The 42,781-nt window shown below is 37.1% G+C and carries 28 protein-coding genes, 1 tRNA gene and 1 pseudogene; 13 read left to right on the top strand and 17 right to left on the bottom strand.

Features of this window, described 5'->3' with window-relative positions:
* The 5 genes from DB42_RS01970 to thrS form a co-directional block, all read right to left on the bottom strand.
* A partial coding sequence (locus tag DB42_RS01970) for a hypothetical protein (RefSeq protein WP_044881502.1) occupies window positions 1-327 on the bottom strand: 327 nt, incomplete at its 3' end.
* A gap of 229 nt (window positions 328-556) precedes the next feature.
* Window positions 557-874, bottom strand: coding sequence for a hypothetical protein (locus DB42_RS01960; RefSeq protein WP_044881500.1), 318 nt, complete (start codon window positions 872-874; stop codon window positions 557-559).
* A gap of 1,010 nt (window positions 875-1,884) precedes the next feature.
* The gene (locus DB42_RS01950) at window positions 1,885-2,631 is read right to left on the bottom strand and encodes a CT583 family protein (RefSeq protein WP_044881498.1); all 747 of its coding nucleotides are present in this window, start codon (window positions 2,629-2,631) and stop codon (window positions 1,885-1,887) included.
* A gap of 139 nt (window positions 2,632-2,770) precedes the next feature.
* The gene (locus DB42_RS01945; protein ID WP_042240335.1) at window positions 2,771-3,523 is read right to left on the bottom strand and encodes a ParA family protein; all 753 of its coding nucleotides are present in this window, start codon (window positions 3,521-3,523) and stop codon (window positions 2,771-2,773) included.
* Window positions 3,511-5,448 (bottom strand): threonine--tRNA ligase, encoded by a 1,938-nt coding sequence (gene thrS, locus DB42_RS01940; RefSeq protein ID WP_044881497.1) that lies wholly within the window; start codon window positions 5,446-5,448, stop codon window positions 3,511-3,513. The genes DB42_RS01945 and thrS overlap by 13 nt, the downstream gene beginning before the upstream one ends.
* A 319-nt stretch (window positions 5,449-5,767) precedes the next feature.
* Here thrS and DB42_RS01935 point away from each other — a divergent pair, with 319 nt between their 5' ends.
* From DB42_RS01935 to DB42_RS01910, 6 genes are all read left to right on the top strand, one after another.
* Window positions 5,768-6,589 carry a hypothetical protein gene (locus tag DB42_RS01935; protein ID WP_044881496.1) on the top strand — a complete coding sequence of 274 codons (822 nt, stop codon included), beginning with the start codon at window positions 5,768-5,770 and terminating at the stop codon, window positions 6,587-6,589.
* Window positions 6,590-6,786: 197 nt separating this feature from the next.
* Entirely contained in the window at window positions 6,787-9,726 is a 2,940-nt protein-coding gene (locus DB42_RS01930) for a hypothetical protein (protein ID WP_044881495.1), read from the top strand.
* Between the two features lie 890 nt (window positions 9,727-10,616).
* Window positions 10,617-12,062, top strand: a complete 1,446-nt coding sequence (locus DB42_RS01925) for a hypothetical protein (protein WP_044881494.1) — start codon at window positions 10,617-10,619, stop codon at window positions 12,060-12,062.
* Window positions 12,063-12,481: 419 nt separating this feature from the next.
* The gene (locus DB42_RS01920) at window positions 12,482-13,444 is read left to right on the top strand and encodes a hypothetical protein (RefSeq protein WP_052435909.1); all 963 of its coding nucleotides are present in this window, start codon (window positions 12,482-12,484) and stop codon (window positions 13,442-13,444) included.
* Window positions 13,445-13,845: 401 nt separating this feature from the next.
* A complete protein-coding gene (locus tag DB42_RS01915; RefSeq protein ID WP_155117379.1) occupies window positions 13,846-14,577 on the top strand; it encodes a hypothetical protein in 732 nt (243 codons plus the stop codon).
* Between the two features lie 62 nt (window positions 14,578-14,639).
* Window positions 14,640-15,743 carry a DUF3419 family protein gene (locus DB42_RS01910; protein ID WP_052435908.1) on the top strand — a complete coding sequence of 368 codons (1,104 nt, stop codon included), beginning with the start codon at window positions 14,640-14,642 and terminating at the stop codon, window positions 15,741-15,743.
* 467 nt (window positions 15,744-16,210) lie between these two features.
* Here DB42_RS01910 and DB42_RS01905 read toward each other — a convergent pair.
* The 5 genes from DB42_RS01905 to DB42_RS01885 all read right to left on the bottom strand — a co-directional run bounded on the left by DB42_RS01905 (window position 16,211) and on the right by DB42_RS01885 (window position 21,105).
* A tRNA-Ala gene (locus DB42_RS01905) sits at window positions 16,211-16,283 on the bottom strand.
* 153 nt (window positions 16,284-16,436) lie between these two features.
* The gene (locus DB42_RS01900; RefSeq protein ID WP_044881492.1) at window positions 16,437-17,417 is read right to left on the bottom strand and encodes a hypothetical protein; all 981 of its coding nucleotides are present in this window, start codon (window positions 17,415-17,417) and stop codon (window positions 16,437-16,439) included.
* Window positions 17,418-17,626: 209 nt separating this feature from the next.
* Entirely contained in the window at window positions 17,627-18,322 is a 696-nt protein-coding gene (locus DB42_RS01895) for an NYN domain-containing protein (protein ID WP_044881491.1), read from the bottom strand.
* Window positions 18,323-18,330: 8 nt separating this feature from the next.
* Window positions 18,331-18,939: an RdgB/HAM1 family non-canonical purine NTP pyrophosphatase gene (gene rdgB / locus DB42_RS01890; RefSeq protein ID WP_039386561.1), complete on the bottom strand. Its 609-nt coding sequence runs from the start codon at window positions 18,937-18,939 to the stop codon at window positions 18,331-18,333.
* The gene (locus DB42_RS01885; RefSeq protein ID WP_044881490.1) at window positions 18,940-21,105 is read right to left on the bottom strand and encodes a GreA/GreB family elongation factor; all 2,166 of its coding nucleotides are present in this window, start codon (window positions 21,103-21,105) and stop codon (window positions 18,940-18,942) included. It abuts the gene before it with no gap.
* A 311-nt stretch (window positions 21,106-21,416) separates the two neighbouring features.
* Here DB42_RS01885 and DB42_RS01880 point away from each other — a divergent pair, with 311 nt between their 5' ends.
* The 4 genes from DB42_RS01880 to DB42_RS01865 all read left to right on the top strand — a co-directional run bounded on the left by DB42_RS01880 (window position 21,417) and on the right by DB42_RS01865 (window position 24,395).
* A complete protein-coding gene (locus DB42_RS01880) occupies window positions 21,417-21,902 on the top strand; it encodes a hypothetical protein (RefSeq protein WP_044881489.1) in 486 nt (161 codons plus the stop codon).
* Window positions 21,903-22,191: 289 nt separating this feature from the next.
* Window positions 22,192-22,434 (top strand): hypothetical protein, encoded by a 243-nt coding sequence (locus DB42_RS01875; RefSeq protein WP_044881488.1) that lies wholly within the window; start codon window positions 22,192-22,194, stop codon window positions 22,432-22,434.
* Window positions 22,435-22,758: 324 nt separating this feature from the next.
* Window positions 22,759-23,928 carry a glycosyltransferase gene (locus DB42_RS01870; RefSeq protein ID WP_044881487.1) on the top strand — a complete coding sequence of 390 codons (1,170 nt, stop codon included), beginning with the start codon at window positions 22,759-22,761 and terminating at the stop codon, window positions 23,926-23,928.
* Between the two features lie 77 nt (window positions 23,929-24,005).
* Window positions 24,006-24,395 (top strand): hypothetical protein, encoded by a 390-nt coding sequence (locus tag DB42_RS01865; RefSeq protein ID WP_155117378.1) that lies wholly within the window; start codon window positions 24,006-24,008, stop codon window positions 24,393-24,395.
* A 450-nt stretch (window positions 24,396-24,845) separates the two neighbouring features.
* On the opposite strand, the gene recD is transcribed toward DB42_RS01865, so the two are convergent.
* From recD to DB42_RS01835, 5 genes are all read right to left on the bottom strand, one after another.
* Window positions 24,846-26,594, bottom strand: a complete 1,749-nt coding sequence (recD, locus tag DB42_RS01860) for an exodeoxyribonuclease V subunit alpha (RefSeq protein ID WP_052435907.1) — start codon at window positions 26,592-26,594, stop codon at window positions 24,846-24,848.
* 57 nt (window positions 26,595-26,651) lie between these two features.
* Window positions 26,652-30,158, bottom strand: coding sequence for a UvrD-helicase domain-containing protein (locus DB42_RS01855; protein ID WP_044881485.1), 3,507 nt, complete (start codon window positions 30,156-30,158; stop codon window positions 26,652-26,654).
* A 1,155-nt stretch (window positions 30,159-31,313) separates the two neighbouring features.
* Window positions 31,314-31,826, bottom strand: a complete 513-nt coding sequence (locus DB42_RS01845; protein ID WP_044881483.1) for a hypothetical protein — start codon at window positions 31,824-31,826, stop codon at window positions 31,314-31,316.
* A gap of 109 nt (window positions 31,827-31,935) precedes the next feature.
* Window positions 31,936-32,136, bottom strand: coding sequence for a hypothetical protein (locus DB42_RS01840; protein WP_044881482.1), 201 nt, complete (start codon window positions 32,134-32,136; stop codon window positions 31,936-31,938).
* 160 nt (window positions 32,137-32,296) lie between these two features.
* Window positions 32,297-35,719 carry an exodeoxyribonuclease V subunit gamma gene (locus DB42_RS01835; protein ID WP_044881481.1) on the bottom strand — a complete coding sequence of 1,141 codons (3,423 nt, stop codon included), beginning with the start codon at window positions 35,717-35,719 and terminating at the stop codon, window positions 32,297-32,299.
* A 780-nt stretch (window positions 35,720-36,499) separates the two neighbouring features.
* Here DB42_RS01835 and DB42_RS01830 point away from each other — a divergent pair.
* Window positions 36,500-38,296: an MFS transporter gene (locus DB42_RS01830; protein ID WP_044881480.1), complete on the top strand. Its 1,797-nt coding sequence runs from the start codon at window positions 36,500-36,502 to the stop codon at window positions 38,294-38,296.
* A 359-nt stretch (window positions 38,297-38,655) separates the two neighbouring features.
* The gene (locus DB42_RS01825) at window positions 38,656-38,928 is read left to right on the top strand and encodes a transposase (protein WP_044881479.1); all 273 of its coding nucleotides are present in this window, start codon (window positions 38,656-38,658) and stop codon (window positions 38,926-38,928) included.
* A gap of 240 nt (window positions 38,929-39,168) precedes the next feature.
* On the opposite strand, the gene DB42_RS01820 is transcribed toward DB42_RS01825, so the two are convergent.
* Together DB42_RS01820 and DB42_RS11800 are read right to left on the bottom strand one after the other, a co-directional pair.
* Window positions 39,169-39,453 carry a transposase gene (locus DB42_RS01820; protein ID WP_368665335.1) on the bottom strand — a complete coding sequence of 95 codons (285 nt, stop codon included), beginning with the start codon at window positions 39,451-39,453 and terminating at the stop codon, window positions 39,169-39,171.
* 315 nt (window positions 39,454-39,768) lie between these two features.
* Window positions 39,769-39,900 (bottom strand): annotated as a pseudogene (locus tag DB42_RS11800) (helix-turn-helix domain-containing protein); the annotation flags it as partial.
* A gap of 2,645 nt (window positions 39,901-42,545) precedes the next feature.
* Here DB42_RS11800 and DB42_RS01810 point away from each other — a divergent pair.
* Window positions 42,546-42,781, top strand: a 236-nt coding sequence (locus DB42_RS01810) for an F-box protein (RefSeq protein WP_044881477.1), incomplete at its 3' end; no start/stop codon positions are given.

Below are 42,781 nucleotides of genomic sequence, written 5' to 3'. Positions count from 1 at the left end.
TTTTGTTTTCTCTTTAAATTCCAAAGGAGAAAAAGACTTGGCTAAAGTAAAGATTTGCCTAAAGATTACATTTACCTTTGCTGCTTCAGAAAGCTTTTCTTCTAGCTTATAAATTTTATCTACAATAAGAGCCCGTTTGTTAATATCTCCTTGAGGAAAGTGCATTTTACCTATTTGCTTATAAAGGGAAGGCATGACTTCAGTAGCTAACAGGTGGCTCCATCTTTTACAGACACTAAATAAGGAAGGAACTGCACAAGCCTCTAAGATAGGGAGCAGCAATTCATTGGATAAGCTTTCAATAGATGCCGAAGAGATAGGATGCATTTTATTTCCTTGGGTAGTAATGAACTTTTATCATTTTTATTTTTGAAGGCAATATAAAAAAATTAAAAAAGCAAGTCAAACGAATTCGTATCCTTATCACCGTGAGGGTCTCGGCTAACTTGTTAAGCAAAGGGCAAGCTACTGTGCCTTGTAGTCGATGGCTAGATATAGAAGGTTTTTGCTCAGCTTTGGGTCGACCAGACATAGCATGCTTTTGAGTTGCTATCATTTAAGATTCTACAATTTGTATATATTTAAGTTTTTTTACAAAATTATTTGATGGACGCTTAGCATCGTTTGGACATGAGAACTCTTGCTGCATGAGCTTAATAAAGGCTTTGGCTTCTTTTTCACTGTCCTTAAGGTAATGCTTAGATAAAGTACGGTATTCTCTTGGATAGGTCGCTTGTCTGAAGAGGACTACCCATCTTTGTTCAACGCCTGCATAGCAAGAGGTAGTCTTAAAAGCTCGATAGCCTTCTATTATCTCTACAGTTTTGTCGCAAGGCGCTTCAAATATGAGTTCTTTGGCCTCTTTGATTTGCATGGGCACACGCGTGGCAAATAAGCTTTATTCTCTTTTAATGGCTTGTAAGGTAGCTGGCATATAGAGAGCACTATCTCCTGCTATATAGTCCAGCATGATTTAAAGTATTTTCGCCCAGAGGTAAGGCTGGAGGGCCTTTTTTTTAAATGCTATCTTTTCTTTACAAGTAAATCTATTATAAAGCTCTTAATTTCTTGCAAAGTTTACTATGAAACCAAACAAGTTAGATAGCTAAGCCAGCAAGGCCGCCTCTTTAAATCTCGCTTTAGCGATGAACTTAATCTAGATCATCCTCTTATCCAGCTATCTAAGCTGATTGAATGGAAGCAGCTGGAAGAAGAGTTTGATAAGCTGTTTGTAGAAAAGATAGGGCAGCCAGCTAAGCCTGTAAGGTTAGTTGTAGGGTTCCTTTTGCCTCGTAACACATGCAGTGAATTTCTGATAAAAATGTGATGTAGCGAGGGGTAGAAAATGCTTACTAGCAATATTTTGTGGGCATGGCTTTTGACACCAGGCTCACCCATCCTACTTCTTTAATTAACACGAGCTATCGGATAAGGAAATAGTTGAAAAAAAAGACCTTCACATGTTTCAAAAGAATTTTGTACTAAAAAAACTTAAAGCTAGAAGGTCAAAATGATTGAAAAAGATAGCCACTTGTTAATCTCCATTAACATTGCATGCTCTTAAGGAAATCCTATTTTTGCCTCTCTTCTCACTTATGATATGCTTGCATTTCTTAAAATAAGACCTTCCTGAAATTACTTCGCTATACAATATAGTCGCTCCTTAAAGCCCTTCAAAGAGCCTATCAAAGACTGCAAAATTTACACAGAAATTCTAAGTCTGTCTGAGGCAAGTTAGAAAATAAAATGTAATAAAATGGCTTACTGTCAGAAGTAGAGCCATAACACTTCAGGCTATGGGTTTAGCAAGAGGTCCTTTCTATAGGGGAGAAATTTTATGAAAGAGGGTGTCTGGCTCTTATAAAGCCTAATAGAGCTTTTATTTCAAGATTTGCGGCCCGATACAACGACTTTTAAGTTATCTAGCAATTCACAAATAAGAGATTGATGGACTTTAGAAATCGAGACGTTTTTTTGATCGAGGATTGCTGTAAGCTTCTTGAGTTGTTGAATAGTATTTTCTCCCCAATTTGGTCCCCTTTTATCTTTGTCTTCTAAAGGAAAAAGTTCTCGAATTTTAATTAAGAGTTCAGCTTTTGTTTCCCCTTGATAAGACTCTACAAAATTTTGCTTTTTTTCTAGAGGGGCTTCTCGGCTCGCCAAAGTATAAACGGCCTGACGAGGCATCGCTTCTATTTGAGGACGCAATTTTTTGGGGAGCTGTTCATAAAATTCATAATACTGTAAGAAATTATAAGGGGTTTGACGGTTGCCGTAGGCTGCTAATAGCCAAGCTGTAAAAGCACCATCCTTATAACGTGTAAGGATGGATTGAGCTTTTTTTATGCGTTCTCCGTGCAAGATTGCAGCTTGGTTGTTGATTGCTTTGACTTCAGAAGTAATAGAAGTTAGAGAGGTAAAGTCTTGCTCTAGGTCTTCCTTGCCTACAGCATATTGGCGCAATAGATTAAGAAGAAATTCTTTTTCTTTTTCATTTAACTCACTGAGGCTAAAAATCCCCGAAAAACTGGTAAGATTTCCACTAGCTGATTGCTTAGCTAGGGCAGACATTTTAGAAGTTTGACTATTTTTCTTGAGGCGCTCCGATATCAAACTGTTAACATGGCTCATGGCTTTTTCTATCCTTAAGGATTTGAAGGTAAATAGAGGTCAAAATTTTTCTTAGTTAAAGTATTAAATTATCATCCAATAATGTTTTTCTAAGTAGCGATCTTCTTTTATGGGCGGGTCAATGTAAAGCGGCTTGACATTATAAGCGTTTGAGAAGTTCTTTAGTTAAGGCAATATAATCTTCAGCTGCCCTGCTATTAGGTACAGTATCAAAGATGGGCTTACCAAATATAGAAGCTTCCGATACACAAATATCTCTGCGTATTTTAGTTTTTAAAAGTTTCTTAGGAAAAGTTTTATCGATGACTTCTAAAAAAGCCTCATTACTTTTTCCGCGTGGATTCCAAAAGGATAAAATCACTCCTAGTAAATTTAAAGGGTGGCGTTGCCCAATGCTTTCCATAAATTGCGAGAGTCTTTCCAATCCCTTAACGCTATAGAATTCTGGGGTTGCACATACTAGCGCGTGCTGAGCGGCAATCAAAGCCGATTCAGTTAACCAACAAAGAGAAGGCGGGGTATCAATAATAGTAAAATCGTAAGGCGCATCTTTGATACAGTCACTTAATCGCTCATGAGAGTAGCGGTCAGAGGCCAGCTGGCCAGTAACTTCCACGCGCTCGAGCCATGTATCTGCAGGAATAAGATCAAGGTTGCCAACACTAGTTTTCTTGATTACTTCTTTTAGAGTTTTATTACCTTGCAAAACTGTAGCCATACTATCATTTTCATCAGGATCAAATCCTAAGCCTGTTGTTAAGTTGGCTTGTGCATCAAAATCTATTAAGAGTACCTTCTTTTTATGAAACTTTGCTAAGGCAGCACCTAAATGTAAAGCACTCGATGTTTTAGCTGTTCCTCCCTTAAAGCTGCTAATAGCTATACACTGCATGATGAGGAAGTCTCCTTCTTAAAAGGTGTTTCCAAGCTTCGGCTCTTTTTTTCTTGCTCTATCTGTAGAATTAACTCATCCAGTTTAATTTGGCCATGCACTACATTGTCACGTGTGCGTAGGTTAATGGTCTTATTATCCTGTTCTTGATCGCCTACAGTCAATATATAATTAATCTGAGCAAGCTGAGCGTTACGGATTTTTTTGCTAACAGATTCGCTTGCGTCATCTACATCTGTATAAAATCCCTTCTTTTTCAGTTTATCGCATATTTCATCAGCATAAGGAGCATGCCTATCAGCTACTGTCAAAATACGTAATTGAAGAGGGCTAATCCATAAAGGAAACTTCCCTGAAAAATGCTCAATCAAAATACCAAAAAATCGCTCCACAGAACCGAAAATGGCCCGATGCAGCATGACAGGTCGTTGTCTGCTTCCATCAGCTGCGGTATATTCCAATTGAAACCTTTCGGGAAGAGCCATGTCCAATTGTATCGTTCCACATTGCCAAGTACGATTGATTGCATCGCGAATATGAAAGTCAATTTTAGGCCCATAAAAAGCCCCATCCCCCGGATTAATTTTATAAGAATATCCTGACTCGTCTAAAGCTTCTTTCAAGCCTTTGGTAGCCATTTCCCATTCTTCATCGCTACCAATCGTATTCTTTTCCGGACGGGTGGAAAGTTCAAGATGATAATGCAATCCAAAAGTAGTATAAAGGCTGTCTGCCATGCGAAGAATAGAAAGGATTTCCTTTTTGATATCACTAGGCTTCATGAAAATATGAGCATCATCCTGGTGGAAACTACGGCAGCGAAATAACCCTGATAAAGAGCCTGAGGGCTCATAGCGATGTACATTACCTATTTCAGCCACACGTAAAGGAAGCTCTCGATAGCTATGCACATGAGATTTATAAAAAAGCATACAGCCAGGACAATTCATGGGTTTAATGGCATAATCATGCTCCTCAATAGAAGAGGAAAACATATTTTGCTTATAGTTAGTCCAATGGCCTGAAAGCTCCCAGAGTTCACGGGCCATCAGTGTAGGAGTTTTAATTTCAATGTAGTTGCCCTCTTCTAAATATTCTCGAATGAATTTTAATAAGGTGTTCCAAATGATCATTCCTTTGTGATGAATAAAAGGCATGCCAGGAGCTTCCTCTTTAAGAGAGAATAGATCAAGATGAGGTCCTAAGACTTTATGATCCCTTTTTTTAGCCTCTTCGATTTGCTGCAAATATTCTTTAAGCATTTTACGATCAGGAAAAGAGATGCCGTAAATACGAGTGAGCATCTCTCGTTGAGGGTCCCCTTTCCAGTAAGCTCCCGAAGTTTTCATTAACTTTATGGCTTTAACTTTTCCTAAATTAAAAAGATGAGGTCCGCGGCAAAGATCAAAAAATTCACCTTGATGGTAGCCGGTAAGTTCCGAATCAAAGCTATTGATTAATTCAGTTTTGTACTGATTATTTTCAAAAGCTTGCAAAGCTTGTTCTTTGGAAGAAAAAATTTCTCGTTTCGTTACATAGTTTTCACCAATGATAGCTTGCATTTCTTTTTCAATTTTTTCAAAATCGCTTTCCGAAATATTTAGATGGGCAAAATCATAATAGAAACCATTCTCGATAGGTGGCCCGATAGTGGGCTTAGCTTCTGGATAGAGACGAAGAACCGCTTGGGCTAGTATATGAGCAGATGTATGCCAGAAAATCTCTTTACCTTTAGGATCTTCAAAGCTAAAAAATTCGACCTCATCTCCCTCGCTTAATTCTTGCGATAGGTCATATTTTTTTCCATTAATACTTACCCCTAGAGCTTGATGAGGGCCCCGAAGATTCATCTTTTCTGCTAAATCTCTAGCTGTGCTTTTTTCAGGAATTTCTATAGATTGCTGGTTATTCAATTTGACGAACATAGTAATTAGCTTATCCTTAAGATGATAATTAATAATAACCTTCCTTAAAACATTTGGCAAGGAAAGAAATTGTCGAAGTTAACAGACAATAGGGAGGCCGTGCAAGTAAAAAAGAGGGAATGAGAGAGCGATAGGCCTGGATGTATGGATGAAGCAAATAAAACTGTTTAATTAATATAATTTATTAGTAAAATTATTGCTAATTCAGTTGGTGAAAATAATTAAAGCTTTTTTGCTATAGGCTGGGGTTATATAGCAACCATGTTAATAGTATGAATTCAATCCGTGTTATTAAATTTGAAAATTTAGTAGGTAGATTATGGTTAAATTTTTTAAGCCTCTAATTGTAGAGTCTGCTTCCCAGGACCCTTATCTTCAAAGTTCTAAATATGAAAAAATTCGCGCTAAAACCGTACGCTATCAAGGGACTACGTATGAAAAAATTACTTATAAAGAGCTTAATGTTCATAGCTTAGGATGGCGCATATGTTATGGCGTCTTGGCAGCTTTAGCTACTTTATCTTTAATTCCTTTAGCTTTAGATTATAAAGGAGTAAAAAAATTATGGTTGCGTGCGTCTACAGGGACTAGAGACAAAGTAATATGGGTCGCTCAAAAAGCTATCAACCCATTATCAGATAATCTTACTAATCTAGGAAAGGCAAAAAATCAAGAAACTAATTTTTTAAAGGATGTAAGGAAAAGGGAATCGGCTTTAATTGAAGGCCGATGGACTGGTAAGTCAACTAAGAAGGAGGCTACAGCAAAGGCTCAAGCTGCGGTAAAGATTAAAGATAGTGGTATTTTAGAGGATGTAAGGAAAAGGGAACAGGCATCTATTGAAGCTAAATTACCTAAGCAGAGTGATAAGCCAATTTCTGCAGGAAATTGGGGCAAGGATTTTATAAGTCGGGTGAGAAGAAATCAAAAGACTCAGCGTGAACTTAAAATGGCGCGAGAAGTGAATACCACCCCCCAAGCGAAAGTAGAAGAAGCAACACTGCCAGCAAAAAGGGGTACAAAAAAATCTCGTAAAAAAAGTTTTTCGGTAAGGTTTAGCCAAGAAAGAAAAAGGGAATATAACAAAGAGGCCCCACCTATAGAGGTAGATCATCAAACATCTATAAAAAGAAATCTTTAATATCTAGTAAAAAATAATTTTTCCTTGATTATTATTAATCTTTTAATTGGAGAAGTAATTTGTCTACTCCCTTTTCCGTTGGTTTTGAATAGATTAAAGGAGAATGGGCTTTAAGAGGAATTTGTTTATCGATTGTTCTTTTACAACTTATTGCCACCTTGTATATGATGCAAAAAAAATAGACATAAGGTTGTAAGGTGGAGTTTGAAAAAATTTTATCTCTTTTATCCCGTTCTCCCCATCCTATAAATGATAGAAATTTTTTTACTGATGTTTTTACCTATGTTTCTCAGCGTCGTAAACGCTTCTTAGCTAAAGATGCCGACAATCTGAAACGTGTGGCTAGTGAGGAATATGATGAACTTTCTAAAAGATTAGATCGATCAAAATTTCAGGAAAGCTGTGCGGTACGTAATGTTTTAAAAACTAGGAGGTTAGCTAATCTATTAATCAATGATAAAGGAGAATTGAATTTTGCTTTACTCACTAAAGTTATTCATCTTATCTCCCAGCATCTTTACTTTCTAGGCCCTGAGCGCCAGCATGACTCAGTACGCCAGGAGCATCTTTTAAAAGCTTTGAAAGTATTAAATGAGAATAAAGATGTGCAAAGGCAGCTGCACGCCATCCAAAAGCCTTACTCCAATAGAATTGCCGAACAGCTGATTATGGCTACCTTACATCTACCTGAAAAAACTACTCTTACTAATGCTCATGCACGTCGGGCAGCTCTTTCTGCTTTTCTTTGTTATCTTAGGCAAAATATAGGTTCTTGTTTTGCTACTGCTCCCTGCCTTATTATCCATGATGAGCAGCCCCTTAGATTTTTGTTAGATATTGATGAGTTGCTAATTACAGGGCGATTAAAAAGGACTTGGGGTGGAGCGGAATATTCTGTGCCTTTAAGCCCTTCCTGGGGCTCAGGAGATCTTAAGAAAATCGTCCCCACCTCCCTAGCAGATTTATCTTTATCTCCAGGCTTAATAGCTGCCTGCGAGGTAATAGGGTTGGTCGATGCAGAAGCAAGCCTAGATGCAAAATGTATTAAGCTAAAAGCGTTAGCCAAAGAGATCATAAAAGTTCAAGACGAAAATTCTATCTTTTATATTTCTGCTGAACAGCTGCTTAAGCTAATTTTGCTAAAATATTATCATATCACCACAAAGGATCTAGAGGATTACCAGCAAAGGACTTCAGGGTCGATGCAAAGTAGCTTGATGTTCCAAATTCCTCAAGCAGGCTCTAGTAAAGGCCAGGCCTGTGCTAATTTTTTACTTCATTATGACAAGGCTAAAGAGGCCTTTAAGGCCCTTGCTGATAATGCTCTTTTAAAAGCTTGGGAGTTTACAGTTGCCAGCTTTGCGGAAAATAAAGCAGGTTTTACTCAATGGAATCTGTATGCTAGCTTAGGCTTAGAACCGCAAGAAAAAGGAGGAATTGGCCAATGTTTATATGCTTTTTTACAAAAAAAGCTTGAAGAGACCCAGGCTAAAATGCAGAATTTGGAGGAAGAACATGCCCAAATTTATGCCCAAGTGAAGTATTTAGAAGGACGTATGCAGCATGCTTCGGAAAAAGAGGCTGCCTGGTTAAAAGCTGAATATCAAAGTAAGCGCAATGAGTTTTATACTTTCGAAGATTTAAAAAACAAAACTCATAGGAAAGCCTCAAGGTATGCAAACTTATTTAACCTAATCATTCAGTATTATACGGAGCTTTTCCCCAAATATTTCCAAGAAGTATATGATGCAGATATGCATGATTTTACTGCTAACCCCTATGATGATAGCCCTGCAGGTTTTCGATTGCTTTATAAGTTTGGGAGAAACAACCCGGCTTCTTGGATGCGTATTTATGAACCTTCTCAATTCATTGATTCTTTAGCTAGCTTTTTTTCAACCACAGAAAGTGAAATAGCTTCCAGTGCGGAATTGGAAGGCATGAAAGATGAGTATGCCGAAATGGTTACCGCTATTATTTCGCATGTGCGAACCCACGAATTTTTGGAGACCTCTTTTTATCGCATGGCAGCTGCTCATCACTCCCGTATAGTTCCCTCTCCTTTAGAACATTTAGATCAGATTGAAAAGAAGCCCTGGTGTTATACCTCGGGGGGCAGCATGGAAACTTTAGTATCTACCTACTTTCGCCGAGACAGCAAACCAGTAAAAATTAGCCGCTGGATAGAAAGTCCTGTAGAATTTTTGGTTTTCTTGACAGATATTATGAAACAATCTCCCCCTTCTATTAGCGAAAGATTTCTTAAAGACCCTACCAAGCTTATGTTAATGCACTCTCCCACCCATGCCTTTGGTTTTAGACCAGGTTTGAGTCCTTTTAAAGAAGCTTGGGCAAATGATGCTTTCACTTATACATGGATAAGGGACAATCTGATTGCCCCTATGTCTAATTTCATTGAACGCATACGCTTAAACAATGAGATGTTAGATTATCTTGTTGACTCTATTTCTCAAGGTTTACCCGCACGTGATAGACATTCTTTTAGAAAAAAATTTATTGGCTTATCCAGTCCTATGAAAACAGTAGAGTTTCGAAATCATTTATTGGGGCAAATCCAACAGGAGCGGGGACTAGGAGCACAAGAAAGAGCAGCGCTTTCGTCCGATGTAATTGATGGAACTTTATACAACTTATTGCCGCTATTTTCTATAGAAGAGTTAGAAGAACGCGTAAAAAATGTTTTTAAGGAACTAAAGGATATTATCTTTATCGATGAAAATAAGTTTCCGCTACAGGCTTGTTTAAGGGCTTTGATTAAAAGTTCCCCCAAGACTAAAGTTGTTACCTCTCAGGCTTTACAAGATGTTTGTAAAGCAATTGTATGCCTTTATCTAGATCGTACCTGCTGTTCTCTAGATTATCATCTTCAAGTGACTCAAGCTGTGCAAAAGCTAGGTTATGCCATGCCTAGCTCAATTTTTTTTGCGGATACCAATTGGGTAAAAGATTATTTTGCCTTTGTGGTCAACCCTGGAAATGGCTCTTTAGAGTTATGGCGGGTAGATGTTTTAGGGTCAACAGGCTACCCGATGAGCCTATGGGAGCATTGGTTAAACGGCTCCCAACACCAGTCTCAATGGGGAGTGTATCCGCGTCCTTATGAATATACTTTCTAGCTTTATCAAGCAATCAGGATGAATCGATTCAAACAAGCTTTAGAACAAACTTAAAGTTTAATTAATTTCTTAGATTTTTTTATCTACCCCCGTTTATTGGCAAGGCTAAAAGTTCTTTTGTATATAGTTCAAAACTATTTCTTCGCTTTAAATAGGCCGCACTTATCTAAAACCATTTTCTAAGATTAAGGCACAAGTTTTTATATATCATTGCATAAGAAGTTGTTGAAAAGAGTATTGTTAGGCTAATGTCCAAGTAACCTTATTTTCTTCATCAGCTTTTGCTTTTTTTTGCAAAGGATGTTTTAAAATGCCGCTTAAATACACTGTGGATATAGAGTTTAAAAAGTAAATTCACCCTTACAAGCTGACCCTTTCTTTAAAAATATAATCTTTATTAAGTATATGTTTGCATAAAGAGCTGCTCAAAAGCATACAACTCTTCCTTTCTAGGTAGAAAATCATCCAAGGTAATAAAAAACTCCACTAGCTATTAAACGATTAAGATTTTCACTGCGGTGATTAACTTCTCTTTTTTTCATTATTATGAAGTTTAGCTTCTAATGTTATTCTCGGCTTTATTTTCATCCTTTAATATTTAACTTAGTGTTCTTCTCGCTGGCTTTTCAAGGGGTTTTTCTGTAAGGACATAATTTTATTAAAAACTATAAACATAATTTAAAATTCCTCGTTTATCGGGAATAAGTATTGACTTTTAGCCGATTAATCTTTAAAAGATATGCATCGAAAAGTACGATTGAAAGCAATTTTAGCTTTTTATGATTAATAGCTTTAGTGTCATACTTACAGGTACTAGAAGCTATTTACTCATAATAAAAAAGCTAATGTTGAACACTTAAACTTGCAATGTAAGTAATAACGGAGAAGTCATGAAACATTATAAACTACTTTTCTCGCTCTTAGCGCTCATGGGTATAACATCTATTATCAGCGCACAAGAGATTGAGAATAATAGATTGAGTCAAGAAGGAAGATTGAACGAAAGAGATTTCAATGCCCTTCAAGAATATATTTCAACTAAAAGAAACGTAGATCTTGCCGAGAAAGCCAACAACTTAAAAGTAAGTGGCGATGTTAGATCTGAATGGCGTCATGTGAATGAGAAAGGCGTTCTTCCTAAAACCGAAGGAGGAAAAAGTGTTTTTTCTCAAGCCCATTATGTAAGCGATGGCGATTATAAAAAACTGCGAGGCGGTAAAGCTACAGATCCTTACACGATTAAAGACAAGGTTACTCCTCGTGGACTACCTTTATCTCGCAATGATTTTAATGTTGAATTCAACGTTTTCTTTAAATATGAATATGACCGTACCTATGCCGTAGCTCATTTGCAATACGATAATGCATGTGGCGTTTCCGACAATGGATGGTTAAATTTTAGTCAAGATCCTGCCGGATACCATGGTAGCGGTGCAGGAAAAGATTTTAGTTTAAAAAGAGCTTATTGGGGATATAACATCTACGAAGGTGGCGGCACTCGCTTCGATATTGAGGTAGGCCGTCGTAAACTTTACGATGTTTTTGAATCTGAAGTGCAGTTTGGTAGCCGTATGGATGGTATCGCCCTTTACTATAGTGGAAGTACTGAAGCTATAGGAGAATGGTATTGGACAGTAGCTGGTTTTGTGGTGGATGAACGAGTTAATCACTTAGCTTATGCTACAGAAATTGGCTTAATGAATATCAAAGATTATGGACTAGATGTTCAATACTCTTTCATTAACTGGAACAAATATGGCCGAAACCGTTTTCTTGTGAGAAATCCTAATGGCTTTAGATTTAAAACATCTCAGCTTACTCTTACTTATCACTTAAATCCTGATTGGTTCTGGGGCAAGCCTACTCAAATCTTCGGTGCTGTGCTTTATAATGGCGAAGGACGTCATAGATCAGGTGCTTATGAAGGTCGTAGGGACGAACTCAACCCAACCCAATTGTATGTTCACCATCATCAGAACCATCATCATCGCTCGGATAACCGTCAAAAATGGGGATGGTACCTTGGTTTCTTAATCGGTCAGGTTGAAAAAGAAGGCGATTGGTCTTTTGAAGCTCAATACCAATGTGTACAAGCTTATGCAATGCCTGATAATGATACTAATGGTATTGGCCGCGGAAATATCCTCGAAGAGAGTATTACCTATCAAGGACGTGGTAACACTAACTATAAAGGATGGAAATTTGAAGGCTTATATGCTTTAACTGACAACTTGTCTCTTGATGTTAAACTAGAATTAACAAGAGCAGCTAAAAAGAGTATTGGTGGAAAACATCATTATTCCAATTTTGTAGCTGAAGCTATTTACTCTTTCTAAATTAAGAGAGATAATCTAGCCTAAATACAAAAGCTAAAATTTGGCGTCTTCGATGCCAAATTTTAGCTTTTTAATTAAATCTTTTCTTTTCTCTCTTATAATTTTGCTCTTCAAAAAATGTTAAAAGTCCAATAAATAGCCCCCTAGACTCTCTACCTCAGCAAAAAAATTATTCCTAAAACATTTGCTAATCAGTGAAGTTTATAGTTTAAGTAAGCACTAAATTCTTGTGGTAGGGATAGAAAAAATAGGATAAAGAAATTTAATTCCTCTCTCTTCTCTATGTAGGCCTAAAAATTATTTGTTAGGCTTATTGAAAGCTCTACTTAATTTTTTGCCGAAATTCTTAAGAAGCCTGTTGACAGATTAAGCAGGCCTTTGACATAACATGCATTTTCATCAAAATTTGGTAATTCACTATGACTATGATTATTAAAAGAACGCTAATAGGAGTAATAGCATTTTTATCATCCCAAGCAGCTGCACAAGCAGCGGATAATTGTGGCAACAATCTTTGTGCAGACACTGAACTTACATCCCACTGTCTAAACAGCCCTGCAAAGAGCTTGGAGAAAGCAGATAATGTCTATTGCTCTGTAAATGACAAAAGGAACTCTTATGAGATGGAAAGAGAGAATGCTTATGAGCAAACGTCTCCTTTATCACCTCATCAATTTTATATAAGCCCAACCTTTTATCATATTCATAGGGAACGCTCGTTCAATACAGGGAGCTCTAAGCAACATAACTTTATCTATGGAGTTCATGCAGGCTATGATAGGATTAAGCGCTGTCGCCTCTATGGGGGCTTAAATGCCTTGTATGCTGGGGGAAAGTTACAAGGGCGCAGCGCAAAAGGCCATAAGCTTAAATCCTGTTATAGAGAGGGAAATGTTGAAGGGCGCGTAGGCTACACTTTTCAGATGAAAAGAGGCTGGATGCCCACATTTGTACCCTATCTGGGGTATGGATACTTGTGCGAAACTAACAAATTTCTTAAGCCCTCCCCTGTAATTCATAAAATGCGCATTTCTTATGATTATTTTACAGTAGGGTTTCTCTCTCTCTTTTATCCCCATCCTTCATGGGCGATAGGAATCAACTTTAAAACACGCTTCCTTTTTACTAGTAAATGTAGGATCAGCGATGACCCTGATCCTCATCAAAGAGACAGCACGATTAGCCTAGAACACAAAATTCAGTATCGTTTTGAATTACCTCTTATTTACAGATTAAATGGCTGGGCAGATAAGCTAGCCTTATCTGTGGTACCCTTTTATGAGTATAGACATTATGGGGGACATCCAGATTTTCCCTTTGATTTTGCAGAAACTAAGATGAACAATTATGGCTTTGATTTTCGCTGCTTGTATATGTTCTAAAAGTTCATCATCTTTCAGAACGATTAAAAGTTTTTTTGCTGATCGTATGCTTGTTTCTTCATCATTTTCCGCAATATTTTTAGCTTTCTGCCCGCTAGCATAAGTGCATAGAGTTAATGGAATAAAAGGCGAGGCTTTAAATAGCACGGAGAGAATGGGAGCAGGAGTACCAAAAAGTTCCTTATAAGCTTATCCTCTATCTTATTTAAGAGCCAGTTTATAAGGTTTAAATTTAATAATACCAACTTAAAAAAAAGGTAAAGATGAAAATTATAATTACATGCATTAGACTTTTCCGCTATTTAACAAAAAGAGGTCAAGGCTCTTTTTTAGCCAAAAAAAGGTTAAATAAAGAAAACTTTTTTCCTTGCTTAAGAAAAACTTTAAGGAAATGCTTTTCAATGAGTTTTTTAGCTTTTTTTGTTTTCTCTTTGTCTTATGTTTCCTATCTATCTGCGCTAGATATGAGAGTGGCAGATCCTTGCGGCAATAGCTTTTTGATTCAGGTAGATGAAAATGCTCCTTTCCTTGAAGTCATAGAAGGAATCCAAGCTCATCTAGTTGAGCTAGATATAGCTCAGAAGACGGCAGGATCATATTTAAATGGCTCAGAAGCCAATCCAGAGCTATCTTTTAATTACACCATAGGAATACCAGAAATATGTGTGAATAAAGGTAAACATAAAGTGACACGTAATTATTCGAGACCTGTTAGTACAGGTGAAAAGAATAACATTCGTTATGTCATTCGTTCTTTAGCCAAATATAATTTAGCTCAACTGGCAAGAGAAAAATCCTCTTTAGAAAGAGCAGGAGATAAAATCAACCATCTACATCCTTTTCGGTTTTTAGAATGTATATTCAATGATGAAGAGCTTAAAGCAGGCCTACATGCTATTCGTAAAAAAGGTGGGTATGTGTGGAGCAATTACTATGATGGAATGAAAAGCAGTTTAAATGAAGAGTTTGATAAAGATAATCTGATCCAATTTACTTGCGATTTTGCCGACAATGTCGGAGTGAATGTAAACGAGATTTTACCTTATGTGCAAGCGCGCCAGTGGAGTAATTTGGTGGATGTACTTATTAATAGCATCCCTCGCCAAGGAAATCCTCAGCGCTACGATATGTGAAACGAAAAAGGTTAGGAAAGAGCTTAAAGATCAATGGACGAAATTTAATAAAGGAAGGATGGATGTCAGAAAATTTTTTCTCGCGGCTTAGTTATAGTTTTGGCAATGAAGATTGGAGATCTGAGCAGGAAGCCTTAAAGATTAAAACAGGAGATCGAGTTCTTAGCATTACGGCAAGTGGGGATCGCCCGTTACATCTTCTTCTGGATGATTGCGAGGAAATTGTCTCCATTGATGCTAATCCTATTCAAAACCATCTTTTAAATTTGAAGTGCGTTGCGATGCAACATCTTTCTTACAAAGAGTACATTGAATTTCTAGGCGCTGTGCCAGCACGTAAGCAACGCCTGCATACTTTTCAAAAGCTGCTTCCGCATTTTGAGGAAAAATCTAGACACTACTGGATAAATAAAAAAAAGATGATAGAGAAAGGCGTACTTTATCAAGGAGAGGTAGAAAAAAAGTGCCAATCAATCGTAGCGCCTCTGCTACGTCTATTAAGAGGTAAAAAAGTAGATAAGTTATTTGAATTCTCTGATCTTAAAGAACAGCAAGAATTTGTGAAAAAAGCATGGGATAAGGTTTACTGGCGTAAGTTGTTTGATTTAAGCTTGAATTCGGCGCTAGCGCGTTTGCTTCTACGTTGTATTGTAAGTGACCCTGGCTTATATAACCACCTTAATGGGGCCACACGTGTTGGTAGCTATCTTTACAAGCGTATGCATAATAGCTTAATGCATAACCTGGCCAAAGAAAGTTTACTATTTTCCTTAATTTTTAAAGGTAAGGTAGCTCCTGAGGCCTTTCCTCCCTATTTAACACAAGAGGGTGTAAGCATTATCAAAAAAAGAACCCATCGCCTTAAAGTAAAAAATATCGATGTGGTAACGTTTTTAGAGTCTAGTCCCGCTAATAGTTTCGATTGTTTTTCCTTGTCCGATGTGGCTTCTTATTTAAGCCCCAAAAATTTTGCAAAGATGATGCAGGAAGTTCTACGGGTAGCTAAGCCTCAGGCTCGTTTTTCAATTCGTCAATTTTTATCTAACCATCAGCTTCCTGAAAATCTAGTAAGTTCCTTTGCAAGGGATGGGGAACTAGAAGATAGGTTGGAGAAAAAAGATCGCTGTTTTGTCTATCGTTACATGGCAGGCACTATAAGTAAATAATTAATACCCCTATGCTTTTAAGCCGATTGCTATGCAATCCTGTTACTTGATAAATTCTTGCATCTAAAGAATTTGCCCAGAAAAAGTTTTAAACTCTGCCGATGAAAAGGAAAGAGCCTGTTTTAGCGCTCAATAAAAAGAGGCTAAACCGTTAGCAGGGCGTGAAGGTAGGAAATGTGTATAAAAAGGAGGCGGAGGGGGAAAGCTAAAAGTAGAGGCTTCCTAACGGGGAGGGACAATTTTAATGAGGATTCCATTATTTTTAAAGGGGCGGAAAAGAGAAAGCTTATATCTGCTAAGGCAAAGCAATTTTAGCTTTTCCTTCAATAGATTTATCCTTAAAAGAGGGTGAACCTCTAAAATGAGAGAAGCTTTTATATTTTTTCACTACCCCTTTGCTCAAAATTTCTTAAGGGCTAGTGATCAAAGTTGTGAATAATACAACTTAAGAAAGATAAGGGAATAATTGGAGCGTAGCGGGGTCGAACCGCTGGCCTCTACAATGCCATTGTAGCGCTCTACCAACTGAGCTAACGCCCCTCAAGCAAAACAAAAATTGTATGATGAAGCTTGTTTTTGAGCAAGAAGAATCCCTCTTCTTTTAAATATTTTTTCATTATGCGGCAAACTCTTATAATGAACGCCGCTTAATAGTTTTTCTACGGTTTGTATGAAGAGACTCCTAAAATATTTTCAGACTGTACTATTACTTTTCTCTAGGTAAGCTTTCCACCATTTGTTAACATACTCAATCGTAGAAAGGGATGCAATGGTGGTTTCTACCACATCTTTCATTGCTTGGACTTTTTGCTCTATTAGCAAGGAATGATTTTCTTGCCTCTCTAACAATCCGTAAATCACTGCTAACCATGCTAACTCCTTATTTAGCAGGGTGGCGATCTTAGCAATCATTTTCCCTTCCTGGGCATGTGCCTTTTGATAATCATCAAAGCATAAAATGGAGATAGCTATAGCAGCTACTGCCGTTTGAATATTACGCATTTTCTTTTCATCTTTTTCATTATCATCGCTGAACTCTAGATCGGTCGTATCTATACATACTTTAGGATGGGCGTAAATGACATATTCATTATTAATAAAAGGTCCCTCAAGGGTAGCAGCAGAAGATGAAGTTTTTACTTGCTTTAAGGGCGTGGAAGCTGCAGGCTCTTGCTTGGAAGAAGAAGAATTAAGAGACGATCTACAAGTGTTTTTTTTGTTTCCCAAGAGAGTATTCCATGAATTTTTAATCTGTTCATTAAAAAAAAGAGATTGCATAAGTGTATTAATTACATGCATCAAAGCAAGAGCCCGGGGATTAACTTTGCGTGCCTCTAGCAGTGAATAAATGGTTACCAGGGTAGAGATCTCCTTGTTGATAGCTAGCTGGAATTGATAGTAAAGAGCTGTTTGTTTGTTTTCTTCAGCCTGTTGAATGAGAATATGAATGATGCACTCTGCTAAAGAGGCTACAGATTTAATGATTTTACCCATTTTTCTATTGTCATCTTGAGAGTCATGAGTTAGCAATAAACTGAGGGGTTTGATTTCTTTATGGGTGTAGGTGATAGTATGTTTATTAGTAGAAGGATACAAAAGCTTTTCTTTGTAAAAATCTTTAGAAAATATTTGGCTTTGATAAGCATTTTGAGAGGTACTGGCTACTGAGGACATCACGGTTTCTCCTTGTTAATTCCTATAAAGATACAAAATTTATCTTAATTGAATGAGGTGAGAAGAAAAGAGAGGGTAGAGAAGATAAAAAAAGTAATGTTAATCTAAAACTTCTTTTACCCATTTATTTTATAGAAAGCAATATCAATTTGGCGATAAGCCTGCCCAAAAGCTCAAAAAATACTTAAACTTTATTAATTTTTAGAGGTTTAAATTTCATCTAAGCTTGGATCTCGTTCAAATGCTTTTTGCCACCTTTCCATCATTGTTAATCCCTTATCTAATTCTCTATTAGAGTCTTTAGAATCTCTTTTTGCTTGACGGGGCCCTTCTTTTTTTTTGATGGAGTGGGCATTAACCATCGATTGAAAAGAGATTTCAAACTGCTGCAGATAAAACTCGAAGCACCCTTCTACTGAAGTAAGAGGCTTAGATAAAAGAGTTTTTTTTGGGGAGAAGCTCTGGATGGATTTTTGCTTAACCTCTAGGGGGGGAGCCTGCTGTTTAGAGTATTTAAGTCTTTTTTGATAGCGAGCATTCAGCCATACTAAGAAATCTTCAACAGTTTCTGTCCTAGCATTTCGCCTTCGGGCAAGCCAAGCTAACTTTTTATCAGAAGTAATAATGGTTTCTTGACGAGGATTTTTACTATGTTTTAATTCCTGCAAAATACGTTCATCTGCTGTTTCTCCGGTGCTTGTAAAAATAATTTCTAGTTGTTGCAGATGTGTACGGGAACTTTCCCCTGCTTGATGATGAGCATCAAAAATGATGGTGGCCTGGAGGCCAAGCAGATGAATTTTTTTATTTAAGTCTTGGATAATAGCTTCTCTTTGGGCTTGCAGCTCATTGTCAGCTTTTAACACGCGAAACATTAAATTATAGCCATCAATGAAATAATGCATACTCCTTATCAGCAATCTCTGAGCATTTCAAGAGAAGGGATTAATTTTTCAATGGCCTTACGGCGATGAGAAATCCTATTTTTGGTCTGTTCATCAAGCTCAGCAAAAGTTTTGTCATAATCATGTTTAATAAAAAGAGGATCATAACCAAAGCCATGACGTCCACGCTCTTGATTGATAATGAGCCCTTCACAGGTGGCATGCACACTTTTTTTTATCCCCTCGGCAGAAGCTAAGGAAAGCCAGCATTCAAAGTAACCTGTTCGTTCAATATCTTCTAATCCGTGCATTTCGGCTAAAAGTTTTTGGCGATTTTCGCCATCGGTGGCCTCTAAGCCTGAATAGCGGGCCGAATAGATTCCTGGTGCCCCTTTTAAAGCAGGTATCACTAGCCCCGAGTCATCTGCTAATACCCACTTACCTAGTTTTTTAGCAGCATGCAAGGCTTTTCTTTCAACATTTTCTTTAAAAGATAATCCTTCTTCCGGAAGGGCTTCATAGTCTGGAAAATTAAGAAGGGATAAAATATCTAAGTGCGCCACTTCCTTAAAGGATTTTAACATGTCTCGCAATTCACGAATTTTATGGACATTCTGAGTGGCGAGAATAAGCTCCATTTAATCTCCTAAAAAACTACTAATTTTTGCGATAGAATAATTTTCGTCTCTAAATTTAAAAGCCTCACCTTCCTTGCAGCCTAGCATAGCTTGGGCATATTTTGACTGAAAAGAAAGAATATGCTCTTCAGGATTGGCGTCCCATGGGCCTAAAATTTTATAAACTGTTTGATTTCCGGCACTATCGACGACTTCAACTACGCTTCCTATACCCACTTCGCTTTGAAGGATATCGTCTTTAGTAATGATGCGAGCAAGCTTAAGCTGGTCTGATAGAACTTTAAGCTCACCTTGCAAACGTGCTCTTCTTTCAACGGCAAATTTATACTCAGAGTTTTCTCTTAAATCTCCTAAAGCTCTAGCTGCTTCTACTTCACGGGCATTTTCTACCATCTCTACGGTACCAATTTGTCTGATTCTTTCCTGGGTACGCATGTACCCCTCTTCTGTAGTCCAAATGATATTATCCTCCCCATGTTTTTTCTTATGTTTAGCTTCTGCTAGGGTAGGATGCACCACTTCAGCTAACGAACGTAAAATTTTGTTATCATGGTCGGTAAAAGTTTGACATTTTGACACTAAAAGAAGGAATTCTTTGATGAACTCAAGGGAAGTGCCCTCCAGAATAAAGCGAACTAAGGCATATCGCTTATTAATTATCATATTATAAATTTTCTTAACTAAATCGCGATATTCTACTTTACTCTCTAGATGGCTTAAAAGAACAAGGAAGGCTTCGAAAAATTGATTCAAGCCTTCTTTATCATGGAAGGGAAGCGTGGTATCTTCCTTATTAGCTAGCTTTTGGAAATACCATACAAATGTTTCAGGCGACTCAAAGGGATGATTAAGCATGTGGGAAATTTTTTCTTTTAGTAACCCTTTGTTTTCACTTTGATTGAGCTCTTTGAGAATATAATCCCTGATAGGGCTTTGCTGATTGGAAAATAATACTTGTAAGAATATTTCTGGCCAATCCGGGCGAAAATCTTTAACAAGGCCTAACACACGTTTTCTTAAGGCTTGAATTTCAATGCTATTGATAACTTGGGGTACATCTTTGAAAATTTTAATTAAGCTTTCTGCTGTTTTTCCCTCTACTTGATGGGCAAACATGCTTTCTAGAAATACATAAATCTGTAATTCTTGTTCGGGAGTTATCGTGGGATCAGATAAAAGATTTAATAGCTTATCCTTTAATGTGTTTTTAGTTTCTTGATTCTTACGCGCATTGGGCAGGTCACGGACAAAATTATAAGAAGACTGTATAAATTCATTAATGCTGCTAATATTTTGCAACGCTTTGGCCATTCTTTCATCAGCAGTAAGCTCGGCTTTTCTTAGACGGAACGGTTCTTTAAGTTGAGAGGGACTTTCTATCAGGGGGTCTTTTTTTATTTTATTACGGGTTGCCTGCCACCATTTGGCCCATTCATTTTCAGGAATCACCAATTCGCAAAGCTCTTCTTTTATTTCTGCCGCATTTTTGGGTCCCAAATCCCGGAGCAGAAGTTTGATTACCTCTACCGCATTTTCTTTGGCCTCTTGTTCAAGTTTATCTGGATTAGAAAAACGGCGGGCAAGAAATTTATTATCCTCTAAAGGAATCAAGGTTTTGAAAGCATTAGCATAGGTAAGATATTTACGACCCGTCACATTTTCAAACTCTATCGTTACCTGTTCTCTAAGAGCCGAAATGTCTACAATTTCTCCTGTCCCCCATCCACCTGTATGGAATACAAACTTACCCTTAGCCATATGAGCAATTAAATCATAATTGGAAAGAGCTGATTGGAAATTTTCCTTAGTACGCAGCCCCACTAATTTTAATCTTTCATTTAGCAAAGGATCGTTTTGATAGCGCTGATTGATTTGCTCTAGAGCAATCTCTGCTAGGCGGGGCGTATGAGTTGTTTGCAAATCGATAAGAAGCTTGATAATCTGATATTTTCCTACAGGTTCCTCAATTTTTTCCCAGAGAGGTAGGGCTGTTTCAACGACTTTTCCGAAAGGAGCGGCAAAATCTGAGGTTTTGATTAATTTTAACAAATAATCTAACTCCTCTACCTCTACAATATCGCAGGTGCAATATTCTTCCCAAAGTTGTAAGAACTTGGCAAAGTTTCGATGATTAATCAGTGCCTGAAATTCCTCCAGATAACCCATGGTAGATAGCCCCTTATTAGTTAAAAGTGTTAAAAAATTTATTTTTTAAAGATTGTATTAAAGCAGTATAGCTTCTAAAAGGTATAGTGTAAAGGGAGATTTCCCAAATAGCTTGGATTGAAATTTTGCAAGCTTTAAAGAAGAGAATAAGCAAACTTTCATCTATCTTAACCCTCTTATTTTCAATAATTTGATTTTATCTTTTTATAATCGAGCCCTCAATTATTTATAGTCTTGTTTACGTCTAAAAAATTTTTTGATATTAAGAAAATATACCTTCTTTTTATCTCTTTTATTAGGAAAGCGTCTCTATGAATGACAAAAAAGCTAAAAATATTTTTGAAGCAGTTAAAAATTCTGCCACAAGCTTGGTATCAAAAAGCCATGAATCTGGGCCTGAAAAAAAAGAGGTAATCCCTGCTGAAGAAGTGAATTTTCTTAAAACAGATGAAATTTTACAGCTGCATGGTGACGCTGAAATTAATGAAATGCTAAATAAAATGTATAGAATGCAGGAAGATATTCAATCTAAAATGCATGAAATGTATGGAAATGCAGGACTTTCAACCCATCAAGTTAGGAATTATCTAGATAATCCTAGTAATTTCTCCCCAGAAATGTGGCAAAAAATTCAGGCGCAAAGAGATCAACTCGAGAAAAAGGTGAATGACGTTTTAAAAATTTATGCTAAAAAAGCTAAAACTTTTCAAACAGGGCATATGCTAAAAGCGAGCGAAATAGCCAAAGAGAGAAAAGCAAAAACCCTAGCAGCGCGTAAGAATTGGATTCCTATGTAAGGTTTTAGTCCTCTTATCTCCCATCTTTTCCTTAAAATTGTTGGGAGATCGCTGGGATCACTTAAGCAAGTTTATTGCTGGCATACCTTCCTGCTTGATAGCTAAAGATAGAGCTTAGCTAAAAAGAATGAGGAAAGCTAGCGAACATAAAATAATTCTTATTTAAATTAAAAATTACTAAAAGCCTTAAGCATTCTTTTGCTGTCGCCAGGCTTTCTTCTTGCAGGAGCTAGAAGGTTTTTGCCGACCTTAAGGGCTTTTAAAATAGCTACAATCTATCTGCAAAGCTATGAATAAAGCTGTTGATATAACAGTAGCTCTTGAGCAGAAAGTTCTTAGCGTACAAGCATTTTATGCAAATCGTGGATCAACCGTAAATAGTTACTCGTGGCTGGTAAGTTTATGGAATTATTTTCAAGCTATTGATCGGCTAGAAGGGGATAGGAAAGGCAAGGTACAGGCGTTTATTGTCCGAACTACTATAAAACCCTCCATTAGAGAGGCTAGCTTGATAAGCTTATGGAAAAAGTAGCTAAGGGCTTAGCATCGTGTAGCCTTTAAGAAGGCTCCCAATTATGAGATAGAGTAAATTTTTTTAATAGCTAGGCTGGGTGGAAAGAGGAAATTTATAAAAGACTTTTAATCTAGCTTTTTATCGCTTAAGAAAAATCGAAGGAGGGGTAATGAGCAAATGAATTATTTGGACGTTCCTCTCTTACAAACAGGACAGAGGGTAGAAAAGCTAAGCAGCGAAACTGCCAAGGTTAAGCCTACTGGGAACCATTAGTCTAAGAATTTATTATAGTTATCAATTTATTTCAGAAAATTTGAGGGACAATCTAGCAAAGCAGGGCTTATGGTCAAAAAAGTTGATTTAATAACACCTTATGGCAGCCAATATAGGGTGCTTCATCATTTTACAAAAAAGCTGTATGAGGCCTGGATAAGAGCTGGCTATGAAGCTAGGTTTTTTGAAGATGCTACAGAAGCTTTAAAAATCATGCTTTTAGATCCGCCCGACTTAGTCATAGGATTTAATGGAGTACCCCGTCATGATCAAATCCCTTATAGTGATATCCTCAAAAAGCCTTATCTTAGTTTAATTGTAGATCCTTTTTATCATTTTTTAAGCGAAATTTCTTCTCCCTATGTAATTATAGGATGTGATGATTATTCTAGTGTGACCGCCTTTAAAAATACCAATTTTCATCAGACGCTCTTTGTGCCTCATGCCGTAGAAGCAGATCTAGCCACCGATCCGGCGGTTGAAAAAATCTTTGAGGTAACAATGCTTGCCACTTTCATCGATTATGAAGCCCGACGAGAGCAATGGCCCCTTAAATACCCTTTACAGGTCTGCGAAGCTATGCATGAAGCGGTAGAGCAAACTTTTCTGGATCCCCAGCTAGCTTTTATTGAAGCCACATTGGGAAAGGTTCAGTGGGCGTACTCCAAACATCCTGAGTTACGTACTGCGGAGGTAGATATCATCAGCCTGTTAAAAGATGTGGAACTATATATTAAAGGAAAAGAGCGAATAGATATCCTTAAAGCTATTCAGACAGTGCCTGTGCATGTATTCGGCCATAGTGTTGACAAAGTAAATTGGAAAAGTTACTTTAAAAACCAAAGCAATATCATTACTCATGATTCTGTTACCTATGAAAAAAGTATCGAAATTATGAAACAAAGTAAAATCGTACTCAATAGCAGTATCAAAAATAAATTTGGAGCTCATGAGCGTATTTTTACTGCTCTGGCGGCAGGAGCTCTTGTCGTTACCAATGAAAATAATTATTTAAAAACTTTCTTTTCCCATGATGTAGATATCGCCTTTTATCAATACCATCGTCTGCTCAACCTTAATCAAATGATCGTAGGCTATTTAGCTGATGAAAGTCACCGCCAGCAGGTGGTAGAAAACGGTAGAGAAATTGTAATGAATTACCATACCTGGGATGCCCGCATTCGGGAGTTTGAAAAAGATCTTTTCCCAAGGGTCGAAGAATGTATGTTAAAAATCTGATAGGATTTGAAAATTTGCTATTGTCAAGAAAAAGCAATAGGGAATTTCCTTTTAACTTTAACACAAAGGAGGAGTACATGGCTTCTAAATTACAGTCTTTTTCTGAATCGGCTGACTTGCCAGTAGATTATGAAGGAACGCTTACCTCGAGTTTAAATATACCGTTAGATGAAGTTGTCTTAAGACATTTTGGCTCCGACTCTATCATTTGTATGACTCTATTAAGTGGTAGAACGATTGAACTGCCTTTGCATTTAAATCTTAAAGAGAGCGGTCAAGCAATACTTGCTATCCCTGAAAAATACTATAAGCAATCTGAACATTGTAGGGAGCTTGATCATTTGCTATCTCATTTATTTAACAATCAGCGTAGCCTCTTGGTGGAAATAGATGCTCAAGCCCAACAACTAATTATTACCCCCTTGCAATCTAAAAAAAACAAATTTAAATTTACCTTTTATTGTTGAAAAATTAGAGAAATCGTTAGGGTTGCAAAGCTATTTTTTAGCTTAAGTTAAATGGAAAAAAAGGAAGGCTTAAAACTTTGATTTTTTATTTAGCGCTCATAAGTGATTTAACTTTTTAAGCTACCCTATAGATCGACTAGGAAGCTTACTTATTACATACAAGGCCTCTTCCTTTTATTAAAAAAGAGGCCTTGTATGTAATAGCAAAAGGAGAGAAGGGTGGCTTTTTAAGCCATTGCTTATTAAAGAGTAAACAGCTTAAGTTGCAAATAAAAGTGCTAGATAAGCTCACTTAAATTAAGGCTTGGCCTATTGATCAAAATAATTTTTTTTTCGAGAAAAGCTTGGCGGGTCTTGCAGGGGAGCTAAAACGATAGAAGAAAAAATTTACGTGCTATTCTAATTAAATTTTAAGTTTTTGAAATATTTTTAGCTTTTAACAGCTTTTCTTCATTTTTTAGAGCATCTTGAGAGCCTGGAGGTGGATTTATTTAATGCTTTTTCAAAAGTGTCTGTCTGGCTCCAGATTTCAATTTGTTGGCGTGCACGGGTAATGGCTGTATAGATGAGCTCTCGACCAAAATGCTCACTACCTTCAGGAAGCAATAAAATCAAATGATTGAATTCACTACCCTGGCTCTTATGTACAGATAAGCAATAAGCATATTCATAACTGGGTAATAGAAGGGCAGGTATTTTTTTCTCAGCAAATAGGGCATAGTCCCCTGCTTGCACATGGCCTTCGAGTTGGTGAGGTTTTTGTCTGATAAGAAAGCCTACATCTCCATTATATAGATCTCTTGTAGAATCATTAGTGGTAATGATTATAGGAATAATCATGCGTTGATGAACTTTAGTCTTCTTTAAAATTTCTTGGTAGAAAAAAGCATTCAGCTGATCTACTCCTAAGGGTCCTTTTCGAAGAGGGGAAAGAATACGGAAATGGTTCATTGATAATTCGGAAATATTCGATTCTTCCCATGATAAATAAGGCTCTACCTTTAACCATAGCTGCTGCTGAATTGAAAAAGCTGGCAGATCTTTGCTTAATCTTACAAAGTGTAGAGCTTTTTTTGAAGATTGTAAGTGTTGTAAAGCTGCCTGGCTTTCTCCTTTTTTGATCTCCTCGGCTAAGTCAATGATTTCTTCTAACTCTGAACGTAGGCATTTTTTTAGTTCAATGAATTGATGAGGTTTACAAAGGCAGGTCATGTCTGCAAAAAAAGAGCCTGCTTCAATAGGTGGCAATTGATAAGGATCTCCAAGCATGATAAGGCGAGCACCGGGCTTAAGTGCTTGAAAAAGTAAAGACATCAAACGAATATCAATCATAGAAGATTCATCAATCACTAATAAATCAGCATTAATGAGAGGGGCGGTAGAAGATAGGCTTTTTGATTTAAGGCCGAGTAAAGAATGAATAGTGGTAGCATTGATGGGAGAGAAACCTTCCAGATCACTAACTGCTTTACTTAAGCTTTTCTGTAGCTGCGCGGCAGCTTTTCCTGTAGGGGCAGCTAAAGCAATACGGCAATTATCTTTTTGAGTATTATTCAGGCTATTCCAAAACACCTTAATAAGTAAACCCGCCGTATAAGTTTTACCGGTTCCAGGTCCGCCGCAAATAATCGTTAATGATTGGTTTTCTAGTTGAGCAATAGCTTGGGCTTGTTCAGGAAGTAAGTTATTAGTAGATAAAAGGTGAGCAAGGTTGGCTTGGAAAAGTGCCTTATCAAGCTCCAGAGAAGCTTTTTGCTCTAAAAGGCGATGAAATTCTCGTAAGCAACAATGTTCGTATAGCCAATATTTTTGAAAATAGAAAAGATCATTTAAGCGACATAAAGGAGTAGGAGGAACTATATCTTCTGTTTCTGTAATAAGGTGGAGTAAAGAAGGAGGGATATGGTGAGTACTGCGGCTAATTAATCGTTCTAATTCTTGCCATTCTTCTGGGGAGAAATGATTCTGCTCTTGAACTTCCCATACATCTTGAGGTTTAGGTAAAACTTCAGCGTCAGAAACTTTTATACATAAATGACCTGCTCGAGTCGATTGAGAGAGATGAAGAAGGAGCGGCAGAGTATCTACAGAGGCATTATAGCTTTTAATTAAATAATCTGCTAAAGCGAAATCTACCAAAGGGAGTGCTTGATTATTCTTAAGCTTATCTATTAGATTGATGTTTTGTGAAGATTGCATAATTTTTATTTAAAATAAGGGAAAAAGTTTTATTTCCTCATCTAACCGCTCTTAAGATCAAATTTTTAAGACACCTGTAGGTTTTCCTGTACTTGCATTAAGTCCGCGTAAAAAGATGTAAAAACATCCCCCGAAAATTTCTTCAAAAGGTCGCTTGTCTACTAGTTTTAAGTAACGCTTTGCAGCTTCACAATAAATATGTGCTTGAAAATAGTAATCATGCTGTTCCATAGCTGCTTTCATCTTTTCAAAGTCATAGGCTTCAATGTTAGGACCTAGCCAGTTACTTTTCCAATCCAGAATGTAATAATGATGATTATGAAAAAATATGAGATCAATGACTCCTTTAAAAAAACCTTTATGCCATTGAAGCTCTTCTACCAGCATTTCTTTTGCACTCGGATAAAGAAATTCTGTCTCACGATAAAGCAAGGAAGGGTGTATATCTTTAAGACGAAAATTCTCGCTGATTTTTATTTGCAAAGCTTCATAGGTGATTTCGCAAAGTACTTTTTCCCAAGAATGAAACTCAGTCTCTTGAATTAATGGATGAATCCAGCTTTTTAAATCGTTAGCAGAAGCAATTTTATTTACTACCGAAAAAGGAATAATTTCTAAAATCTTATGCAGTAGTTTTCCTGTTATATTTCCAGAGGGAAGGGTGTGTGCATTCTTGCAAGGAGCTTGAAAATTATGAGGCACCGCATTAGCGGGCTCTAGAGAGTAAGGATCTCTGCTCGCTAGAGCCTTTTTGTAACGCGTAAGGGAGGTAAAAGATTGAATAAAGTTTTTTTCCCCTGGAATCTCTACAGAAGGAGGAGCCACAAGAGGAGGAATGTTTTGATTTTTTAGAGGCGCTACTTCATCAAATGTTTCCTTTAATAGAGAATAGGTAATGTGGGCCTCTGGATAAGCTTGGATAAAGTTTTGTAGCCGATAGCTATCACCCTCTTTAATCCGGCTGTAAAGTTCTTGATAACTGCAATTTTCTTGTCCTAAGCGTGCTAAGAAGATATCCATAGGAGAGGCCCCCCCACACTCTATTTCGGTGGGCTTATCGCTCACAGCTACAGGTATATACAAGCGGTATTTGGCCCGCGTCATAGCTACATACAGCTGGCGCATCTTTTCTGCATCCATCTCCTCACAATATTTAACATAGGAAGCAGAATGTTTTTCTAAGCAAGGGACTAGGTAATGAGAGGTTCCCTCCTTTTGAGGAATCAGGCGACCTCTTGCTTGTGTGCGACCCACCAGCCCATAAGCAAAGACGATATCATATTCTAAACCTTTGCTACTATGCGTGGTTAAAATAGAGACAGCTTCACGGCTGGGATCAGTAACTTTTTTAAGGCGTTCTTCATCTTCTACGCCCATGTTTTTATATTCATCTAAGAAAGCAATCAGATGCTCGGGACTTGCGGGATGCTCATTTTGATACTCCATTAGTAGGTAGGCAATTTGAGTAAGCTCATCATAAAATATATCTCCGCCTTCTCTTTTCATAAGTCTTTCAGCTACGCTTAAGCTATCCATAGGTCCTATAGATTGCATAATGCGCTGAAAAAAAATAGGAAAACCTTCTTGAGATAAATGGCGTTTAAATGCATAAAATTCAGCTAAGATACGCTCTAAAAAAATTGGATCTTCTAATTTTTTAATTTCATTATAATTCCATCCTAATATGGGGCCTCCTAAGGCAATTTTAACGCAGTTTTCATTTCTTGGATTTAATATCCCTACTAATAATTCTCTAAGGCTCTCCCAAGCAATGGATTCTGTCAATGAGGTTTGCTTTTGCAAATGATAGGGAATATGATGACGATCAAAATAATAGGCTAAGCGCTGACCTTGAAATCTATCTTTAATTAAAATGGCAAATTGGTTGAATTTAAAGCCGTCTGAATTGTGGAGACGTGTGATTTCTTGCGCTATAAAAGGAAAGAAAAACTTTTCTTCACACTCTTCAGAGGGGAATCTTTGGGTTGACTTAGAAACAACGGGGGCTTGAAAGAAATGAATGCTACCCTGTTCATCTAAAAATTTTCTTTCCTTTATGTGGGGGGAAAATTTGACTTCAGAATAATCCAAGTAGGCGTTTTCTGCTAAGGAAGGTAAAGAAAATAATCCTGGGCATGCTTTAAATAGAGTATTCAAAGCTTGTACTAGCGAGGGTTGAGAACGATAGTTAGTATCTAAAGAGGCTCGATTTGCAAGGCCTAAGGATTTTCCGGCAGAAAGGTAAGTGTAGATATCTGCTTGCCTAAAAGCATAAATAGATTGTTTAGGGTCACCGACTAAATAAATTTTGCAGGTAGAAGTTTCTAAAAATAATGTGTTAAAGATTTGCCATTGCACCGGATCGGTATCTTGAAATTCATCGATAATGGCAGCTTGATAAAGGGAGCGTACTTTACCTGCAAAGGAGGGGGAATGGATGGCCTTAAGCATATGCTTAAGTAAATCATTTTCCTGATGTTTTTCTTCTTCGGAGAGATATTTGTGCATTAATAAGCGGCAGTAGAAAACTAGGCGGGCAAATATAAATTCATAGCTTTTCGCTTGCTGTATAAGGGGATAGAGCGATTGAGTAAGAATTGGAACTAGCTCAGGGTAATTCAATGAAGAATTTTTAGGAAGGTTATTGGATTTCTTTTTATTAAGGTTAGTGGGGGCAAAAAATTCGCAAATAAATAGCCCCTCTTTAAGTAAGAGATCAAAATCATCAGCATTCCAGCTATCTTTCCTAAATAGCTCAATAAAAGCATGGATAGAGCTTGTACTCTTGTTTCTAATGCTTTTATAAAAACTTATTTGGCGTTCAACGTCTTCTTGCATCTTCTCAGGTAGCCAGCCTCTTTCTTTTTTTAAAGTTCGCATGATGGTGCAAAACTTTTCCACGTCTGAGGAGAAATCAGGAGTAGCTGCTACCTCGCAATCCTTCGTCAAATATTTTAATAAGGCTTCTTGAACTTTTTCTAGGCGATTGCCATGGGCTTGTAGCACAATCTGTAATTGTACAGGGCTAAAAATATGGGGCCGTATCTCTGTACGGAAGAAATCACGAATGAGTTGAAGAAGTTCTTGTTTTGTTAAAGATCTTTGTTCAAAGGAGCCTTTATGCATGCTAAAGTCACTTTCAAATAAAAAGTTGGTTAGCATGCGTAGGCAAAAACCATGGATTGTATAAATTTGAGCTTGATCGAAAGTGGCTAGTGCATGTTCTAAGCGCCGCTTAGCTTTCTCAACTTGGGCATCTCCTTGTTCCATGATAGCCTGTAAATAATCACAAGCTTCATCCTTAGAAGATTTCTGAAGAAGGGATAAGGAATCTTCTATCTTATTTCTAATTCTAGTTTTTAGCTCACGAGTAGCTGCTCTTGTGAATGTAACCACTAGAATTTGTTCAAGAAGAGAAGGCTCTTGTACCCCAGCATCTTCTTCAATTAACAAGCGTATTACAATATTTTCGATGGAAAAGGTTTTACCCGTACCTGCCGAGGCTTCAAGTAAATAATGCTGGCGTAAATTTAAACTTCTATGAAGGACATCAAAACTCTTCATACTCTTAAATGCAAAGATCCTTTTTTGAGATGGAGGCGAAAACTAATAAAGTAGAAAAATGAAGCATAGCAAAATAAGAGGTTTAATTGGATCTAAAAGATTTGCTTTAGAGGAGTTAAGTGAAGGTTTTTTTGTTTTTTTCTTGGTGTTTGCTAAATTGTAGGAATATTTTAATTTTCCATAATGCTCATTCTTTTGAGTATCTTCAAGTTTTAATCTTCTCCTCTCCCAGCATATCAACCTCTTTTTTCAACTTCCTCTTAGATGTTAGCTATACATATCCTCTGAAAGCTATCCTTCTACTTAAGAAGAAGCTTTTATATAGGAGGCGATTGTATAAAGATCAGCTTAAAAGCTTATTATACGCTTTTGAACTACTCTTTATGTATCCCCATACTTTATAAAATCCCTTTCGTTAAGCAGTGAGACATCTTTCAGAGGGGTGGGTATGCAAACTAAGTTTTTTTAAAGCGTATGACTTCGCCTCAAAAAATATAAATGTTGGAGGCAAGATAACTTGATTTAAGCGGATATCTTAAAAGCCGTGTTTTACCCTTATCCTTGTGCATGTTATTAAAGAAATTTTAAAGCCTGTAGCTTAATCTCTATAAGGGAGAACTCGATCTATCTATCAATGATTAAGCAGATCTTTAGCCGGATCGATAAGTTAAAAGAAAGATTTTAAGGTGTTCTCTTATATGCTTTTGAGCAGCACTTTATATAATTTCATCCTTAATGAAAATCTATCTTTAAAAAAATGCAGCTCCCCAAAAGGGTCATCTCTTTTTTAGATTACAGAGACCTACTCCCTTTAAACCGTAGTATTTCATTGCTTTTGATGTCTCTTTTCAGAGCAGCGAGATACCTGGAGTAATGAAGTTTAAAAAATAGGATAATAAGCTTTAAAAAAAGATATGTCTATTACCTAATCCTTTAAAAGCCGTCTCTTTAATCGTAGAGACCTACTTATAGAGCAAGCGATTGCATGAGGAGTGGAGCAAAAGCATATAGATAGTGCTAACAATAGATTTAGTATTTTTTGTCTCTTTTAGGCAAAAAAAGAGAATAAAAGGAGTTTTTTAAGTTGAGAAATAGAACCTAAAATTAAAGAAAAAATTGTGGCCTATAATTTTTAATTAAATACTTTAGCCGTTTCTATTCCAGTAATTCGTCTAATTTTTCTTTAATTAAAATTATATTTTCTTCAGTTAACTTTAAACAGCAATGTCCTCCTTCTTCTGTCATTATCTTCTCACTTTGCTTTTCTAAAGATAAGCTTTTCCACTCTTTTTTCTCCTCATCTTCACAATCATTGGGAAGAAATCCATAAGGCATGTATAAGTGCGCCTCCCCTTCGTCTTCAAAACACATAAAAACTTCCTGGCATCTATGCTCTTTTGCAGCAAGAATGATATATAAGAAAAGTAGCTTTTTTATTAGATAGCTTTCCTTTTTAAGTTTATGAATTTTTAGGGTATTGATTTCGCAGCTGTGGGCCTCAGGATTATGCCAATATTCAGTGACACCTAATAATGTTGTCGTATCCGATCCCGACGTTATTACAATCATTTGATGGGTACGGATGGTAGGTGCATTGAAATAATAATCTTTTGCCTCGGAAGGAGTAGCAGGACGAATTAAAAGATCTTTGGCATTTAAAAGAGGCATAATAAAGCTAGAAAAGCAGGGAATATTGTTCCACGTGTTTTTTGAAGATAGGTAATAGCGCTCTGTTGCAAGAGATTAATTTCTTGAAGCTTAGACAATAAGGCGGTCGCTAAAGGGCTGTCGGAAATTTTATAGATAAAGAAGAAAGAGAAGACTTTGTAAGCTTTAAAGGCTTTAGGCTTTGTTGAACGGTAGCGTTAATTTTTGAGTGATGGGTTGTAGTCTCCTTTAATTGGCTCTCCCTTGAAGATTCTATACTTAGGAAATTAGGAAGGTGAGAAAAAGTAGGACTTAATGAATGAGTATTCATACAAAGATCTATTTTTATTAAATTTCAGATAGTAGGGTCTTCTAGGAGATGTTTTTTTTGTACTTTATAAATTTTTGAGGGATATTAAAGAGCAAGCTATTAAAAAAATTGTAACCCAAACAATAATTTTAAATAAGTTTTTTAGAGCCCATTCTATTTTTTATTCTTCTTGGGAAATCCATTCTTGATAAGGCTTAGAGAATAGAGAACGTGCTTTTGTCTGCCAGTTTTCAATCATATTAGCTGCATTTAAGGATTGTGGGCGGCAAACCCATTGAAGATATTTATTATAGATAGGGTTAAAGCTATCATTTAAAGATTGATGCATAGAGGCTTGGACTACCTGCTGATCATGAAATACTAAATCGTATAGCCATTCTTGAGTGAGAGGGGATACGTTGTGTAGACTTTCAAAGTAATATTCCAAAATATGTTCTAGCTCTGAAAAAGCCTGTTGAGAATAAGCTTTTTTTATTTTTCCGCTTTTTGAACATAATAGCTGTTTTTCCAAAGGAAGGGAATAATGATCAATAAGACAGCTAAGGATAACAAATTCCCCCCAGGGTTTGAGGATATCATTCTTATTACCGCTAATGTTGGCAATTAACCCTTGCTCAGAGACTTCACTCAAACTGCCTACAATTTTTATACGTACTCGATCTTTATAGTAAATTTCTAGAGGAGGAAGTTTCCATCCTTTCTCGTCCTGCACAGGAAAATGATAGCGTTCATGCAAGGTTATCTCAAAAATTTTGCTAACATCCACATTAAGCTTAGAAAGAGTTTCGTGGTATTTAGCGATGGTACTGTGAATATAAGAAAGGGCTACCTGCTTGAAAAGGCCTAAGGGAAATTTTCCTTGTCTTTCCGCATGGATGATCGCCTCATTCACACTGTTTTTTAAAGAGGCTTTTTTAAAATCTAACATTTGCAAATGATTGATCACAAAAAATTCTTCTGTTTGCAAACCATGATCTTCCTCTCTTAAAAACATTCCCAAGTTTTTGTTAAGAAAGCTTTTAATAGGGTTTTGGAGAGCATTTTTGAGATGACGTATTTCTAAAACAATTTCAGGAAAATTAAGCTCTACTTTCACTTGTGGAGTAAAATCGTGAAGAAACTGATGACGGCCTTTTTTGTCAGCAAGATAATAACTTGAGGCTAACTGATAATCATAATAAGAGTAGTTGGGAAGGCGTTTTTCTGAAGAGAAGTATTGGTAATCAAAGGAGCGGTAAGGATGAGCATAAGTAAGCGTAGAGGAGACTTTACCTTTTTCATGCACAAAAGCTTGATCTATATAATGGAGAAGTTCGGTCACTACAAGAGAAGAGGCCTGATCTTTTCCCTCGTTTCCTGTGTAATGCGTATAACTTAAAATAAAGTAGTTTCTGGCTGATAAAAGCGCTTCTAAAAATAGATAACGGTCATAATCATTACGGGTAGGGCAGTAGTCGCAAGACTTGTTTTCTTTCATTAAATTTAAAGAAGAGCTATTTTCATTACGTGGAAACACGCTTTCATTCATGCCTACTAAAGCAATAACTTTAGCAGGTAAAGAACGCATAGGTAACATCGAACAAAATTTAACAGTTTGCAGATGATTTTCTTGAAAAGTAAAATGCCGGTGATTTAGGTAAGTTTCTAAATGCTTTTTTAAAGCATCAAAGCAGACTTTATGATTAGGAAGCCAACAGGCTGCTTTAGTGAAGGCATCTAATTGATTAAATAAATCTTGGTTTTCTTCCTCTTCTGCGTCTTTGTCCGCAAGATAGGTATAAGTAAGACGTTGTAACTCTAAAATCCACTCCTGGTAACTTTTTTTGGTACCATCGACCAAGCTTTTTAGGTCTTTCTTTAAAGCTCGCATGAGAGCGATCCATTTTCCTAGCAAAATTGCTTGGCTAGTTTCCACATGATTAGGGCGAATTAAAGCAGTAGAATCTTTAGGCAGCTGATCCATAGCTAAGCCTAAGAGTAAGCTAGCAAAACCTCCTTCCCAAGTTCCTTTAAGGGTGTCATCAACCATATTTTGACAATGCCTTTGGTGGAGAAGTTCATTACGATGAAGTGCATCTCCCCCCCAGTGGATACCTACATCTTCCAGCCAGGTGCGTATTTGCAAAACTTCCTCAGCAGAGATTTGGTGTTTTCTTTGAAAGGTCGAGAAATTGAATAAATATAAGATGTCTTCAGCATCCCAGCGGCCTGAAGGAAGGTTAAGCAGATGCCAAAACTGTTTAGTAAGCGAATCTTCAGCAAGTGCATGCATGTCGAGTAATTGGTAATCTAATTGAGGATTCTGGGTGCCGAAAATTTGTCGAATATAAGGAGCATAGACAGTAATATCAGGGGCCATCACGATAATATCAGAGGCCTCTATATCCCCCTCTTTTTTAATAAGTTCTAAAAGATTATTATAAAGAATTTGTATTTCTCGTTGCCTTGTGGGAGCGCAATGAAGTTGAATAGAAGTATCGTCAGAGATAAGGATTTTTTCTGCACTATCTGGGTTACGCATGAACAGCAAATCCGCTTGAATGTAATCTAAAAGACATGGTGCATGCTTAGCTGCTTCCCAGATTAAAGTGTCATCAAGGTGTTCAGAATAAATCTCCTTTTTCTGTAGACAATGAGGTAGAGCATACTGAGCATAAGTCTCCTGATCCTTTTGCTCTAGTAATTCAGACATTTTACGCCCTAGCTTACCCCAATTGGCTAACAAAACATTTTTATCGCGTAAATAGCTTTCTAGCTCTTGCTGCTCAGAGGAAAGAACCTTTTGCTTTTTCCAAAACTGTTGTAATTTTTTTGCTTCTTTTTCAGATAAAATATCGCTCCAGAAGATAGAGCAGGGTGATAGCAAATAGTAATTAACAGAATATTGCTCGGCTATTTTTTCAAAGAGTAAATAATCACTATTAGCCATAAAGCTAATAGAAAAAAGATGAACTTGAAATTCAATGAAGAAATCGTTAGCTAGAATAGGCTCGTTATAAAAACAACTCCAGTTATTGTCCGGGGAGGAAAAGAGGGAACGCCAGAGAGCTTGTTGCCATCCTTGTTCATCAGAGTTCCATTCATCGACCATCGCTTTCCCATATTTTCCATAGTCCCTGAAAAGCTGAGCTACAGTTTCTGCCAGTAGGGCTAACCGTTTTGCACTGCGCTTAGAGAAAAGAAGAGATGGGTCAGAGCTAACATTAACTTTCAAGTAATCGAATAAAGGAGACCAATTTCTTTGCTGAGCGGGAGAAAGAGTATTCCAAGTAAGAGCCATTTTGTAGATATGAGCTTCAATTGCTAAAGTTAATTCCAATTCATTGGGATAATAGAAAGAATTTTTTTGCGGAGAAAAAAAATCGGGAAGCTTTTTTAAGGCCTCTTCTAGATAGATGATTTCTAGGCCAGCAGCAATTTCTAACTCCGGATCTTTAGCTAATTGCAAAATCAGCCAAGATTTAATGGCTAGTGTAGGAACGATAATAAGGCGTCGCGCAAAGGGAGAAGAGCTGCCAAAGAGGCCTTTTTTAAGATGGTCATAAAGAATTTCAATACGATTGCTATAAAAAGTTTTAATCATAAGGGTTTACTCTACCAACAGCTTAAACTATCTAGTCGTTAAGTAACACTGTAATAGCAAAAAACAAAATTGTGAAGAAAATATATTGCTTAAGCCCTTGCTTCAGAGAAAAAAAGAATGAAGTTAGGTTCTAAAACATAGCTAGAGATTGAGTATGGAAGCTAAAAACTGACTATTTAATCATTAAGTTAAAAGTTATGCGTTTTTGAGTAACTGTTTAGGTAATTGCAATCTTAGTAAGGCTCTATTCTTAAAAAAAAGGTAGCGTGCGGATAGCCAATCGTCTTTTAAAGCATATAGGCGTGCCCTGATGTTACCTATCCTTTATTGCCAAATAGCTCTTCCATCAAGTCTTTTAAGAAGATATCGACCCTACAAACATCTAAACCATAAAGAAAGAGTCTATTCATTAAGGTTGCTTGTATATTTAAAGGATAAAGGGACAGACCAAAAATTTGAGGTGGTGAGGTGAATCAAGGGGAGGTAATCAATAGGGTTCATGAGAAAAGCTACTTTATCTTCAAGCTTTGTAGCTGCAGAAAGCTGCTTTGTTTTTCTCTTTTGTGCTCCTACCCTTAAGAAAGCATACGCTAAAAAGGAATCTTCTTACACCGCATACCCTATAGAGTAGATAGCACGCCTAAAGAATTTTCGCCTTGAAAGTCCAAGTCTAGAAACTTTTTCCTTCCATCCCTTATAATCCCAATCCTATTTTTTGCTTGAGTCTTAAGAGTGCACTGCTCATACTGTAAAAATTGTTAAATAATATATAAGTTTAATATGTTAACTTCTCTTATTCGCAAATATTCTTCATTTACCTATTTAAATGTCACTCAATTTTTGGGGGCACTTAATGATAATATCTATAAGTTATTGATTGTTTACTTCTTAATCGATCAAGAAGGGATTGAAAATGGACATAAGATTTTAGCTTTAACAGGAGCTATATTTGTACTGCCCTTCCTGCTATTTTCTGCCTTTTCAGGCGTATTAGCTGATCGTTGTAGTAAGAGAAATATTATTGCCTTCACTAAAATTTTAGAATTAATGGTTATGACGCTAGGTATCTTAGCTTTTTGGTATGAAAGTCGCTGGGGATCTTATCTTATTCTTTTTCTGATGGCTGCTCAAACTGCTTTATTCGGTCCCTCCAAATATGGAATTTTACCGGAGTTAGTGCCTCATGATAAGATTTCTAAATCCAATGGGCTGATGGCCTCTTTTACTTTTTTGGCTATTATATCGGGTACGTTTTTTGCCTCTTTTCTGGTAGATATTACGGGAAGAAATTTCATTGTAGCTGCTATATTTTGCACGGTTATTGCTTTAGTGGGGGTCATTTCGAGTTTTTGTATTGAGTATACTCCTCCAGCAGGCTCTTTGAAGAAATACGATGCTCGATTTCTATATGACATTTATAGCAACTTAAAGCTTGCTAGTTTGCATCCTTCCTTATTAATGGCAGTATGCGGCTCGGCTTTTTTTCTATTCTTGGGTGCTTTTGTTCAACTTAATATGATCCCTTTTGCCACTCAATCTCTTCATCTGACTGATATTCAAGGCGGTTATCTATTCCTTTTAACAGCATTAGGAATAGGAACGGGATCAGTAGTGGCTGGAAAAATATCTGGTAGAATGGTGGAATTAGGGCTAGTTCCTATTGCAGCCTTAGGAGTAGCCATTAGTTGTTTTATGATTGACTTGTTCTCTCATAATCTCGTGATGGTGATGGGGCTAGTGATCCTAGTAGGTTTTTTCGGGGGAATCTATGAAATACCTTTAGATTCTTATGTGCAAGTGGCCAGTCCTAAGAAAAATAGAGGACAGATTGTGGCAGCCACCAACTTTTTAAGTTATATAGGCGTGTTGTGTGCTTCAATTATGTTATATTTGACAGAAGAAATGTTAAAATATAGTCCTGATAAAAGCTTTAGCATTATTGGAACCATTACCTTATTTATTACGGTGCTAATTGGCTATCAGTATTTCGATTACTTAGCTCGCTTTATTGGAATGATTCTTTCACGTTTACATTTCCAAGTAAATTATTATGGCCTAAAAAACATTCCTGAGACCCCTACTATTTATGTTTGTTCTCATACCGCATGGAATGACACTTTGCTGATGCTAGGAGCACAGCGCAGGAGATTACGTTTCTTTATTGAGCAAGAACAAGGGCATAGCAGTAAGTTTATGCGCCGGCTTTATCGTTTATTACGTGTCGTTTTTATCCCTGACATTGAGCCCTTAGAGAGAAATACAGCATGCTTAATGGCAATAAAAAAGACGCTGGACAAGGGAATCTCAGTATGCATTTTTGTGGAAAATGAAGCCATTGAAGAAGAGATCGAGAAGTTAAAGCATTCTTATAGCTTTAGAAAAATTTTAGATGAAACTTATTATTCTATCGTTCCCGTCATTATTTCTAAAGGGATGAAAGACAAAAAGGCTCGTTGGTTTGTCTCGCTGATGAAAAAGTTTCGTGTTCCTGCTTCGCTTGCTTTTAATACTAAAATACCAGGGGAACAGCCCATACCCGAAGACTTTGAAGATGAACTTTGTTTAGTTACAGACTAAACAAATTTTGGTGACAACGGTTTTTTAGACATTTTTTTGCAAAATGAAGTAAAAGCTCATCTTTTTAAGTTTTGTGCGCTGCAATATTAATTTTTCTTTTCTACAATTTAATTCAAATTTTAGGCAGTTCGAGCTGATTAAAGCATTTTTTGCGTAAGTTAAGGCTATAAAAGAGTTTTTTCTCAAAAAATGCTATATTTTCTCTACAAATAAATTATTGTAGAGCTCTTAATTTCTTGCAAAGTTTACTAGGAAACCAAATAAGCTACATAACCAACAAGGCCATCTTTTTAAAATCCGCTTTAGCGACGAGCTTAATCAAAATCATCTTCCTATTTAAGCTATCTTAAGGTGATAGAATGAAAGCACCTGAAGAAGAATTTGATAAGCTGTTTGCAGAAAGTGTAGGCCAACCAGCAAAGTCTGTAAGGTTAGTTATGGGTCTCCTTATCTTGCAGCATATGTGTGAAATTTCTAATGAAAATATATTGGATAAAGGGGTAGATACTTCTTATAGGCAATACTTTTGTGTTTATGCTTTTTGGCATCATGCGGTGTCTATCCACCCTACTTCTTTGATTAAGTGGAGGCATAGGTTAGGAGAAGCTGGACTTATTACGGGGAGCATTTAACATTTTACATTTAGCAAGTTGCATACCTCCTATGGCAGCTTTTGACAAAGTTTTGAATAATATGAGACTGCTTCTGGCGCATTTTGGTGTTCACTTAAATTATTCATCATTTTTCTCTTAGTAGGAGAACGTTTCCTACCTACCTTTGTTTTTATAGCTCGATCCAAAAACTCATCCGGCGTAATTCTAGGCAATGGCTAGGCAAGTAAATGGGACAAATGAGCATGCTTTTTATTTAATTTAAGCCATCTTCCTTTTACTTTTTTTTAATTTATGAACTGTATGCTGATCAACAATCAAAAAAACTTTTTTAGTCGCTTGATGAACCAACCTTTTCAAAAATTTGAGAAACATATTTTCGTTAAAATTCTCGTGAAATACCATAAAGATTAGCTGCCCTAAAGTGGTAATCTTTGAGATGATGCTATAAGAAAGTCGATTTCCTATACCCTTTACAACTGGCGTTTTTCCTTTTATTCCGTAGTTTTTTCCTGCATGATATCCCATCTCATCGCCCCAGTGAATGGTTTCTTTTTTACGTTTTGCTTTCTTACGAATTAAAGGATATTTTACCTGAAGCCACTTATTAATCGTTTGGGGATTTTGCTCAATTGCCTTACGAGCCGGTTTTTTGGGAGAAAATTTTCATTTAGTTAAATATCTCCTTACCGTTCATTTGGAAAGGCGAATGTAAAATTTTTGCTCCCTTAATGACCCAACAGATTCTCTTGTCCAAAGTGAATAGGGCATTCCTACTTCATCTGGGCAAGAATTCTTCACCATCTTGACAATTTGCGCACTTCGCCAGGGCAACGGGTGACTACCTTGTTGATGACTTCTTTAGCGAATCTCTAGCCCTTTAGCACCTGATTCTAGACAGGCTTTTGCCCACTTCCAAATAAATTGCCTACTCACACCTAATGTTTTCGAGATCGTTATTTGAGAAGTTTTATTTAAAAATAATCTAATAGCTTGGTGTCGAAGCTCTTGTTAAATCATTGGCGATAAAAATCGTGCATCTTTTGCTTTCATACCTCTCTCATATAAACTTTAAAATGAGGTAATGTAAAGCATTATATGCTCCGATTAATAGCTGCTAACATAATAAGAGCTTTTGATCTGGAGCGAAGTGCGGCAGAAGCTAAACGAAATGCTACTTATACGCTTGATTACTTAAGAGGATTGCTAGGTAAGGTATTCGTCAAATAATTTTGTTCAAACCATCCTGACTAGATTGTTGGTCGGTTGCTTTTTTACATCATGTTCGAGGTTGGCGATGTTAAAAAAATGGTTTTTGGAATAAGTGAGTATTTTTGTTGCTGGAGTGAGGCGGCTGAATCGGCGGTTAGCTGGTAATCCCCCTGGTGATAAGGATACGAATTCGTTTGACTTGCTTTCTTAATTTTTTATATTGTCTTTAAAAATAAAAATACTGAAAAGTTATCACTACTCAAGGAAATAAAATGCATCCTATCTCATCCACATCTATTGAAAGCTTGCCCAATGAATTGCTACTCCCTATCTTAGAGGCTTGCGTAGTTCCTCCCTTATTTAGCGTCTGTAAAAGATGGCATCATCTGCTGGCTACTGAAGTCATGCCCCCTCTTTATAAGCAAATAGGTAAAGTGCATGTTCCTCAAGGAAATGTTAAGGAGCAGGCTCTTATTGTAGATAGGATTTATAAGCTAGAAGAAAAGCTTTCTGAAACAGCAAAGGTAAATGTAATCTTTAGGCAAACCTTTACTTTAGCCAAGTCTTTTTCTCCTTTAGAATTTAAAGAGAAAACGGAAGAAAAAAGAGGCTTAACGCTGGCTAATTACTCTTCTTATCTCTTAAATGTTAATCGCCTTTTACTTTGGGAAAGACTCCCTGGTGGGGAAGAATACTTGAACCGAGAAGAAATTAAGCACTTGCCTCTAGAAAAAAAAGGAGAGCTTCTTAGAGATTGGATTGGAGAAAATTATAAAAACATCATGGCTTTAGATTTATCTAAAGCAGGCTTGACTTACTTACCCCCAGAAATAGGCCAATTGTCTCAGCTAACACGGCTTTACTTAAATCAAAACCAGCTCACCGCTCTGCCTGCAGAAATAGGGCAGTTGTCTAATCTGCTACAGCTTAACTTAAATCAAAACGAGCTCACCGCTCCTTTGCCTGCAGAAATAGGGCAGTTGTCTAATCTGCTACAGCTTAACTTAAATCAAAACCAGCTCACCGCTCTGCCTGCAAAAATCGGGCAGCTGTCTCAGCTTCGAGCGCTTTACTTAAATCAAAACCAGCTCACCGCTCTGCCTGCAGAAATAGGCCAATTGTCTCAGCTGCATAAGCTTCACTTAAATCAAAATCAACTCACCAGTCTGCCTGCAGAAGTCGGACAGCTGTCTCAGCTACAAGAGCTTTACTTATATCAAAACCAACTCACCAGTCTGCCTGCAGAAATAGGCCAATTGTCTCAGCTGCATAAGCTTCACTTAAATCAAAACCAACTCACCAGCCTGTCTGGAGAAATCGGGCAGCTGTCTGAGCTGCGAAGGCTTGAATTAAATCAAAACCAGCTCGCCAGTCTTCCTGCAGAAATCGGGCAGCTGTCTAAGCTGCAAACGCTTGATTTAAGCCAGAATCAGTTCACCAGCCTGCCTGGAGAAATCGGGCAGCTGTCTCAGCTGCAAACGCTTGAATTAAATCAAAACCATCTCACCCGCCTTCCTGCGGAAATCGGGCAATTGTCTCAGCTGCAATGGCTTAACTTAAATCAAAACCAGCTCGCCAGTCTGCCTGTAGAAATCGAGAAGCTGTCTGAGCTGCGAAGGCTTTACTTAAATCAAAACCAGCTCACCAGTCTTCCTGCAGAAATCGGGCAATTATCTCGGCTGCGAGGGCTTTACTTAAACAACAACCAGCTCACCAGCCTTCCCGCAGAAATCGGGCACTTGTCTCAGCTTAACAATCTTGGATTAAAACAAAACCAGCTCATCAGTCTGCCTACAGAAATCGGGCAGCTGTCTAAGCTTACCAAGCTTGAATTAGCGGAAAATCCTTTGAAAGATATTGCAGAAGAAATAAGGCAGCGTTTTTAATTGTAGAATGGTAAGTACTTTTTAGATTTGGGTGGGCTAAAATGAAATAAAAACTTTTAGCCATCTTATCTTTAAACGAGTAATCCGTTTTCTTCCGGCAACTGAGTAAGCTTAAACTAAACTACACATTTGTAACGACAAGAAGCTTTTCTCTTTTTCTGCAGAGCGTTATGGCTGGGAGAACAACTTTTCTTGACAGGAAGAAGCTAGACGTATTGTATTCCATCATTCGATAGAAGAGTTAAAACGTTGCGCCAAAAAGAGCCGTTTTTCTCAAATAAGACAAAAAACCAATCTCATTCTTTTAGCCAAATCAAAATTGCCGCGTCACTTAATCCCCAAACCTGTGGCTGCTCCTAAATGCTTAGAAGGTCTCCACCCTTTCCTTGGATCTAGCTGAAAAAAAAGCTTTGTAGATTATCTGTGAGTTGTTTTTTATTGTTAAAGATACGAATTCCTTTGACTTGCTTTTTTAATTTTTTTATATTACCTTTAAAAAAGTAAAAATACTGAAAAGTCATCACTACCCAAGGAAATAAAATGCATCCTATCTCTTCGACCTCTATCGAAAGCTTGCCCAATGAATTGCTGCTCCCTATCTTAGAGGCCTGCGCAGTTCCTTCCTTATTTAGCGTCTGTAAAAGATGGCATCATCTGCTAGCTTCTGAAGCGATGCCTTCTCTTTATAAAAAAATAGCACAGCTTCATTTCCCCAAGAAGAATGCCACTACCCAGCGAACTCTTATGTTAGCTAAAGTTTACCAACTCAATCCTGG

The sequence above is a fragment of the Neochlamydia sp. EPS4 genome, from assembly GCF_000813665.1.
In the GTDB taxonomy this organism is placed as follows: domain Bacteria; phylum Chlamydiota; class Chlamydiia; order Chlamydiales; family Parachlamydiaceae; genus Neochlamydia.
This window is presented reverse-complemented; position numbering and strand designations above follow the sequence as displayed.

Bases quoted from the DNA above. Each gene is read 5' to 3' on its own strand.
- DB42_RS01910 (WP_052435908.1), top strand. From the start codon at position 14,640: ATGTCAGAAAATTTTTTCTCGCGGCTTAGTTATAGTTTTGGCAATGAA.
- DB42_RS01895 (WP_044881491.1), bottom strand. From the start codon at position 18,322: ATGCATTATTTCATTGATGGCTATAATTTAATGTTTCGCGTGTTAAAA.
- DB42_RS01865 (WP_155117378.1), top strand. From the start codon at position 24,006: ATGGCTTCTAAATTACAGTCTTTTTCTGAATCGGCTGACTTGCCAGTA.
- DB42_RS01950 (WP_044881498.1), bottom strand. From the start codon at position 2,631: ATGAGCCATGTTAACAGTTTGATATCGGAGCGCCTCAAGAAAAATAGT.
- DB42_RS01935 (WP_044881496.1), top strand. From the start codon at position 5,768: ATGGTTAAATTTTTTAAGCCTCTAATTGTAGAGTCTGCTTCCCAGGAC.
- DB42_RS01925 (WP_044881494.1), top strand. From the start codon at position 10,617: ATGAAACATTATAAACTACTTTTCTCGCTCTTAGCGCTCATGGGTATA.
- DB42_RS01885 (WP_044881490.1), bottom strand. From the start codon at position 21,105: ATGGGTTATCTGGAGGAATTTCAGGCACTGATTAATCATCGAAACTTT.
- thrS (WP_044881497.1), bottom strand. From the start codon at position 5,448: ATGTTCGTCAAATTGAATAACCAGCAATCTATAGAAATTCCTGAAAAA.
- DB42_RS01920 (WP_052435909.1), top strand. From the start codon at position 12,482: ATGACTATGATTATTAAAAGAACGCTAATAGGAGTAATAGCATTTTTA.
- DB42_RS01870 (WP_044881487.1), top strand. From the start codon at position 22,759: ATGGTCAAAAAAGTTGATTTAATAACACCTTATGGCAGCCAATATAGG.
- rdgB (WP_039386561.1), bottom strand. From the start codon at position 18,939: ATGGAGCTTATTCTCGCCACTCAGAATGTCCATAAAATTCGTGAATTG.
- DB42_RS01880 (WP_044881489.1), top strand. From the start codon at position 21,417: ATGAATGACAAAAAAGCTAAAAATATTTTTGAAGCAGTTAAAAATTCT.
- DB42_RS01915 (WP_155117379.1), top strand. From the start codon at position 13,846: ATGAGTTTTTTAGCTTTTTTTGTTTTCTCTTTGTCTTATGTTTCCTAT.
- recD (WP_052435907.1), bottom strand. From the start codon at position 26,594: ATGCAATCTTCACAAAACATCAATCTAATAGATAAGCTTAAGAATAAT.
- DB42_RS01900 (WP_044881492.1), bottom strand. From the start codon at position 17,417: ATGTCCTCAGTAGCCAGTACCTCTCAAAATGCTTATCAAAGCCAAATA.
- DB42_RS01855 (WP_044881485.1), bottom strand. From the start codon at position 30,158: ATGAAGAGTTTTGATGTCCTTCATAGAAGTTTAAATTTACGCCAGCAT.
- DB42_RS01840 (WP_044881482.1), bottom strand. From the start codon at position 32,136: ATGAATACTCATTCATTAAGTCCTACTTTTTCTCACCTTCCTAATTTC.
- DB42_RS01875 (WP_044881488.1), top strand. From the start codon at position 22,192: ATGAATAAAGCTGTTGATATAACAGTAGCTCTTGAGCAGAAAGTTCTT.
- DB42_RS01845 (WP_044881483.1), bottom strand. From the start codon at position 31,826: ATGCCTCTTTTAAATGCCAAAGATCTTTTAATTCGTCCTGCTACTCCT.
- DB42_RS01945 (WP_042240335.1), bottom strand. From the start codon at position 3,523: ATGCAGTGTATAGCTATTAGCAGCTTTAAGGGAGGAACAGCTAAAACA.
- DB42_RS01960 (WP_044881500.1), bottom strand. From the start codon at position 874: ATGCAAATCAAAGAGGCCAAAGAACTCATATTTGAAGCGCCTTGCGAC.
- DB42_RS01835 (WP_044881481.1), bottom strand. From the start codon at position 35,719: ATGATTAAAACTTTTTATAGCAATCGTATTGAAATTCTTTATGACCAT.
- DB42_RS01825 (WP_044881479.1), top strand. From the start codon at position 38,656: ATGAAAGCACCTGAAGAAGAATTTGATAAGCTGTTTGCAGAAAGTGTA.
- DB42_RS01830 (WP_044881480.1), top strand. From the start codon at position 36,500: ATGTTAACTTCTCTTATTCGCAAATATTCTTCATTTACCTATTTAAAT.